The organism is Embleya scabrispora, assembly GCF_002024165.1.
GTDB classification, from domain to species: Bacteria; Actinomycetota; Actinomycetes; order Streptomycetales; family Streptomycetaceae; genus Embleya; species Embleya scabrispora_A.
Map to the genome: position 1 here is coordinate 4,071,774 of NZ_MWQN01000001.1, position 57,671 is coordinate 4,129,444.

At 70.6% G+C, this 57,671-nt stretch carries 49 protein-coding genes (2 of these 49 cut by a window edge); 33 read left to right on the top strand and 16 right to left on the bottom strand.

What is annotated here, in order from left to right; translation table 11 throughout:
- Window positions 1-953: the 5' end (the start) of an immune inhibitor A domain-containing protein gene (locus B4N89_RS18040; RefSeq protein WP_078976851.1), read on the bottom strand. 1,750 nt of this gene lie to the left of the window's left edge; only the first 953 of its 2,703 coding nucleotides appear in the window; its start codon is at window positions 951-953; the stop codon falls past the left edge of the window.
- Between the two features lie 188 nt (window positions 954-1,141).
- Entirely contained in the window at window positions 1,142-2,371 is a 1,230-nt protein-coding gene (gene xseA, locus B4N89_RS18045; RefSeq protein WP_078976852.1) for an exodeoxyribonuclease VII large subunit, read from the bottom strand.
- A gap of 119 nt (window positions 2,372-2,490) precedes the next feature.
- Here xseA and B4N89_RS18050 point away from each other — a divergent pair, with 119 nt between their 5' ends.
- Window positions 2,491-3,633, top strand: a complete 1,143-nt coding sequence (locus B4N89_RS18050; protein WP_078976853.1) for an acyltransferase family protein — start codon at window positions 2,491-2,493, stop codon at window positions 3,631-3,633.
- Window positions 3,634-3,938: 305 nt separating this feature from the next.
- Here the strand turns inward: B4N89_RS18050 and ychF are convergent, their stop codons facing one another.
- Window positions 3,939-5,012, bottom strand: coding sequence for a redox-regulated ATPase YchF (ychF, locus tag B4N89_RS18055; RefSeq protein ID WP_078976854.1), 1,074 nt, complete (start codon window positions 5,010-5,012; stop codon window positions 3,939-3,941).
- Window positions 5,013-5,147: 135 nt separating this feature from the next.
- On the opposite strand from ychF, the gene B4N89_RS18060 reads away from it, so the two are divergent.
- A complete protein-coding gene (locus tag B4N89_RS18060) occupies window positions 5,148-5,690 on the top strand; it encodes a hypothetical protein (RefSeq protein WP_078976855.1) in 543 nt (180 codons plus the stop codon).
- A gap of 338 nt (window positions 5,691-6,028) precedes the next feature.
- The gene (locus B4N89_RS52645; RefSeq protein WP_143658003.1) at window positions 6,029-6,592 is read left to right on the top strand and encodes a DUF6542 domain-containing protein; all 564 of its coding nucleotides are present in this window, start codon (window positions 6,029-6,031) and stop codon (window positions 6,590-6,592) included.
- Window positions 6,593-6,692: 100 nt separating this feature from the next.
- On the opposite strand, the gene B4N89_RS18070 is transcribed toward B4N89_RS52645, so the two are convergent.
- Window positions 6,693-7,646 carry a 4-hydroxy-3-methylbut-2-enyl diphosphate reductase gene (locus B4N89_RS18070; protein WP_078976857.1) on the bottom strand — a complete coding sequence of 318 codons (954 nt, stop codon included), beginning with the start codon at window positions 7,644-7,646 and terminating at the stop codon, window positions 6,693-6,695.
- Between the two features lie 138 nt (window positions 7,647-7,784).
- Here B4N89_RS18070 and B4N89_RS18075 point away from each other — a divergent pair, with 138 nt between their 5' ends.
- Window positions 7,785-8,876 carry an acyltransferase family protein gene (locus B4N89_RS18075; protein ID WP_078976858.1) on the top strand — a complete coding sequence of 364 codons (1,092 nt, stop codon included), beginning with the start codon at window positions 7,785-7,787 and terminating at the stop codon, window positions 8,874-8,876.
- A gap of 30 nt (window positions 8,877-8,906) precedes the next feature.
- Here the strand turns inward: B4N89_RS18075 and B4N89_RS18080 are convergent, their stop codons facing one another.
- Window positions 8,907-9,947 carry an alpha/beta hydrolase family esterase gene (locus tag B4N89_RS18080; RefSeq protein ID WP_161500749.1) on the bottom strand — a complete coding sequence of 347 codons (1,041 nt, stop codon included), beginning with the start codon at window positions 9,945-9,947 and terminating at the stop codon, window positions 8,907-8,909.
- A gap of 134 nt (window positions 9,948-10,081) precedes the next feature.
- On the opposite strand from B4N89_RS18080, the gene B4N89_RS18085 reads away from it, so the two are divergent.
- Together B4N89_RS18085 and B4N89_RS18090 are read left to right on the top strand one after the other, a co-directional pair.
- The gene (locus B4N89_RS18085; protein WP_078976860.1) at window positions 10,082-10,528 is read left to right on the top strand and encodes a (deoxy)nucleoside triphosphate pyrophosphohydrolase; all 447 of its coding nucleotides are present in this window, start codon (window positions 10,082-10,084) and stop codon (window positions 10,526-10,528) included.
- 92 nt (window positions 10,529-10,620) lie between these two features.
- Window positions 10,621-13,074: a SpoIIE family protein phosphatase gene (locus B4N89_RS18090; protein ID WP_078976861.1), complete on the top strand. Its 2,454-nt coding sequence runs from the start codon at window positions 10,621-10,623 to the stop codon at window positions 13,072-13,074.
- Window positions 13,075-13,142: 68 nt separating this feature from the next.
- On the opposite strand, the gene B4N89_RS18095 is transcribed toward B4N89_RS18090, so the two are convergent.
- The 6 genes from B4N89_RS18095 to B4N89_RS18120 all read right to left on the bottom strand — a co-directional run bounded on the left by B4N89_RS18095 (window position 13,143) and on the right by B4N89_RS18120 (window position 19,473).
- A complete protein-coding gene (locus B4N89_RS18095) occupies window positions 13,143-14,357 on the bottom strand; it encodes an acyltransferase family protein (protein ID WP_235618680.1) in 1,215 nt (404 codons plus the stop codon).
- An 82-nt stretch (window positions 14,358-14,439) separates the two neighbouring features.
- Complete coding sequence (locus tag B4N89_RS18100; RefSeq protein ID WP_078976862.1) at window positions 14,440-15,198, bottom strand: succinate dehydrogenase/fumarate reductase iron-sulfur subunit; 759 nt, start codon at window positions 15,196-15,198, stop codon at window positions 14,440-14,442.
- Window positions 15,198-17,126 (bottom strand): fumarate reductase/succinate dehydrogenase flavoprotein subunit, encoded by a 1,929-nt coding sequence (locus B4N89_RS18105; RefSeq protein WP_078979439.1) that lies wholly within the window; start codon window positions 17,124-17,126, stop codon window positions 15,198-15,200. Before B4N89_RS18105 ends, B4N89_RS18100 begins: the two co-directional genes overlap by 1 nt.
- 66 nt (window positions 17,127-17,192) lie before the next feature.
- Window positions 17,193-18,014, bottom strand: a complete 822-nt coding sequence (locus tag B4N89_RS18110) for a hypothetical protein (RefSeq protein ID WP_078976863.1) — start codon at window positions 18,012-18,014, stop codon at window positions 17,193-17,195.
- 4 nt (window positions 18,015-18,018) lie between these two features.
- On the bottom strand, window positions 18,019-18,408 hold the full coding sequence (locus B4N89_RS18115) for a hypothetical protein (protein WP_143658004.1): 390 nt from the start codon (window positions 18,406-18,408) through the stop codon (window positions 18,019-18,021).
- Between the two features lie 258 nt (window positions 18,409-18,666).
- Window positions 18,667-19,473: a hypothetical protein gene (locus tag B4N89_RS18120; protein ID WP_143658005.1), complete on the bottom strand. Its 807-nt coding sequence runs from the start codon at window positions 19,471-19,473 to the stop codon at window positions 18,667-18,669.
- A gap of 200 nt (window positions 19,474-19,673) precedes the next feature.
- Here B4N89_RS18120 and typA point away from each other — a divergent pair, with 200 nt between their 5' ends.
- From typA to B4N89_RS18175, 11 genes are all read left to right on the top strand, one after another.
- Window positions 19,674-21,539: a translational GTPase TypA gene (gene typA / locus B4N89_RS18125; RefSeq protein WP_078976865.1), complete on the top strand. Its 1,866-nt coding sequence runs from the start codon at window positions 19,674-19,676 to the stop codon at window positions 21,537-21,539.
- A gap of 326 nt (window positions 21,540-21,865) precedes the next feature.
- On the top strand, window positions 21,866-22,909 hold the full coding sequence (locus B4N89_RS18130) for an ABC transporter permease (protein ID WP_078976866.1): 1,044 nt from the start codon (window positions 21,866-21,868) through the stop codon (window positions 22,907-22,909).
- Window positions 22,910-23,037: 128 nt separating this feature from the next.
- Complete coding sequence (locus B4N89_RS18135; protein ID WP_078976867.1) at window positions 23,038-24,801, top strand: ABC transporter substrate-binding protein; 1,764 nt, start codon at window positions 23,038-23,040, stop codon at window positions 24,799-24,801.
- 129 nt (window positions 24,802-24,930) lie between these two features.
- Window positions 24,931-25,914, top strand: coding sequence for an ABC transporter permease (locus B4N89_RS18140; protein ID WP_078976868.1), 984 nt, complete (start codon window positions 24,931-24,933; stop codon window positions 25,912-25,914).
- A gap of 62 nt (window positions 25,915-25,976) precedes the next feature.
- Window positions 25,977-27,089, top strand: coding sequence for an ABC transporter ATP-binding protein (locus B4N89_RS18145; RefSeq protein WP_078976869.1), 1,113 nt, complete (start codon window positions 25,977-25,979; stop codon window positions 27,087-27,089).
- Between the two features lie 41 nt (window positions 27,090-27,130).
- Window positions 27,131-28,264: an ABC transporter ATP-binding protein gene (locus B4N89_RS18150; RefSeq protein WP_078976870.1), complete on the top strand. Its 1,134-nt coding sequence runs from the start codon at window positions 27,131-27,133 to the stop codon at window positions 28,262-28,264.
- A gap of 509 nt (window positions 28,265-28,773) precedes the next feature.
- A complete protein-coding gene (locus B4N89_RS18155; protein ID WP_078976871.1) occupies window positions 28,774-30,429 on the top strand; it encodes a peptide ABC transporter substrate-binding protein in 1,656 nt (551 codons plus the stop codon).
- Between the two features lie 158 nt (window positions 30,430-30,587).
- Entirely contained in the window at window positions 30,588-31,517 is a 930-nt protein-coding gene (locus B4N89_RS18160; RefSeq protein WP_078976872.1) for an ABC transporter permease, read from the top strand.
- Window positions 31,510-32,523: an ABC transporter permease gene (locus B4N89_RS18165; protein WP_078976873.1), complete on the top strand. Its 1,014-nt coding sequence runs from the start codon at window positions 31,510-31,512 to the stop codon at window positions 32,521-32,523. The genes B4N89_RS18160 and B4N89_RS18165 overlap by 8 nt, the downstream gene beginning before the upstream one ends.
- Before the next feature lie 16 nt (window positions 32,524-32,539).
- Window positions 32,540-33,583, top strand: coding sequence for an ABC transporter ATP-binding protein (locus B4N89_RS18170; RefSeq protein WP_078976874.1), 1,044 nt, complete (start codon window positions 32,540-32,542; stop codon window positions 33,581-33,583).
- 55 nt (window positions 33,584-33,638) lie between these two features.
- Entirely contained in the window at window positions 33,639-34,658 is a 1,020-nt protein-coding gene (locus B4N89_RS18175) for an ABC transporter ATP-binding protein (RefSeq protein ID WP_148666991.1), read from the top strand.
- A gap of 72 nt (window positions 34,659-34,730) precedes the next feature.
- Here the strand turns inward: B4N89_RS18175 and B4N89_RS18180 are convergent, their stop codons facing one another.
- The gene (locus B4N89_RS18180) at window positions 34,731-36,863 is read right to left on the bottom strand and encodes a prolyl oligopeptidase family serine peptidase (RefSeq protein WP_078976876.1); all 2,133 of its coding nucleotides are present in this window, start codon (window positions 36,861-36,863) and stop codon (window positions 34,731-34,733) included.
- 207 nt (window positions 36,864-37,070) lie between these two features.
- Between B4N89_RS18180 and B4N89_RS18185 the strand changes: the two genes are divergently transcribed.
- The 5 genes from B4N89_RS18185 to B4N89_RS18205 all read left to right on the top strand — a co-directional run bounded on the left by B4N89_RS18185 (window position 37,071) and on the right by B4N89_RS18205 (window position 42,567).
- Window positions 37,071-37,271: a DUF2304 domain-containing protein gene (locus B4N89_RS18185; RefSeq protein WP_414646376.1), complete on the top strand. Its 201-nt coding sequence runs from the start codon at window positions 37,071-37,073 to the stop codon at window positions 37,269-37,271.
- 96 nt (window positions 37,272-37,367) lie between these two features.
- Complete coding sequence (locus tag B4N89_RS18190; RefSeq protein ID WP_078976878.1) at window positions 37,368-37,997, top strand: class I SAM-dependent methyltransferase; 630 nt, start codon at window positions 37,368-37,370, stop codon at window positions 37,995-37,997.
- Window positions 37,998-38,044: 47 nt separating this feature from the next.
- Window positions 38,045-38,947 carry an N-acetyl-1-D-myo-inositol-2-amino-2-deoxy-alpha-D-glucopyranoside deacetylase gene (gene mshB, locus B4N89_RS18195; RefSeq protein WP_078976879.1) on the top strand — a complete coding sequence of 301 codons (903 nt, stop codon included), beginning with the start codon at window positions 38,045-38,047 and terminating at the stop codon, window positions 38,945-38,947.
- A 10-nt stretch (window positions 38,948-38,957) separates the two neighbouring features.
- The gene (locus B4N89_RS18200) at window positions 38,958-39,350 is read left to right on the top strand and encodes a DUF6113 family protein (protein WP_078976880.1); all 393 of its coding nucleotides are present in this window, start codon (window positions 38,958-38,960) and stop codon (window positions 39,348-39,350) included.
- 355 nt (window positions 39,351-39,705) lie between these two features.
- On the top strand, window positions 39,706-42,567 hold the full coding sequence (locus B4N89_RS18205; protein WP_078976881.1) for a VanW family protein: 2,862 nt from the start codon (window positions 39,706-39,708) through the stop codon (window positions 42,565-42,567).
- A gap of 100 nt (window positions 42,568-42,667) precedes the next feature.
- Here B4N89_RS18205 and B4N89_RS18210 read toward each other — a convergent pair whose 3' ends face one another.
- Window positions 42,668-43,387: a hypothetical protein gene (locus B4N89_RS18210; RefSeq protein WP_078976882.1), complete on the bottom strand. Its 720-nt coding sequence runs from the start codon at window positions 43,385-43,387 to the stop codon at window positions 42,668-42,670.
- Window positions 43,388-43,509: 122 nt separating this feature from the next.
- On the opposite strand from B4N89_RS18210, the gene B4N89_RS18215 reads away from it, so the two are divergent.
- The 5 genes from B4N89_RS18215 to B4N89_RS18235 all read left to right on the top strand — a co-directional run bounded on the left by B4N89_RS18215 (window position 43,510) and on the right by B4N89_RS18235 (window position 48,895).
- On the top strand, window positions 43,510-44,460 hold the full coding sequence (locus B4N89_RS18215; RefSeq protein WP_078976883.1) for an ABC transporter ATP-binding protein: 951 nt from the start codon (window positions 43,510-43,512) through the stop codon (window positions 44,458-44,460).
- Window positions 44,457-45,185, top strand: coding sequence for an ABC transporter permease (locus B4N89_RS18220; protein WP_078976884.1), 729 nt, complete (start codon window positions 44,457-44,459; stop codon window positions 45,183-45,185). The genes B4N89_RS18215 and B4N89_RS18220 overlap by 4 nt, the downstream gene beginning before the upstream one ends.
- Window positions 45,186-45,256: 71 nt before the next feature.
- Window positions 45,257-46,474, top strand: coding sequence for a sensor histidine kinase (locus tag B4N89_RS18225; protein WP_078976885.1), 1,218 nt, complete (start codon window positions 45,257-45,259; stop codon window positions 46,472-46,474).
- Between the two features lie 10 nt (window positions 46,475-46,484).
- Window positions 46,485-47,090 (top strand): response regulator, encoded by a 606-nt coding sequence (locus tag B4N89_RS18230; protein WP_078976886.1) that lies wholly within the window; start codon window positions 46,485-46,487, stop codon window positions 47,088-47,090.
- Between the two features lie 212 nt (window positions 47,091-47,302).
- Window positions 47,303-48,895: a cellulose binding domain-containing protein gene (locus B4N89_RS18235; RefSeq protein ID WP_161500750.1), complete on the top strand. Its 1,593-nt coding sequence runs from the start codon at window positions 47,303-47,305 to the stop codon at window positions 48,893-48,895.
- 471 nt (window positions 48,896-49,366) lie between these two features.
- Here B4N89_RS18235 and B4N89_RS18240 read toward each other — a convergent pair whose 3' ends face one another.
- Together B4N89_RS18240 and B4N89_RS18245 are read right to left on the bottom strand one after the other, a co-directional pair.
- The gene (locus B4N89_RS18240; RefSeq protein ID WP_078976888.1) at window positions 49,367-50,206 is read right to left on the bottom strand and encodes a SirB1 family protein; all 840 of its coding nucleotides are present in this window, start codon (window positions 50,204-50,206) and stop codon (window positions 49,367-49,369) included.
- Window positions 50,203-51,138 (bottom strand): GNAT family N-acetyltransferase, encoded by a 936-nt coding sequence (locus tag B4N89_RS18245; RefSeq protein ID WP_235618681.1) that lies wholly within the window; start codon window positions 51,136-51,138, stop codon window positions 50,203-50,205. Before B4N89_RS18245 ends, B4N89_RS18240 begins: the two co-directional genes overlap by 4 nt.
- 204 nt (window positions 51,139-51,342) lie before the next feature.
- On the opposite strand from B4N89_RS18245, the gene fdxA reads away from it, so the two are divergent.
- The 5 genes from fdxA (at window position 51,343) to B4N89_RS18270 (ending at window position 56,390) form a co-directional block, all read left to right on the top strand.
- A complete protein-coding gene (gene fdxA / locus B4N89_RS18250) occupies window positions 51,343-51,669 on the top strand; it encodes a ferredoxin (protein ID WP_020556628.1) in 327 nt (108 codons plus the stop codon).
- An 87-nt stretch (window positions 51,670-51,756) separates the two neighbouring features.
- On the top strand, window positions 51,757-52,839 hold the full coding sequence (gene dapC / locus B4N89_RS18255) for a succinyldiaminopimelate transaminase (protein ID WP_143658143.1): 1,083 nt from the start codon (window positions 51,757-51,759) through the stop codon (window positions 52,837-52,839).
- A 63-nt stretch (window positions 52,840-52,902) separates the two neighbouring features.
- Window positions 52,903-53,964 (top strand): succinyl-diaminopimelate desuccinylase, encoded by a 1,062-nt coding sequence (dapE, locus tag B4N89_RS18260; protein ID WP_078976890.1) that lies wholly within the window; start codon window positions 52,903-52,905, stop codon window positions 53,962-53,964.
- 137 nt (window positions 53,965-54,101) lie between these two features.
- Window positions 54,102-54,884, top strand: a complete 783-nt coding sequence (locus B4N89_RS18265; protein ID WP_078976891.1) for a TIGR00730 family Rossman fold protein — start codon at window positions 54,102-54,104, stop codon at window positions 54,882-54,884.
- 99 nt (window positions 54,885-54,983) lie between these two features.
- Window positions 54,984-56,390 carry an alkaline phosphatase PhoX gene (locus B4N89_RS18270; RefSeq protein ID WP_078976892.1) on the top strand — a complete coding sequence of 469 codons (1,407 nt, stop codon included), beginning with the start codon at window positions 54,984-54,986 and terminating at the stop codon, window positions 56,388-56,390.
- A 162-nt stretch (window positions 56,391-56,552) separates the two neighbouring features.
- On the opposite strand, the gene folP is transcribed toward B4N89_RS18270, so the two are convergent.
- The gene (gene folP / locus B4N89_RS18275) at window positions 56,553-57,365 is read right to left on the bottom strand and encodes a dihydropteroate synthase (protein WP_078976893.1); all 813 of its coding nucleotides are present in this window, start codon (window positions 57,363-57,365) and stop codon (window positions 56,553-56,555) included.
- Between the two features lie 202 nt (window positions 57,366-57,567).
- Between folP and B4N89_RS18280 the strand changes: the two genes are divergently transcribed.
- Window positions 57,568-57,671: the beginning of a DivIVA domain-containing protein gene (locus B4N89_RS18280; RefSeq protein ID WP_235618682.1), read on the top strand. Its footprint extends 556 nt past the window's final position; the window shows 104 of its 660 coding nt (coding positions 1-104); the start codon lies at window positions 57,568-57,570; its stop codon lies beyond the right edge, outside the window.

Sequence of the window (57,671 nt, forward strand, 5' to 3'; positions counted from 1 at the left end):
GCGTGGACCAGGACCAGGTGGTCCACCACGCCGTCCGGCTCCTGGGTGTTGCCGTCGTGGTCGGCGTCGCCCGGGTCTTCCCTGTCGTAGTCCGCCCACGGGAAGTCGGGCCGGGCGGCGGCCAGTGCGTCCACCGCGTCGGTGACGAACTGCCGTACCCCGCGCGGGTTCTGCGGGCTGCCGCCGTTGTCCTGGCGAATCGCGCCGCAGTGGCCGGCGGCGTACCAGGCCTCGGAGTGCGGGACGGTCACCCAGTCGGTCGCCTCGCCGCCGATCGAGTAGGAGCCGTGCGACATCTCCCGGTACATCGAGCGCATGGTCAGGCCGGTGAGGTCGATGCCCGGTCTGCCGTCGGGGCCGGTCAGGTCGGGACGGACGCGCTCGGTGATGCCCTGATCGGAGTAGAGCATCCGGTCGTAGTGGTCCTTGCCGAAGTCCGCGACCCACAGCGTGTTGTTGTCCGCGCCGCCGACCGCCGGATCCGGCAGCAGATTGTGCCGGGGACCGTTCTTGACGGTGCCGGGCGGCTCGGTCACACAGGTCGGATCGGCCACGCTCATGGGCCGGCGGAACCCGGAGAAGTCGTCGTCGGCGTGATCGTCGAACTCGACGAGAACGGTCAGGAGCCGCGCCTCGCGGTGCGGTGCCCCCTCCTGGGCCCGAGGACTGACCCCGGTCCGAGCGGCGACCGCCTCGGCCCGCGCGAGCCGGCGCGCGGCGACGGGGTTGCCGGCGGCGAACTTGCGGTCGTACTCCCGCGCCCGCCGCTCCGCGGCGACCGCCCACTTCCGACTTTCCGGCGGCAACGGATCTCTCGGCGCGACGTAGTTCACATAGAAGTCGGCAACGGACGGATTCCACCGCGCGGGCGAGTCATCGTCGGCGAGTGCCACGGGGGCCGTGACAACACCGGTGAACAACAACGCGGACGCGGCCAGCAGATGACGCAACACATGCGCAAAATATGCCGCTCAACCCACGAACCAGGCCGAATCCACCACCCCATCCCACAAACGGCCCAAACCCCCGCGCCCCAAGGACCGACGGCCGGCAACCCTCACCGCAGCCACCCCACCGGGACAAGCCGATGCGGCCCGTCCGGCGCCATCTCAGCCCGTCCGGCGCTTGAGGACCCACGCCGTTACCCACCGTCCGCCGCAGTGCCGTCCCCCACCACCACGTCGAAGCGTCCCGTCGCCACCCGCGCGGTCAGCGCCTCACCCGCCGCCACCTCGCCCGGATCCCGCACCGCATGGCCGTCCGCCCGCTGCAGCACCGCGTACCCCCGCTCCAAAGTCGCCGCCGGAGACAACGCGACCACCCGCGCCCGCGTGTGCGCGAGGTCGCTCTCGGCCCGCTCCAGGAGGTGCCGCAGCGTACGCCGAGAGCGCTCCACCAGCCCGGCCACCTCCTCCGCCCGCAGGTCCACCATCCGCTGCGGATCGGCCAACACCGGCCGCGAACGCGCGGCCCGCAACCCCTGACACTCCCGATCCAACCGCGCCCGCAACGCGAGCCGCCCCCGATCGCGCACCTGGTGCACCTTGTGCAACTCCTCGCGAATATCCGGCACGATCCGCTTCGCCGCATCCGTAGGCGTCGAGGCCCGGAAGTCCGCCACCAGATCCAACAACGGCGAGTCCGGCTCATGCCCGATCGCACTCACCACCGGCGTCGTACAGGCGAAGACCACCCGCACCAATTCCTCACTCGAGAACGGCAGCAGATCCTCGACGCTGCCACCCCCACGAGCCACCACGATCAGATCCACATCCGGATCCGCGTCCAACTCGCGAACCGCCGCAACCACCTGCGACACCGCGCCGGCCCCCTGCACCGCCACGTTCCGCACCGCGAACCGCACCGCCGGCCACCGCCGCCGAGCGTTCTCCAACACATCCCGCTCGGCCGCCGAGGCCCGCCCGCAAACCAACCCCACCCGATGCGGCAAAAACGGCAACGCCCGCTTGTGCCGAGGATCGAACAACCCCTCCGCCGTCAACGAGCGCTTCAACTGCTCCAGCCGGGCCAACAACTCCCCGATCCCCACCGGCCGAATCTCCGCCGCCCGCAACGACAACGTCCCACGCGCCCGATACCAGTCCGCCTTGGCGTGCACGACCACCCGCGACCCCTCGGACACGATGTCCCCGACCGCGTCGAAGACCTTGCGATAGCAGGTCACCGAAATCGACACATCCTGCTCGGCGTCCCGCAGGGTCAAAAACACCACCCCGGCCCCCGGCCGCCGACTCAGCTGCGTGATCTGCCCCTCCACCCACACAGCCCCGAGCCGATCGATCCACCCCCCGATCAACCGAGAGATCTCGGCCACGGGCAGGGGCGCTTCGGCGGACGTCGTGAGAGCCATCCCCAGAGGTTATCCGCCCCGTCTCCACGCACTCCGATGCGCCGACCGGGACGGCATACCGATCGACGCCACGCGCCGATCGACCCAACGAAACGAGAGTGTTGAGCATTTATGCAGTCATGAGACCAGTGAGACTCCGACCGATCGAGGCCCCACCCGTCGCGCACGTGGGCGAACCGCCCAGGGTCCGGCTGGCCGCTCTGGACGGGCTTCGCTTTCTCGCCGCGGTCATGGTCATGCTGTACCACTACGCCGGCTTCGAGAGCGGCGACGAGACCCGGGCCTGGGACGGCCGGTCCGCGGCGGAGCTGCTGCCGGGCCTGTCCCGGTTCGCCGCCTACGGCTGGCTCGGGGTCGAACTGTTCTTCCTGATCAGCGGGTTCGTGATCTGCATGAGCAGTTGGGGGCGCACCCTGGGCGACTTCTTCCGCTCCCGTGTGGTCCGGCTCTACCCGGCCTACTGGGTGGCGATACTGCTCAGCGCCGTGGTGTTGCGGCTGTGGCCGACGGTGCGGCACGCGCCCAGGCCGAGCGACGTGCTGACCAATCTGACCATGCTGCAACAGCCGCTGGGCGTCCCGCTCGTGGACGGCGTGTACTGGACCCTGTGGGCCGAACTGCGCTTCTACCTGCTGTTCGCCCTGGTGGTGGGGTTCGGACGCGGGGTCACCTACCGGCGTACGGTCCTGTTCTGCGTGGTGTGGACGGTGGCCATCGTCTCCGCCGCCGGCGCGCACGACGACCTGCTCCAGGGCGTCACCGAGCCGAGGTACGCCCCGTTCTTCATCGGGGGCGTCGCGCTGTACCTGGTCCGCCGGTTCGGCCCGGACCCGCTGTTGTGGGGCATCGTCGGCATGTCCTGGCTGCTGGCCCAGAACTCCGCGGTCGAGGAGATGCCCCGCCGGGTGGACGCGAACCCGCCACACCTGTCCGCGACGATCTGTATGGCCCTGGTCACCGTGTTCTACGCACTGATGATCGCCCTCGCCCTCGGCAAGCTGGACCGTGTCTCCTGGTCCGGCCTGACCACCCTGGGCGCCCTGACCTACCCGCTCTACCTGCTCCACGAAAATCTCGGCTGGACCCTGATCCACGCCCTTTACCGCCCCGGCCGCCCAGCCTGGCCCGTCCTCGCCGCGGTGACGGTCACGATGCTCATATCCGCCTGGCTCCTCCACCGCCTGGCCGAACGCCCGATGTCCAAGGCCCTCGACAAAGCCCTGACCGGATCCCTGACCCGCCTCCGCACCTCCGACCGCTGAGCCGACCCCACGGCGCTCGTGTCGCGGCCGCGATACCTGAACACGGGCGAGCGCGGGTCGAGTCCTCGGGCTATTCCGGGACCGGGAGTTCGAACCGAACCGTCCCGCCGTGGCCGGATCTTCGGCCGGTTGACCAGTTGCAGGCCCTGGCCGCCCTCGTCACATCCTGCCCGGCATCCCGCAGGGTCGAAAACACCACCCCGGCCCCCGGCCACTCAACTGCCGCCGGCCTATGGCAGACGGCCGTGTGACGCGCCCACCCGGGTGCGGACCTCGGCTTCGGGTCCGCACCCGGCGGAGGGCGGTCAGACGTTGAAGCGGAACTCCACCACGTCGCCGTCCTGCATGATGTAGTCCTTGCCCTCCATGCGGGCCTTGCCCTTGGTGCGGGCTTCGGTGCGGCTGCCGGTTTCGACCAGGTCGGCGAAGCCGATCACCTCGGCCTTGATGAAGCCGCGTTGGAAGTCGGTGTGGATGACGCCGGCGGCCTCGGGGGCGGTGGCGCCCTTGGCGACCGTCCAGGCGCGGGCCTCCTTGGGGCCGGCCGTCAGGTAGGTCTGCAGGCCCAGAGTGTCGAAGCCGACGCGGGCCAGGATCGACAGGCCGGATTCCTCCTGGCCCAGGCTCTGCAGCAGTTCCAGGGCCTCGGCCTCGTCCAGCTCGATCAGCTCGGACTCGATCTTGGCGTCGAGGAAGATCGCCTCGGCCGGCGCGACCAGCTCGCGCAGCTCGGCCTTGAGCGTCTCGTTGACCAGCTCTTCCTCGTCCACGTTGAAGACGTACAGGAACGGCTTGGCGGTCAGCAGGTGCAGCTCGCGCAGCGGCTCCGGGTCCAGGCCCGCGGCGAAGACGGTGGTGCCGGCCTCCAGGACCTCCTTGGCCTGCTGCACGGCGGCGGCGACGGCGATCTTGTCCTTCTGCAGCCGCGAGTCCTTCTGCAGGCGCGGGAGCACCTTCTCGATGGTCTGCAGGTCGGCCAGGATCAGCTCGGTCTCGATGATCTCCTTGTCGTCGGCCGGCGAGATCTTGCCGTCGACGTGCACCACGTCGGGGTCGGTGAAGACCCGGATCACCTGGCAGATCGCGTCCGACTCGCGGATGTTGGCGAGGAACTTGTTGCCCAGGCCCTCACCCTCGGACGCGCCGCGCACGATGCCCGCGATGTCCACGAAGTCGACCGTGGCCGGGATCTTGCGGGCCGAGCCGAAGATCTCCGCCAGCTTGTCCAGTCGCGGGTCCGGTACGCCCACCACGCCCACGTTCGGCTCGATGGTCGCGAAGGGGTAGTTCGCCGCGAGCACGTCGTTCTTGGTCAGGGCGTTGAAAAGGGTCGACTTGCCGACATTGGGCAGGCCGACGATTCCGATGGTGAGCGACAACTGGATTCCCTGGCTTCTCGGCGATCGATGTGGCGCGCTGCGGACATACAAGCGCCTCCGGGAAGTGTAGGCGGTGGCCCGCGGCCAGTAGCATCCCTGGTTTCGTACGCCGGTCACTCGACGACGGGGACATCGATGAGCCGCACCTCGCACATCAACCTCAATCGCAGGCAACTCACGGACGGCGTGCTGTGGGAGGCCAAACCCATGCGGGTTCTGCTGGTCACCGCGTGCGTCCCGATCGGGTTCGGCCTGCTCGACCTGGCCGATCTGGGCCTGTCCACCCTCTGGGGCGCCGTGCTCTGGGGCGGGCTGACCCTGTTCGTGGTCCTGGCCTACGCGCTCTATCAGTACCGAAAGTTGTCGATCGGCCCCAACGGCCTGGTCTTCCACGGCCTGTTCCGCACCCGCGGTCTGCGCTGGGAGGAGATCGGCGCGGTCGAGGCGAAGCTCAAGGTCGGCACCGGCGACGCCCCGAGCTACGCGGTGGTGCGCTGCACGATGCGCGACGGCTCCCGGAAGCAGCACACGATCAACTTCCTGGACAAGGACACGCTGCCCTATCTGGCGGTGGACCTGCGCTGGTACGCCGCACCGCGCGGCATCGCGGTCCGGGTGCTGGGCACCGACGAGGTGGTCCGTGCCGTCGACCTCGTGGAGGGCGGCGCCCGGGGGTGACGTTCCACCCGCCCGATGTCGCCCGTCCGCCGAATCGGTCGGCCGATTCCGCCACCGATCCCGCCCCGCGAGCGTCCTCCCTGGTGAGCCCGCACGGATCGGGGGCACAAGCAGAATGATCCACAACGATCGAGGACGGACAATCCAGGACGGAACGGCGACCGGGTGCACGGTTCGACAGGGACGGGTGAGGTTTTTCGTGTTCTTGGACGGTTTTGACCGTGATGCGGCAATACCTTGTGGGGATGGAACAGCGCAGCCGAGCGGGAGCGCGTCCCGTCCCGCCCCGGAATCCCCCGAAGCGGTCTTCCGTGCCGGCGCCGGGACGAGGTGAGCCGGTGCGTCGTCGACCGCCGACCGGCCCGCCCCCACCCGCCGCGGGCCCACCGCCGGCCGAGCGCGGGCAGACGGAGCGCGCGGCCCGGCCCCGACGCGCCCACCCGCAGCGGCCCGGCCGTCCACAGTCCCGCCCCGCCCCGTCCCGGCGCCCGCCCGGTGCCTCCGGCCCGTACCGACCGGCCTCCACCGGCGGCCTCACCGCCGCGGGCGCGGCCGTGTTCGGCCTCGGCGGCACCCTGCTCGGCGGCCTCGTCGACCACCTGGCGACCGACCGCCTCGGCGTCGTGTTCGGCCTCGCGTTCCTGATCAGCTCCGTCTTCGTGGCCTGGAAGGTACGCGCGCAGGACTGGATCGCCGCCATCATCGCGCCGCCGATCGCCTTCGCCGTGACCGTCGTGCTGGTCAGCACCCTCCTCGGCGACGACACCCAGGAGAGCTACCTCACCCGGGTCGGCCTGGACCTGCTCACCGCGCTGTCCTTCAAGGCCGGCCTGCTGTGGGGCGGTACCGCCCTGGCCACCGTCGTGGTCCTGGTCAAACGCCGCCTGGCCGACCGCGCCTGAGCGCCCACCCGCACCCCGCCTCCGCCCGGCCCGAAACCCGAAAGGGCCCGCCCGAGCGCACCCGGACGGGCCCCACACGTCGCGCCCACGCGCCCACCACTCAGGCGTTGCGCAGATCCCGTCGCAACTCCTGCGGCAACGCGAACTGCAGCCGCTCCTCGACCGAGCGGTGGATGTGCACGTCGCCGAAGCCGCGCTCGGCGAGCCAGGCCAGCACACCGTCGACCAGCACCTCGGGCACCGAGGCCCCGGAGGTGACGCCGACCGTGCCGACCCCCTCCAGCCACTCCTCCTTCAGCTCCTCCGCGTAGTCGACCAGGTACGACGCGCGCGCACCCGCCTCCAACGCGACCTCGACCAGCCGCACCGAGTTGGACGAGTTGGTCGAGCCGACCACGATCACCAGGTCCGATTCGGCGGCGATCTGCTTGACCGCGACCTGGCGGTTCTGCGTCGCGTAGCAGATGTCGTCGCTGGGCGGGTCGATCAGCAGCGGCAGCCGCTTGCGCAGCTCCTTGACGGTGGCCACGGTCTCGTCCACGGACAGCGTGGTCTGGGACAACCACGCCACCTTCGACGGGTCGCGCACCTCGACGTTCGCGACGCCCTCGGGCCCGTCCACCAGGTGGATGTGGTCGGGCGCCTCGCCGGAGGTGCCGATCACCTCCTCGTGGCCCTCGTGGCCGATCAGGAGGATGTCGTAGCCCTCCTCGGCGAAGCGCACGGCCTCCTTGTGCACCTTGGTCACGAGCGGACACGTGGCGTCGATCGTGCGCAGCGAGCGGGCCGCCGCCTCCTCGTGCACCACGGGGGCCACCCCGTGCGCGGAGAAGACGACCGTGGCGCCCTCGGGCACCTCCGCCGTCTCGTCCACGAAGATCGCCCCACGCTTCTCCAGCGTCTCGACGACGTATTTGTTGTGCACGATCTGCTTGCGCACGTACACCGGCGCACCGTACAGATCGAGGGCCTTCTCGACGGTCTCGACGGCTCGGTCGACGCCCGCGCAGTAGCCCCGGGGGGCGGCGAGCAGGACGCGGCTGGTTGACGACATGGATCCATCGTACGGGCGCCGATCGGTGATCCATCGGCGTCCGCACGCCAAAGCGCACGTAATAGGGTCCTTTGGTCGGGGCCGGCTTCGAACCTGCCGTACCCGTGCCCGCCCACGCCGTCCACGGGAAGACGTCGGATGCCCTTCAGCTCAGCGGAACGGCCCGGAAACGACACCTCGGCCGATGGGGCACCGGCGAAACGGCGCCGGGTCAGCTGGGATCTGCTGCGGGTGGCGTTCGTGGCGCTGGTCCTGCTCTTCCACGGCACCTACCTGGCCCGCCAGTGGCATCCCGAGCTGGTCGCCCGCCCGATCGTGTTCCCGTACCAGCTCGGCGCGAGCCTGCTCCTGGTCGTCTCCGGCTACTTCGCGGCGCACTCGCTGCGCCGAGGGGACGTGGTCCGCTGGTGGGTCGGCCGGATGGCGCGGATGGTGCCCGCCTTCCTGGTCGGCGTCCTGGGCACCTCGCTGTTCCTGCGGTTGTGCGCGCCGCCCGGGTGGTACGCGCCGGACCTGCGCGACGTGCTGGCCAACCTGGCCATGTTGTGGAACTGGAAACCGCAGACCTACACCTATGTGGACGCGGCCTATTGGACGATTCCGCTACAGCTCCTCTGGTTCACCGCGATCTTCGCGCTGTGGCGTTGGCGTCGGGTGCACGGCGACGCGACGGCCCGGGCGTTGTGGACGGTGCTGCTGATCGAGATGTTCCTGCTGCCGATCCGGCTGCATCTGCAATCGGAGGCGTTCCGCACCCTCTACGACGGGTTCGGGTTGTACCGCGTGCACCTGTTCGTGGCGGGCATCGTCGTGCACCTGTGGTCGCGGCGGCGGGTGCGCGGCGCGCACGCGGTACTGCTGCTGGGCGCCTGTACGCTCGCGCATCTGTGCCAGACCCGGCACGTGTCCTGGAGCGTCGGGCTGGCCGTCGGCATCGCCGCCATCTGCCTGGCGGCGCTCGGCCCGGACTGGAACCGCTTCCTGCCCGGATGGGCCGGCCGAATGCTCGAGTGGACCGCCGGCATCACCTACGCGGTCTACCTGGTGCACCAGTCGATCGGTTACGTGGTGATGCGCCGCCTCCAGGACCACGGCGTCGGCGCGTGGGGCCAACTCCTGGCGCTGGGCCTGCTCGCGATCGGGCTCGGCTGGCTGCTCACGGTGCTGGTGGAGCGCCCCGCGCATCGGGCGATCATGCGCGGCTTCGACCGGCTGCGCCCGCAGTCCTGAACCCCGACCGCCCGGCGCCGCCGCGCCGCCTCACAGGGAGTACTTGGCGAAGAAGGCCCACATCAGGTCGTTCGCCGAGATCTCCTGGTTGATCCGCCCGAAGCCGCGTACCTCGACCCCGGCCGCGCCCGGCCAGGTGTGCCCCGCGTCGGACTGGGTGTACAGGACCACCGCCGTGCCACCGGCGCAGTCGCCGTACGTCGTGCGCTCGACGTGCCGGGACACGCGCGTGCGCACCGGTTTGCCCGGGCAGCCGTCGATCCCGGCCCAGCGCCGCGCCGCCTCGGGCACCGGATACGTCCAGCGCGAGGCTGGCCCGCCGTCGTAGGGGTTCGCCTGGTCGGCCAGCCCGTGGAAGGTCAGCACCGGGACGGGCCGGATCGGCCGACACGGCGCCGGCCGGGCCCCGTCCGTGCCGTCCGCGCGCAGGCCCGCCACGGGGGCGATCGCCGCTATCCGCCGGCTGAGCGTGCATCCCAGCAGCGACGTCATCCGCGCACCGCCGGAGAACCCGGTCGCGTACACCCGCCGGTCGTCCAGGCACAACGCGCGGTCCAGCGCGTCCAGCGCGGCGCCCACGAACCCGACCTCGTCCCGACCGCCCGCCGCGGCCGGATGCCCGCCGTACAGCGGCACACCGGGGATGTTCCAGGCCCGCCCGGGCCCGCTGCCCGGATACTTCAACCCGCCCTCGGGGATCGCGACGACGAATCCGTGGCGCTCGGCGGACGCACCCATCCCGGTGATCGCCATCTGCGCCGGGCCGGTGCTGTTGCTGCCGTGCAGGTTGAGCACCAGCGGCCGGGGATCGGTGCCGTCGTAGCTCTGCGGCAGGTACGCCTGGACCCGAAAGGTCTCGCCGGAGAAGGACACGGGCACGCTCACCCACCCCTGCCGGTCGCGCCCGTCACAACCGACGTCCACCGCGGCGGAACGGGCCCGCGCGGCGGGATCGCTCGCGTGCGCGGTCAGTCGGGACAGCGCGAACACGGCGAGTACGGCGGCGACCGCGGCGAACACCGCGAGCGCGCGACCCACCCCCCGCAGGCCCGGGTACCGGAATCCCGCCACACCCCACCCCACCTCGTTCGGCGACCCGGGTCCGGATCCGGTCCGTTCGGGAAGCATGTCCCCGAAGACAGACGCTCGCGAACCGACAAAGGTTGCCTGCTACGGCGTCCGCTCGGCACGTAGAGTTGTCCGCCATGACCGGGACCCGCATCGTCGTCGGCGCCGCGATCCTCCACCGGGGACGCCTGCTGGCCGCCTGCCGCAGCGCGCCCGCCGCGTTGGCGGGCGGTTGGGAGTTCCCCGGCGGCAAGGTCGAGCCGGGCGAGGACGAGACCGCCGCGCTGGTGCGCGAATGCCGCGAGGAGCTGGGCGTGACCGTGCGCCCGGTGCGCCGGTTGCCCGGTGCGTGGCCGCTCGGGAAAGGGTACGTGTTGCACGTGTGGCTCGCCGACCTGGTCTCGGGGGAGCCGCGCCCGCTCCAGGACCACTCGGAAGTGCGGTGGCTCGCCCCGGCCGCCGTGGCGGACCTGGACTGGCTGGCGGCGGATCGACCGGCGGTGGACCTGGTCGCGGCCGTCATGGGTGAGCCGGCTACCGGAAAGCGGGTCATAGGTGACGAATCGCTGCCGATGCGTAGATAAGGTCGACGTGGCCGTGCCCGCGGGTCGGGCTTGAGATGGTGATCAACCGGGAAAACGGTCCGGAGTAGCAGCGACAAAGGAATCCGCCGTCCATGGAGCAGCGCCGAGAAGTCGACGGGAATCCGGGGGACCCGGCCCGGCGCTCGACGGCGCCCGGATCCCTGTTCGATCTCGTCCCGTCGGCCACCTGGGTGCTCGACGCCGAGGGCCGGATCGTGATGTGGAGCGCCGCCGCCGAGCAGCTGTTCGGCTACCGGCGCGAGGACATCCTCGGCGCCCGCGCGGTCGACCTGGTGCATCCGCCGTTCACCCCCGCGCAGCAGGCCGCCACGACCGACGCGGTGGCCGGCGTCGACGTGTTCGCCGGGCTGTACACGATGCGGCGCGGCGACGGCACGCTGTGCACGGTCGAGTCGCGGGCGGCCTTCGCCGAGGACCTGGACGGCAACCGGTTCGTGCTGATCACCTCGATGGACTCGGTGGTGGTGCACAAGGTCGAGGCCGACCTCGCGATCCGCGAGGCGCTGTTCGACCAGTCGCCGATCGGGGTGGGCATCTTCGACGCCGACCTGCGCTACGTCGCGGTCAACGACGCGCTCGCCGCGATCAACCGCATGCCGGTCGAGGCGCACATCGGGCGCCGGCTCGAAGAGGTCCGTCCCGGGATGGACACCGAGCGGGTGCGCACCATCCAGCAGCGCGTCCTGGAGACCGGCGAGCCCGTGGTCGACTCGCGCATCTTCGGCCCGATCCCCGTCGACGGCAGCCCGCGCACGGTGTGGTCGATGTCGTACAACCGCCTGGAGGCGCCCGGCGGCCGGATCCTGGGCATCAGCTGCTCGCTGATCGACGTGACCGAGCGGCACTACGCGATGGTCAAGGTCGACGCCGCGCGCAAGCGGCTCGCGCTGCTGAACGAGGCCGGCACCCGGCTCGGCGCCACCCTGGACATCCCCCGCATCGCGGAGGAGCTGACCGCGTCGGTGGTGCCCGGATTCGCCGACCTGGCCGCGGTGGACCTGCTGGAGGCGATCGTGCAGGGCGAGGAGATCCCGCCCGGCGCGCACGCCGAGAAGGCCCGCCTGCAACGCGTCGCCTCGCGCGGCGCGCGCCCGGGGCGGTACACCGACGAACTGCTGCGCCAGGGCAGCACGTTGGTCTACGCGGCCGACTCCACGTTCGGCCGCTGCCTGCGCACGGGCGGCTCGTACCTGATGCGCAACGTGCAGGACGAGATGTACGACGAGCTGATCCACGACCCGACCCGGGCCGAGGCGGCGCGGGCCCTCGGCCTGCATACGATGATCGTGGTCCCGCTCAGCGCCCGGGGCGTGGTGCTCGGCACGCTCTTGCTCGGGCGCGGCGAGGGCCGCCCCGCCTTCGACCCCGACGACCTGACCCTGGCCACCGAACTGGGCTCGCGCGCGGCGGTGTCGGTGGACAACGCGCGGCTGTACCACCACCAGCGCGAGACCGCGGTGATGCTCCAGCGCAGCCTGCTTCCGCAAAACCTCCCGGACCTGCCGGGCATCGCGGTCGCGCACCGCTACCTGCCGGGCAGCTCCGTCACCGAGGTCGGCGGCGACTGGTACGACGTGATCCCGCTGTCCGGCGGCCGGATCGGGCTCGTGGTCGGCGACGTGATGGGCCACGGGGTGCACGCGGCGGCCGTGATGGGCCAGTTGCGCACCGCCGTGCGCACCCTCGCGGGGCTGGAACTGCCGCCCGCCGAGGTGCTGGGGCATCTGGACGACATCGTGGTGGGGCTCGGGGAACTGCACTACGCGACGTGTGTCTACGTGGTCTACGACCCCGTCGCGCGTACCTGCGAGTTCGCCAGCGCGGGGCACATGCCGCCGATCCTGGTGCCGCCGACGGGTCGGCCCCGGGTGGTCGACAACCCGCCGGGCACGGTGCTCGGGGTGGGCGGACTGGGCTTCGAACAGGGCGACTTCGCGGTCGAGTCCGGCAGCACACTGGTGCTGTACACCGACGGCCTGGTGGAGACCCGGGACCGCTCGCTCGACGTCGGCATCGGCCTGCTGTGCGACGCCTTGGCGGGCCCGCCGGGGCCCCTGGAGCGCACCGCCGACCGGATCGTCGCGGACGTGCACGAGGAGCCCGGATTCGACGACGTGGCCCTCCTGGTGGCCCGCCTGGACGCCCTCGCCGAGGACTCGGTCGCCTCGTGGTGGTTGCCGGCCGAACCCGCCGTGGTCTCCCGAGCCCGCGAGCTGAGCCGCAAGACGCTCACCGAATGGGGCCTGGACGCCCTGGTCGACATCACCGAACTGCTGGTCAGCGAACTCGTCACCAACGCGCTGCGCTACGGCGCGGGCCCGATCCGGCTGCGCCTGCTGCGTGGTCGGGCCCTGCTGTGCGAGGTCGCCGACGCGGGCACCACCCTGCCCCGCATGCGCGAGGCCGACGACACCGACGAGGGCGGCCGGGGCCTGCAACTGGTCAACCAGCTCGCCGAACGCTGGGGCAGCCGAAAATCCGGCCACGGCAAGACGGTCTGGTTCGAACTCCCGCTCCCGGAATAGCCGTTGCGGGCTTCGGGGCGTTCCGCTGCCTACAAGTGCCGCCCGCGTCGACGCGGGCGGCACGGCGCTCAGGCCCGGCGCGGCCGGGGAGCCGACTCGCGCATCCGGGCGACGCCGCGAACCAGGGCCCGGTTCAAACGCCTCGCCAACGGGCGTTCGATTCCGTGGTGCAGGAGCCACGAGGCCACGATCATCACGAGGACGACCGCGCCCAGCACCACGAAGGCCGAGCGACCCGGGCGGTCGAGGGCGTGGATGAGGGTCCAGCCGATGTTCTCGTGGAGCAGGTAGAGCGGATAGGTGAGGGCACCGAGAGCGCTCAGCCCGGACCAGGTGACGCGGTCCAGCAGACCCAGAGCGAGGGCGATCATCACCGCGTAGAAGACGGTGACCAAGCCCATGCAGATCGTCGCGGACAGGTGCGGGTGGTTCGCGTCCACCTGGCGCGGGATCTCCACGACGGTCGAATGCAAGGCCAGCAACCAGGACATGCCCACGATGCCCCACAGCAGCGGGTCCGGGCCGAACCGGCGGACCAGGTACAGCGCGACGCCGCCGATGAAGAACGGGGCGAACTTCGGCTGGACGACGGATCGCAGGAGTTCGTCCCCGCTCGACGCGACCACCACCGCGGCCACCGTCCACGACACGCAGAACAGGACCGTACGCCGGTAGGTCACACCGCGGCCGAACCCGACCACGAGGGCGAAGAGCAGGTAGAAGCGCAGTTCGGCCCACAACGTCCAGTACACGCCGTCCACATGCCGCACGCCCAGCGCCTCGTGCAGCATCGTCAGGTTGGTCAGCACGTCGCCCGGTCCGGGCGCACCGCGCACCGTCGGCCACAGTCGCAACACGACGGCCGTCATCAACACCGCGGCCCAGTAGGCCGGGTAGAGCCGCACCACCCGCGAGCGGAAGAAGTCGCCCAGGGTGCGCCCCCAACTGCTCATGCAGATCACGAACCCGCTGATCAGGAAGAACAGTTCGACCCCGAGCCAGCCGTACGCGGCGATTCCGGACAGGGTCGGGAAGAGCACCGCGGTGGACTTGCCGTTCCAGGCGCCGGTTCCGATGCCGCCCGCGTAGCCGGCGTAGTGGTAGAGCACGACCATGAGCGCGGCGAGGAAGCGCAGCCCGTCCAGGGCGGCCAGGCGCCGCGGGGATGTCGGTGGCGCGGGCGGGGCGGCCGGCGGGCCGACCGGGCCGGGGGCGGTGGCCCCGGCGGCCGGCCCCGGCCTCGCGGAATCCGGTCGGCGTCGAAGCGAGATGGCTATCTTCACCCTCTCGAAACGCGCGCAGGCGTCGATCCGTTGTGCGAACGGCCGCCTTCGCGCGCGATCGGCGCTCGCCCCGCCCCCTTCCTCAGTCCCCGGACCCCCGTCGGCGGATCTTGTTGCCCAGCCATACCAGCGGGTCGTACTTGCGGTCGGCGACCCGCTCCTTCATCGGGATCAGCGCGTTGTCGGTGATGTGGATGTGCTCCGGACACACGTCCGTGCAGCACTTGGTGATGTTGCACAGGCCGAGCCCGTGCTCCTCCTGCGCGGCCTTTTGCCGGTCCGCCACGTCCAGGGGGTGCATGTCCAACTCGGCGATCCGCATCAGGAAGCGCGGGCCGGAGAACGCCGCCTTGTTGTCCTCGAAGTCGCGGATGACGTGGCAGGTGTTCTGGCACAGGAAACACTCGATGCACTTGCGGAACTCCTGCGAGCGCTCCACGTCGACCTGCTGCATGCGGTACTCGCCCGGCTCCAGCCCCGCCGGCGGCGTGAACGAGGGCACCTGCCGGGCCTTCGCGTAGTTGAACGACACGTCGGTGACCAGGTCGCGGATCACCGGGAAGGTGCGCATCGGGGTGACCGTGACCACCTCGTCCGGCGCGAACGTGCTCATCCGGGTCATGCACAACAACCGCGGCCGGCCGTTGATCTCCGCGCTGCACGAACCGCACTTGCCCGCCTTGCAGTTCCACCGCACCGCCAGGTCCGGGGCCTGGGTGGCCTGGAGCCGGTGGATGATGTCGAGGACCACCTCGCCCTCGTTCACCTCGACCTTGAAGTCGCGCAGTTCGCCGCCGTCGGTGTCGCCGCGCCAGATGCGGAAGTCCGCCTTGTGGGTCATCAGCCGTCCTTCCCGGGAAGCTCCGCGTCGGTCAGGTACTTCGTCAACTCGTCCCGCTCGAACAGCTCCAGCAGGTCGGCGCGCATCGGCACGGCCTCGCTCCTGGTCAGCCGCACGGACAGGGTCTGTGCGTCGGGGTCGACGATCGAGCACGCCAGCACCACCCGACGCCACTCGGCGGACATCGCCGGATAGTCGTCGCGGGTGTGCCCGCCGCGGCTCTCCCGCCGCTCCAGGGCCGAGCGCGCCACGCACTCGCACACCAGGAGCATGTTGCGCAGGTCCAGGGCCAGGTGCCAGCCCGGGTTGTACTGCCGGTGGCCCTCCACGCCCGCCTTGGCCGCGCGTGCCTTGAGCTCGTCCAGGCGGGTCAGCGCCTCGGCCATCTCGCCCTCCCGGCGGATGATGCCGACCAGGTCGTTCATGGTCTGCTGGAGCTCCTGGTGGACCGTGTACGGGTTCTCCGCGCTCTCCACGGCGAACGGTGCCAGTGCCTCCGCCTCGGCCGCGTCCAGCTGCTCCTGGGCGGCCTCGCGCCGTGCCTCGCCGATCTCCTCGGCGTAGCGCGCGGCGTGTTCGCCCGCCCGGCGGCCGAAGACCAGCAGATCGGACAGCGAGTTGCCGCCGAGCCGATTGCTGCCGTGCATGCCGCCGGCGACCTCGCCGGCCGCGTACAGGCCGAGCACGCCCGGGGTGGCCGCGGTGTCCGGATCCACCGCGATCCCGCCCATCACGTAGTGGCAGGTCGGACCCACCTCCATCGCCTCGGCGGTGATGTCCACGTCGGCCAGTTCCTTGAACTGGTGGTACATCGAAGGCAGTTTGCGGCGGATCTCCTCGGTGCCGCCGGCCATCCGGTCGACCACGGTCAGGAACACCCCGCCGTGCGGCGAGCCCCGACCGGCCTTGACCTCGGAGTTGATCGCCCGTGCCACCTCGTCCCGGGGCAGCAGTTCGGGTGGGCGCCTGTTGTTCTCCTGGTCGGTGTACCAGCGGTCGCCCTCCTCCTTGGTCCTGGCGTACTTCTCCTTGAACACGTCCGGGATGTAGTCGAACATGAAACGTTCGCCCTCGGAGTTGAGCAGCACCCCGCCGTCGCCGCGCACCGACTCGGTGACCAGGATCCCCTTCACCGACGGCGGCCAGACCATCCCCGTCGGGTGGAACTGGACGAACTCCATGTTGATCAGCGGCGCGCCCGCGAGCAGCGCGAGCGCCTGCCCGTCGCCCGTGTACTCCCACGAGTTCGAGGTGACCTTGAAGCCCTTGCCGATCCCGCCGGTGGCCAGCACCACCGCCGGCGCGTCGAAGACGGTGAATCGGCCCGACTCGCGCCAATAGCCGAACGCGCCGGCGATCCGGTTGCCCGCCTCGGATCCGGCGTCCGGCACGGTCAGCAGCCGGGTGATGGTGCACTCCTGGAAGACCCTCAGCCGCGCCTCGGGGTCGCCGAACTCGCGTTCGTCCTCCTGCTGGAGCGCGACGATGCGCTGCTGGAGGGTGCGGATCAGCTCCAGTCCGGTGCGGTCGCCGACGTGCGCGAGGCGCGGATACTCGTGGCCGCCGAAGTTGCGCTGGCTGATCCGGCCGTCGGCGGTGCGGTCGAACAGCGCGCCCCAGGACTCCAACTCCCAGACGCGGTCCGGGGCTTCCTTGGCGTGCAACTCGGCCATCCGCCAGTTGTTGAGGAACTTGCCGCCGCGCATGGTGTCGCGGAAGTGCACCTTCCAGCCGTCCTGCGAGTTCACGTTGCCCATGGAGGCGGCGATGCCGCCCTCGGCCATCACCGTGTGGGCCTTGCCGAACAGCGACTTGCAGACCACGGCGGTGCGCAGGCCGCGCGCGCGGGCCTCGATGGCGGCCCGCAATCCGGCGCCGCCCGCGCCGATCACGACCACGTCGTACGAATGACGTTCCACTTCGGACACGAGTGCCACTCCTGTACTGGGCTGGGACGTTGGTGCCGGGGGCGAGGAACCGTGCGGGGGGATCGCTCAGAAGAAGCGGGGATCGTCGAAGGCCCCGCTCGCGACCAGGTACACGTACAGGTCGGCGAGCGCGACACCGAACAGCGAGGCCCAGGCCAGTTCCATGTGCCGGCCGTTGAGCCGGCTGACGAAGCCCCAGAGGCGATACCGCACGGGGTGCTTGGAGAAGTGCTTGAGCTTGCCGCCGACGATGTGCCGACACGAGTGGCAGGACAGCGTGTACGCCCAGATCAGCAGCACGTTCGCGAGCAGCACCAGGGTGCCGAGCCCCATGTGCCCCCAGGCGCCGTGCTCGTCGCGGAACGCGATCAGCACGTCCCAGGTGAGGATCACCGCCACCACCGCCGCGAACCAGAAGAAGTAGCGGTGGATGTTCTGCAGGATCAGCGGGAACCGGGTCTCGCCCGAGTACGAGCCGCGCGGCTCGGGGACCGCGCACGCCGACGGCGACGCCCAGAACCCCCGGTAGTACGCCTTGCGGTAGTAGTAGCAGGTCAATCGGAAGCCGAGCGGGAAGATCAGGATCAGCAGCGCCGGGGACAGTCCCCACCAGTCGCCGAACAGCGGCGCGTTGGCGCTCATCGGCATGCTGTCGCACTTGGACGCCAGACAGGGCGAGTAGAACGGCGACACGTACGGCTCGGCGAAGTAGTCGTCGTTCGCGAACGCCCGCCAGGTCGAATAGACGATGAACGCGGACAGGATGGTCACGGTCGTCGCGGGCGAGAGCCACCAGCGGTCCGTGCGCAGATGTCGCGCCGGTATGTGCGCGCGGCCCGGCGCGTTGGTGCCGGTGTTGCCCGCCGGCCCCGTCGTCCCTGTAGCCAAGACGTCACCTTCCTGTCCGGCGCTGCGGTCGCATGCCGCCCACGCCTTCGTCGTCCGCGTCCGCGAAGATGACCGGGTCGTACGGCAGGTCGGACATCGTTTCGGTAGGCGTCGGGACGGGCACGGCCGCGGGTTCGGCCTCGGTGATCGTCTCGCCCACGAAACCGAGACTGCTCCGAGCCCGCTCCACGTCGTCGCAGAGCCGACGGACGCCGTACGTATCGCCGAGAGTGCGGCGCAGAGCGCGCACCGCGCGTGCCAGTTCGTCGAGCCTGCGCCGGGCAAGGGCCAGGTCCTCGTGCGCCCGAGTCGTCAAGATCGCGCTCACCTCCTGCTTTTCCGGCACCACGTCGTCGGGGGCCGGGGGATGGGGATGGTGTTGCGGACTTGCCATGGATTCCCGAGGTGGGAACGTCGGCAGTCTGGCGCGAACGATCAATCCATGGAAAGTGTTTCGCGGATCTCGTCGGTCACAGATCGGGAAAACATGATCGGGAACGGAAAGATCACCGGAATTCGATCTTCGGGAAACAAGATCGAATTCCGGTGATCAGGGGGGATGGGCGATAAAGGTCTTCGATCGGGCGGGCCGATCGAGGTTTAACGATCTTGTCGGTGTCCGCCGATCGCCGGGTTCGGTGACCGGGCGGACTCAGCCGTCGAGGCGCATCGTGGCGGCTGGGCTGGATTCCACCCGGGCGCGGGTCGCGGCGATCCGGGGCCGGCCGGGAAGAATTCGCTCCGCCTCGGCCAGCGCCTCACGGGCGGACACGATGTCGCCCTCGGCGCATACACACAGTGCGAATGTGCACAATGCGTCGGCATGCCCGGCGCGGGATGCCCGCTTTTCGGTGTCCACCAGGCGTTTGGCGGCCCGTACCGCTTTCGCGGCGTTTCCGTGCAACACCATCAGCAGCGGTTCGTCGTCCTCGGCCTCGAAGCGGATGGTCGCGCCCGAGGGGTGCCGGTACGAATCATCCGGCTTGCGCAGCGCCTCCTCGGCGGCGGCCAGGTTGTCCGCCAGCGGCACCGTGCCCATGATCAGCGCCTGCACCATGACCTCGCCGAACAGCGCGCGGGCGGTGTTCCAGGCCGGATGGCTGGGACCGATCCGGTCCAGATAGGCCCGGGCGACCGCGGCCGCCGCTGCGTCGTCGGCGTGCGCCTCCAGGGACTGGACACGCGCGAAAGTGCGATAGGGCTCACTTTCCGGCCCGTCGGGGATCAGATCCGCCAATTGTTCGACCAGGGCGACATCTCCGTCGCGATAGGCCTCGGTGGCCCGCTCGTACAGCACCCGCGCCCGACCCTCGGGGGTGCCCTGATCCGACGGGGCGGGCGTTTCGTCCGCCCCCATATCGGCCGGAACGGGCCCAAAGGTTCCGTCCCGCCGTTCCGCGGCCCGCCGGGACCACCGCTTGCGGATGCGTTCGTTGAAGGACTCGCCAGACTCGCTCACACCTACGGATTGTGCCCTGTACGCCCCCCGAACGGCTTCCGGCGGGCGCCGGCACCGAGCGGCGCGCGTCGCTCCCCGTACGATTGACCTTGGCGCCGAGGAGGCAGGCCGGTTCGCGCGATGCCCATCGCACGACCGAGGAGGCCCGCGGTCGCCGGCCGTCCGTAGCATCCCCGACCGAAGCCGAGAGACACGCAGCCGTGCCCACGCGCCATGACATCCGCAACGTCGCCATCGTCGCCCACGTCGACCACGGCAAGACCACCCTCGTCGACGCCATGCTGAAGCAGGCGGGCACGTTCAGTGCCCACCACCAGATGGACGACCGGGTGATGGACTCCAACGACCTGGAGCGCGAGAAGGGCATCACCATTCTCGCGAAGAACACCGCCGTCGCCTATCACCCCAAGGACGGTGGCCCCACGGTCACCATCAACATCATCGACACGCCCGGCCACGCCGACTTCGGCGGAGAGGTGGAGCGCGGCCTGTCGATGGTGGACGGTGTCGTGCTGCTCGTCGACGCGTCGGAGGGACCGCTCCCGCAGACCCGCTTCGTGCTCCGCAAGGCGCTCGCGGCGAAGATGCCGGTCATCCTGTGCATCAACAAGGTCGACCGTCCCGACTCGCGCATCTCCGAGGTCGTCGACGAGACCTACGAGCTGTTCATGGACCTGGACGCCACCGAGGAGCAGATCGAGTTCCCCATCGTCTACGCGTGCGCGCGCGACGGTGTGGCCACGCTCGTCCGCCCCGCCGACGGCACCGTGCCGACCGACAGCGACAGCCTGGAGCCGTTCTTCCAGGCCATCCTCGACTCCATCCCCGCCCCGGAGTACGAGGAGGGCGCGCCGCTCCAGGCACACGTGACCAACCTGGACGCGTCCAACTTCCTCGGCCGCATCGCGCTGTGCCGCGTGCACCAGGGCACCATCCGCAAGGGTCAGCAGGCCGCGTGGTGCCGACACGACGGCACCATCGAGCGGGTGAAGATCACCGAGCTGCTGATGACCGACCAGCTCGAGCGCAAGCCCGCCGAGGAGGCCGGCCCCGGCGACATCATCGCCATCGCCGGCATCCCGGACATCATGATCGGCGACACCATCGCCGACCCCGAGGACCCGCGTCCGCTGCCGCTGATCACGGTGGACGAGCCCGCGATCTCGATGACCATCGGCACCAACACCTCGCCGCTGGTGGGCAAGGGGGGCAAGGGCCACAAGGTCACCGCCCGCCTGGTGAAGGACCGCCTGGAGCGCGAGCTGGTCGGCAACGTGTCGCTGCGCGTGCTGCCCACCGAGCGCCCCGACACGTGGGAGGTCCAGGGCCGCGGCGAGCTGGCACTGGCGATCCTGGTGGAGACCATGCGCCGGGAGGGCTTCGAGCTCACCGTCGGCAAGCCGCAGGTGGTCACGCGCGAGGTCAACGGCAAGATCCACGAGCCGGTCGAGCGGCTGACCATCGACTCGCCCGAGGAGTACCTCGGCGCGATCACCCAGCTCCTGGCGTCCCGCAAGGGCCGCATGGAGACGATGACCAACCACGGCACCGGCTGGATCCGGATGGAGTTCGTGGTGCCCGCCCGCGGCCTGATCGGGTTCCGTACCGAGTTCCTCACGGACACCCGCGGCACCGGCATCGCGCACAGCGTGCACGAGGGCTACGAGCCCTGGTTCGGCGAGATCCGGACCCGCAACAACGGCTCCCTGGTGGCCGACCGCGCCGGTGTCGCGACGCCGTTCGCGATGATGAACCTGCAGGAACGCGGCCAGATGTTCGTCGAGCCGACCACCGAGGTGTACGAGGGCATGATCGTCGGCGAGAACTCGCGCGCCGACGACATGGACGTCAACATCACCAAGGAGAAGAAGCTCACGAACATGCGCTCGTCGACCTCCGACGAGACCGAGAAGCTGATCCCGCCGCGCAAGCTGTCGCTCGAGCAGGCCCTCGAGTTCTGCCGCGAGGACGAGTGCATCGAGGTGACCCCGGAGACCGTGCGCATCCGCAAGGTCGTCCTCGATCAGAAGGAGCGGGGCCGCTCGGCCTCGCGTGCCAAGCGCTGATCACGCGAAGGGCGCCGTTCGGCGACCCGAAACGAGCCGGTGACCTGCGGTCGAACCCGCAGGTCACCGGCTTTTCGCATGCTGAGACCAACTCGATATCTTTGCCCGGTTATATTCGTTATGTTTCCAATGCGAGTAACATTTTCGAGCAAAAAACGATCGGATCCGAAACTTCTAACAAACCTAAATGACGAATATCTTTCGCTCTCGGGTTTAGTCTGACTGTCCTCTTGACGACACGGTAATTGGGTTGCGAGAGTCCGTGCGGCCACCAAACCAAACGGAATCCGGTCGCACTCGACCGCGACTCGGGGGTATTTGCAGTCATGACCATGCAACCCCAGCTGGTCCCGGAGGCGGGAGGATCCCCGAATCCGGGAACGCCCGACTCACCGCTCTCCGAAGCGGGGGTCGCGGCGGCACCGCAAGAGGTGGTCGGGCGATCGCCCGGCCAGCTCGCCTGGCGGCGTTTCCGCAAGGATCGCAGCGGCGTCATATCCGCGTCGATCGTGATTTTCTTTTTCTTGATCGCTTTCGCTGCGCCATTGATCGAAAAGCTGTACGGAAAGGACCCGTACACGCGTTACGGGCAGATCCACCCGGGCCTGCTCAACGAGGTCGGCGCGCCCATCGCGCCCAACGGCGGCATCTCGGGCGAGCACTGGTTCGGCATCGAACCCGCGGTCGGCCGGGACGTGCTGATGCAGCTCGTGTACGGGATCCGTACCTCGCTGCTGCTCGCCGTGGTCGTGGTGATCATCGTGACGGTGGTCGGCACCATCCTGGGCATCACCGCCGGATACCTCGGCGGCAAGGTGGACTACGTGATCAGCCGGGTGATCGACACCCTGCTGGCGATGCCCTCGCAGCTGTTCTTCATCGCGTTCACCCCGATCGTGCTCGCGCTGTTCGTCAGCGAGCGCGAGACGACACCGACGATGCTCCGGGCGACGGCCCTGATCATCGTGCTGTCGATGTTCGGCTGGACCCGGATCGCCCGCGTACTGCGGGGTCAGGTCCTGTCGATGCGCGAACGCGAATTCATCGAGGCGGCGAAGGTCAGCGGGGCGGGATCCGGGCGGATCATCTTCAAGGAGCTCCTGCCCAACCTGTGGACCCCGATCCTGATCATCGCCACGCTCGATCTGCCCACGCTGGTGACCACCGAGGCGGCGCTGTCCTTCCTCGGGGTCGGCATGACCGAACCCACTCCGGACTGGGGTCGGATGATCAACAAGGGTTTCGAAGGCATGCAGAGCGACGTCACCTACCTGGCCTTCCCGGCCATCGCGATGGTGATCTTCGTGCTCGCCTTCAACCTCCTCGGCGATTCGGTACGCGACGCGCTCGACCCCAAGTCGAACCGATGACCGGCCGGGGTCCACGCGCGGGCCGATCGTGCCCGTCGTGACCCCGGAGCCTGCGCAACCGCTCCTGCGTACGTCCCACCCGCCGCGGCACCTGGGCCCGGTGAACGGTTTCTTGATGAGGGGATCACATGACATCGACGGGGAAGCGCCGATTCGTCGCGCTGTTCGCGGTAGGGGCCCTCGCGGCCTCGGCCTCCGCGTGCAGCAGCGGCGGCGGGGACAAGAAGGACGACACGGCGAAACCCTCCGCCAAGACGGCGTCCGTCGTGATCGGCACCGCAGCCGACTCGAAGGGCCCGGCGGCCGAGGTACCGGGCGCCAAGAAGGGCGGCGTGGCCGGCGTCCTCAACCGCACCGGCTTCTCGCACCTGGACCCGGGTCGCGCCTACGTCAGCAACCTGATGACGGTGTCCGAGCTGATCTCGCGCCGGCTGACCACCTACAAGCGCGAGGGTGACAAGACCACCCTCGTGGGTGACCTGGCGACCGACACCGGCACCACCACCGACGGTGGCAAGACCTGGAAGTACACGCTCAAGGACAACCTGAAGTACGAGGACGGCACGCCGATCGTGGCCGCCGACGTCAAGTACGGCGTCGAGCGCATGTTCAACAAGGCGTGGAACGAGGGTCCGGTCTGGATCCAGGGCTGGCTGACCGGCTCGGACAAGTACTGGGAGACCTACCCCGGTCCGTTCGAGGGCGCCGAGCTGCCCAACGACAAGATCGAGGTGCCGGACCCGAAGACGATCATCTTCCATCTGGCCTCGCCGCAGGGCGACTTCCCCTTCGCCGCGGCGATGGGCACCACCGCTCCGATGCCCAAGTCGAAGGACACCAAGGAGCAGATCGACACCAAGCCGTTCGCCAGCGGCCCGTACAAGATCACCACGCACGAGCCGGACAAGCAGCTGATCCTGGACAAGAACCCGAACTGGGACCCGGCCAGCGACTCGGTGCGCCACCAGTACGTGGACCAGTTCAAGTTCGAGATGGGCATCCCGGGCGCGACGCAGTTCCAGCGGCTGACCGCCGCCGCCGGCAGCGACGCCGCCGCGTTCACCCTGAACGAGCGTCCCGACGCCAACTTCGCCCAGCAGATCGCCACCGACCCGGCGCTGAAGAACCGGGTCACGGACGGCATCGGCCCGTACGCGAACCGGTTCGACATCAACAACCTGCGGATCACCGACGTCAACGTCCGCAAGGCGATGGCGATCGCGTTCCCGCGGCAGTCCGCGCGACTGGCCGAGGGCGGCCCGACCGCGGGCGACTTCTCCACCACCATCGCCTCGCCCACGCAGTTGGGCTACGCGCCGTACAAGAGCCTGTTCGACGGTCTGCCGCCGGACGGCGACCAGGCCAAGGCCAAGCAGATGCTGGAGGCCGCGGGCAAGGTCGGCCAAAAGGTCGTGCTGTGCATCAACACGACCAAGGTCCAGCAGGAGCGCGCGCTGCCGATCATGGACATGCTCGGCAAGGCCGGCTTCCAGATGGAGCGCAAGGAGATCTCCGACAAGGAGTACTACGACGTCATCGGCAAGCTCGACACGCCGTGTGACCTCTACTGGGCGGGCTGGGGAGCGGACTGGCCGACCGGCTCGACCGTCTACACCCCGGTGTACGACAGCCGCCAGGTGCTCGACAACGGCCAGAACTACGCCAAGTACAAGAACCCGGCCGTGGACGCGGAGATCGACCGCATCCTGAAGATCACCGACACCAACGCGCAGGCCGTCGAGTGGATGAAGCTCGACGAGAAGATCATGCAGGACGTGCCGTCCATCCCGTACATCTACCAGCGTCACCGCCTGGTGTACGGCCCGCAGATCGGCGGCGCCGCGCTCAACTCCAAGGGCGCGATCGACCTGAACAACATCTTCATCAAGTAGCCGTCAGGCCCGTCGGCGGTTGATCCGCCCGTCGGTCGGCCGGTCCCGGGAGTCGCGATGTCGACTCCCGGGACCGGCCGGTCCGACCGGATCGATCGCCGGGGCACATCGCGGAGGAAGACCGGCCTCATGCTTCGATTCCTGGTCCGGCGGCTGCTCGGCGTAGCGGCGATCCTGCTTGTCGTCAGCCTCATCACGTTCTACCTGTTCTTCGCCGCCTCCGGCGAGGACTCGGTCGTGCGCCTGTCGTGTGGCAAGAACTGCACGCCGGAGATGCGCGAGACGGTCCGGCACAACCTCGGCCTGACCAAACCGCTCCTGGAGCAGTATTGGATCTTCATCTCCGGGATCTTCGCCGGCCGTAACATCGGTGAGAAAACCTGCAACTTCCCGTGTCTGGGCTACTCGTTCGCCAACAACCAGAACGTTTCGCACACGGTGGCGGACCGCTTCCCGACCACGGTGTCCCTGGCCATCGGCGCGGTCGTGCTGTTCATGACGCTGGGTATCGGCCTGGGCATCCTGGCCGCGATGCGGCGGGGCAAGAAGACCGACAAGGTGGCCACCGGCTTTGCGCTGCTCAGCGGTTCGGCACCGATCTACGTGCTCGGGCCCCTGTTCATCTATCTCTTCGTCCAGCAGTTGGGCTGGATGGATCGACCGCAGTATCACCAGTTCACCGACGATCCGTTCCAATGGGCGTCGGGACTGCTGTTGCCGTGGATCTGTCTGATGACCATCCACATGGCCATGTACGTCCGCCTCACCAGATCCACGATGGTGGACGTGTTGTCCGAGGACTACGTACGAACACTCAAGGCCAAGGGCCTGTCCGGACGCAGCGTGTACATCAAACACGCCTTCCGGGGCGCGCTCAGCCCGATCGTCACCGTGCTCGGCGTGGACATCGGCGTGCTGATGAGCGGCACGATCATCACGGAGAGCACCTTCAGTCTGCACGGCATCGGCATGCTCGCGGTCACCTCGGTGACCGACTCCGACCTGCCGATGATGATGGGCGTGGTGGTCATCGCGGCCAGCTTCACGATGCTCGCGAATCTCGTGGTGGACCTGTTGTACGCCGTCATCGATCCACGGGTCCGGCTCTCGTGAGAGGGCGGCGTCCGATGAGTCAGCGTCACCGTCCACCAGCCGCAGGGGCCGAGGAGCAGGGCATGGCCGCGAGTACCGATACCACCGCCGATCAGCCGACCGGCAAGTCCGAGGGCGCCGGGAAGGCGGGGGCGTCCGCTCGCGCCGACGGCTCCGAAGCGTTCTTGTCGGTGCGTGATCTGCGGGTGCACTTCTCCACCGACGACGGCGTGGTCAAGGCCGTGGACGGGTTGTCCTTCGACGTCGAGAAGGGCCGCACGCTCGGCATCGTCGGCGAGTCCGGCTCGGGCAAGTCGGTGTCCTCGTTGACCATCCTGGGGCTGCACAACCGGGAGAAGACGAAGATCGAGGGCGAGATCCGGTTCGACGGCCGCGACCTGATCACCATGCCGGAGCGCAAGCTGCGCGACCTGCGCGGTCGGCGGATCTCGATGATCTTCCAGGATCCGCTCACCGCGCTGTCGCCGTTCTACACGGTGGGCGAGCAGATCGCCGAGTCCTATCGGCGGCACCTGGGCGCCAACCGCAGCGACGCGCACGCGCGTGCGATCGAGATGCTGGACCGCGTCGGCATCCCGAATCCGAAGACCCGGGTGAACGACTACCCGCACCACTTCTCCGGCGGCATGCGCCAACGCGCGATGATCGCGATGTCGCTGGTGTGCGACCCGGACCTGCTGATCGCCGACGAGCCGACGACCGCGCTCGACGTGACGGTCCAGGCGCAGATCCTGGATCTGCTCCGCGACCTCCAGGACGAGTTCGGCACCGCGATCCTGTTCATCACCCACGACCTCGGCGTGATCGCCCAGATGGCGCACGACGTGTTGGTGATGTACGCGGGGCGCAGCGTGGAGAAGGGCACCGTGCGCGAGGTGCTGAAGAATCCGCGGCACCCGTACACGTGGGGGCTGCTGTCCTCGATGCCCAACCTCTCCGGTGACGTCGACGTTCCGCTGCGGCCGGTGCGCGGTACGCCGCCGAGCCTGCTGGCGCCGCCGCCGGGCTGCCCCTTCCATCCGCGGTGCGACTACGCCGACGTGGTGGGGGGCGAGCGGTGCCGGACCGAGCCGCCGCTCCTGGCGCTGTCCGAGGGGCGCGGGGCGGCCTGTCACCTGAGCGCCGAGGACAAGCAGCGGATCTTCATCGACGACGTCCGCCCGCTGCTCGGTTGATCGCCGAGGCTCGGCCGACGGCAGAAAGCAGGAGAACGACGATGACCGAGACGATCAGCGAGACCCCGGCGCCGGCTCCGGACCCCGCGCCGAAGTCGCCCGGCGAACCGCTGCTCGACGTACGGGGGCTGGTCAAGTACTTCCCCGTCAAGGGCGGCGGTCTGGTCCGTCGCAAGACGCTCAACGTGCGCGCGGTGGACGGGATCGACCTGTCCGTCGCGGCGGGGGAGAGCGTGGGCCTGGTCGGCGAGTCCGGGTGTGGCAAGTCCACCACCGGTCGGCTGATCAGCCGGTTGCTCGAGCCCACCGGCGGCACGATCCACTACGACGGCAACGACATCACGCACGCGACCCGCAAGCAGATCGCCCCGATCCGCAGCCAGATCCAGATGATCTTCCAGGACCCGTACTCGTCGCTGAACCCGCGACAGACGGTCGGCGCGATCGTGAGTTCGCCGATGGAGGTCAACGGGATCAACCCCGAGGGTGGCCGGAAAAAGCGGGTGCAGGAGCTGCTGGAGCGCGTCGGTCTCAACCCCGAGCACTACAACCGTTTCCCGCACGAGTTCTCCGGCGGCCAGCGGCAGCGGATCGGGATCGCCCGCGCGCTCGCGCTCCAGCCCCGGTTGATCGTGGCCGACGAGCCGGTCTCCGCGCTCGACGTGTCCATCCAGGCGCAGGTGGTCAACCTGCTCCAGGGCCTGCAACGGGACATGGGCATCGCGTTCGTGTTCATCGCGCACGACCTCGCGGTGGTTCGGCACTTCTCCCAGCGCGTGGCGGTGATGTACCTCGGCAAGATCGTCGAGATCGCCGACCGCACGTCGTTGTACGCGAACCCGCACCACCCGTACACGCACACGCTGCTCGCCGCGGTGCCGGAGACGGACCCGGACAAGAGCGGAAACCGGACACGGGTGCACGCCTTCGGCGACATGCCCAGTCCGATCAACCCGCCGTCCGGTTGCCGCTTCCGGACCCGCTGCCCCAAGGCGCAGGACGTGTGCGCGAACGAGGAGCCCCCGTTGATCGGGATCGACACGCTGCTCGCGGGCCACCGGGTGGCGTGCCACTTCCCCGGCCCGCTGGAGGCGACCGCCAAGGCGGAGGAGACGATGCCCGAGGAGCGGATCGAGGCGGCGCTCGAGGCGGGCATCACGACCGACCCGGAGTAACGACGCATCGCCGTGACGGCGAATCGTCATACAGCACCCGAGAACGGGATGCCACCGATTTGGTGGCATCCCGTTTTTCGTGCTTTCCTGCAGGTCAGCTACGCGCGTTGAACCCCGGGTGACCGGTCGGTCCGCGCCGCCTCGGCCGGGCGAGTGCCGTCACGCTACGTAGCGTTTCTCGCTTTGTGAGACGAGGTAGGGGCGTCTTATGGGTGTTCGTTCATCGGACTGTATGCTCCGGGCAGCGGTACATGGTGTCCGTTTGATACGGCTTCATTACTGGTCTCATATGTCTGGGTTTCGAGATTGATCACGGATTTACGTGATCAAACTGAAACCTGCAGGGGATTGGTCGCGGCCAATCGGTGACGGATAGTAGATCCGCTTGTGCTCGGAACCTGGTCACGCGCTCGGGGGCGCCGACTCTACGAGCAGCTGTGACGGATGCTTCCCGCTCGGGTGGCCCCGTTGCACTTCACTTCGGTAGTGATTCCATGAGGAGGCAACCCATGCGCGGAACAACGCGCGTGAAGTGGGTCGTCGGTGTGGCCGTTCTGGGCCTGGCCGCGACTGCGTGTGGCAGCAGCGACGACAAGAAGGACGACAAGGGCGGCGGTGGCGGCAGCAACGGCCTGCCCGCCGGCTACTACTCGGCCTACAGCACCGAGCCGCAGAACCCGCTCCAGCCCGCGAACTCGAACGAGAACGGCGGCTTCTACCCGCTTCAGCTCATGTTCCGCGGCCTGTACACGTACGACTCCAAGACCGGGCAGCCCGTGCCAGCCATGGCGGAGTCGGTGGAGTCCACCGACTCGATCAACTACACGGTGAAGATCAAGTCCGGGTGGACCTTCCACAACGGCGAGCCGGTCACCGCGAAGTCCTACGTGGACGCCTGGAACTGGGGCGCCGTCTCCACGAACAAGCAGATCAACGCGAGCCCCTGGTTCGAGAAGATCGAGGGCTACGAGGCGACTCACCCCAAGGAGGGTGAGCCCACCAGCAAGGAGCTGAGCGGCCTCAAGGTCGTGGACGACAAGACGTTCACGATCAAGCTGGTCCAGGCGTACTCGTCCTTCAAGGCGAGCCTCGGCTACGTGGTCTACTCGCCGCTGCCGCAGGAGTTCTTCAAGGACCCGGCGAAGTACGGCGAGGCGCCGATCGGCAACGGCCCGTTCCAGCTCGACACCGCCAACGGCGGCTGGAACCACAAGAAGTCGCTGACCGTGAAGAAGTACGACAAGTACGCCGGTACGGACAAGCCGAAGTCGAACGGCGTGCAGCTCCAGTTCTACACGTCCTACGACGCCGGTTACACCGCGCTGCGTGACAACAAGCTCGACGTGATCGACCAGATTCCGACGTCGGCGATCGGCAGCTTCAAGAAGGACCTGGGCGAGCGCGCGATCGAGGCCCCGCAGTTCTCGATCCAGAAGATCGGCTTCCCGCTGTACGACGCCGGCTGGGGCGCGCCGGGCAAGGAGAAGGTCCGTCAGGGCCTGTCCATGGCGATCGACCGGGCGAGCATCGTCAAGGCGATCTACAAGGGCGCCGAGCAGCCGGCGACCGACTGGCTGGCCCCGAACATCCCGGGTTACAGCAAGGACATCACCGGCGAGCTGACCAAGTACGACCCGGTCAAGGCCAAGCAGCTGGTCAAGGACGGTGGCGGCATCCCCGGTGGCAAGCTCACCATCGCCACCAACGCGGACGGCCCGCACAAGGAATGGGTCACCGCGGTCTGCAACAGCATCAACGAGGTCATCGGGCAGGGCTCCTGCGAGCCGAAGCTCTACCCCGAGTTCGGTGTCGCGCGCAAGGACATCTCGGGTAAGAAGATGACCGGCGCGTACCGTACCGGCTGGCGCGGCGACTACCCGTTCCCGGACAACTTCCTCGCCGACATCTACCAGACCGGTGCCGCGTCCAACGACGCGGGCTACTCCAGCCCGATCTTCGACGACCTGGCCAAGCGCGCGAGCGCCGCTTCCGACCAGACCGAGGCCATCAAGCTCTGGCAGGACGCCGAGCGGCAGTTGGCGAAGGACGTCCCGTCGATCCCGCTGTGGTACTACGTGACCAAGGGCGGCTCCTCGACCAAGGTCTCCAACGTTCAAATCGACCCGTACGGCAACCCGGTTTGGACCGAGGTCACCGTCAAGTAGTGATTCGGACATGACCCGGCATCGACCACGGTCCGGCCGCACCGCAATCGGTGCGGCCGGATCTTGGTGGTGACGGGCCGGGCCGGCGACGTGCGATCCACGACGCCGGCCTGGGTCCGATCCTCGCTTCGGGCCGACGACGACAGCAGGAGGCTGGCATGGGGCGATATGTCGTACGGCGACTGCTCCAGATGATCCCGGTGTTCATCGGGACCACGTTCTTGATCTATTACATGGTGTACCAGCTGGGTGGCGACCCCATCTCGGCCATGTTCGGCGACAAGGGTGCCGACCCTGTCTTCGTGCGCCTGAAGCGGGAAGAGTTCCACCTGAACGACCCGCTGATCGTGCAGTACTGGTACTACATCACCGACCTGCTCCAGGGTAATTTCGGGACCAGCTTCAACGGCCGTCCCGTCTCCGAGGAGCTCAAGCGCGCCTTCCCGGTGTCGATCCGGCTCGCCGTGATCGCGTTCGCGATCGAGGTCGTCATCGGTGTCGGCCTCGGCCTGCTGTCCGGCCTGCGCCGCGGCAAGCTGGCGGACACCCTGGTTCTCGCGGGCACCCTGGTGGTCATCTCGATCCCGGTGTTCGTGCTCGGCACCATCGCGCAGTTCTGGCTCGGCAGCGAGTGGGGCATCTTCGAAGCCACCGCGAGCGTGGGCGACCCGACCTGGAGCCAGTTGGTCCTGCCCGGCCTCGTGCTCGGTTCGCTCTCCCTGGCCTTCGTCGCCCGATTGACCCGAACCAGCGTCGCCGAGAACATGCGCGCGGACTATGTGCGTACCGCCACGGCCAAGGGTCTTCCGCGCCGTCGTGTGGTCACCCGACACCTGCTGCGCAACTCGCTCATCCCCGTCGTGACCTTCCTCGGCGCCGACCTCGGCGCGCTGATGGCCGGCGCGATCGTGACCGAGGGCATCTTCAACGTCGACGGCGTCGGCCGCCTGATCTACCTCGCGGTCACCAAGCACGAGAGCTCGACAGTGGTCGGTGCGGTGGCGGCACTGGTGATGATCTACCTGGTCATGAACCTGATCGTCGACCTGCTGTACGCCGTCCTGGACCCGAGGATCCGGTATGCCTGACATGAACAAGCAGCAGCGCGAACAGCTGCCGACGGCGAGCGACGAGCAGCCCCAGTTCGGCTCGATCGAGAACCCCGGCCTGATGTTGGCGGACGAAGAAGGCACGACGCTGGAAAAGCGCGGCGCCTACGCGGCCCCGGACGTCCAGGGCCCGCAGAGCAAGCCCCGCGGTGCGTGGGGCGAGGCGTGGCGCGAGCTGCGGCACAACCCGAGTTTCTACGTCTCCGGCGTGCTGCTGCTGTTCCTGATCTTCATGGCGTTCTTCCCCGGCGTGTTCACCGACATCGATCCGCGGCACTGTCCGATTTTGGACACCAACAAGGACCCGTCGGGAGACCACTGGTTCGGTACCAACGTCCAGGGTTGCGACGTCTACGCCCGCACCGTGTTCGGTGCTCGCGCGTCGATCATCGTCGGTGTCGCCACGACCGCGCTGATCGTGGTCATCGGCGGTCTCATCGGCGCCCTGTCCGGCTACTTCGGCGGCTGGCTGGACACCATCCTGGCGCGCGTGACGGACATTTTCTTCGGCATCCCGCTGCTGCTCGCGGCGCTGGTGTTCATGAGCTCGTTCAAGGACCGCACGGTGTGGACCGTGGTCGCCGCGCTCGGCATCTTCGGTTGGATGCAGATCGCGCGCATCATGCGTGGTTCGGTGATCACCGTGAAGAAGTCCGACTACGTGGTGGCCGCCAAGGCGCTCGGCGCCGGCACCGGCCGCATCCTGGGTCGGCATGTGCTTCCCAACGCGATCGCCCCGGTGATCGTGGTCGCGACCATCTCGCTCGGCACCTTCATCGCCACCGAGGCGACGTTGTCGTTCCTCGGTATCGGACTGCCGCCCACCGAGATCTCGTGGGGTGCGGACATCAGCTCGGCGACCACCGCACTGCGCGACTCGCCGTACCAGCTGATCTTCCCGTCGATCTTCCTTTCGGTCACGGTGTTCAGCTTCATCCTGCTCGGCGACGCGGTGCGCGACGCCCTCGACCCGAAGCTCCGCTGAGGGAGGGGACACACAAGTGACGACGATCGACACGAAGAACAAGCCCGAGGGATCGGGCTCGGCAGGCGCCGCGCCGCTGCTGGAAGTGGACAACCTGCACGTCGAGTTCCGCACTCGCGAGGGTGTGGCCAAGGCGATCAACGGTGTCTCGTACGACGTCAGCGCCGGCGAGACGCTCGCCGTGCTCGGCGAGTCCGGTTCGGGCAAGTCGGTGACCGCGCAGACGATCATGGGCATCCTGGACATGCCGCCGGGGCACATCACCGGCGGCGAGATCCGGTTCCACGGCAAGGACATGCTCAGGATGTCCAAGGAGGAGCGCCGGAAGATCCGCGGCCAGAAGATCTCGATGATCTTCCAGGACGCGCTCTCCGCGCTCAACCCGGTGTACTCGGTCGGCTTCCAGCTGGCCGAGATGTTCACCGTGCACCGCGGCATGTCCCGCAAGAACGCCAAGCTCAAGGCGATCGAGCTGATGGACCAGGTGCGCATCCCGGCGGCCAAGGACCGGGTGAACGACTACCCGCACCAGTTCTCCGGCGGTATGCGCCAGCGCATCATGATCGCCATGGCGCTCGCGCTCGACCCCGAGCTGATCATCGCGGACGAGCCGACCACCGCGCTCGACGTGACCGTCCAGGCCCAGGTCATGGACCTGCTCGCGGAGTTGCAGCGCGAGCGGAACATGGGTCTGATCCTGATCACCCACGACCTCGGCGTGGTCGCCGACGTCGCGGACAAGATCGCGGTCATGTACGCGGGCCGGATCGTCGAGCAGGCGCCGGTGCGCGAGCTGTACCGCCAGCCCACGCACCCGTACACCAAGGGTCTGCTGGAGTCGATCCCGCGCCTGGACCACAAGGGTCGCGAGCTGTACGCGATCAAGGGTCTGCCGCCGAACCTGATGCGCATCCCGTCCGGCTGCGCGTTCAACCCGCGCTGCCCGTATGCGCAGGACATCTGTCGCAGCGACGTTCCGCCGCTGCACGAGATCTCGGTCGGTCGGGGCAGCGCGTGCCACTTCTGGGAGACCGTGATGGAGGGAGAAGTCCGTGGCTGAGTCCCCGAACGGCGCGACCGCCGCCGATGTGCGCAAGGCCGCCGAGCCGGTGGCGATGGGCGAGCCGATCCTTCAGGTGCGGGGGCTGGTCAAGCACTTCCCGATCACCCAGGGCATCCTCTTCCAGAAGAAGATCGGCGCGGTCAAGGCCGTCGACGGCGTCACCTTCGACCTGATGAAGGGCGAGACGCTGGGCCTGGTCGGCGAGTCGGGCTGTGGCAAGTCCACGGTGGCCCGACTGCTGATGAACCTGGAGTCGATCACCAAGGGCAGCGTCCTGTACAAGGGCGAGGACCTGGCGAAGTTGTCGGGGCGCGCGCTCAAGGCGGTGCGCCGCAACATCCAGATGGTCTTCCAGGACCCGTACACCTCGCTGAACCCGAGGATGACGGTCGCCGACATCGTCGGCGAGCCGTACGACATCCACCCGGAGGTCGCCCCCCGCGGCGACCGCAAGCGGCGTGTGCAGGAACTGCTCGACCTGGTGGGGCTGAACCCGGAGCACATCAACCGGTATCCGCACCAGTTCTCCGGCGGCCAGCGCCAGCGCATCGGGATCGCCCGGGGCCTCGCGCTCAACCCGGAGATCATCATCGCGGACGAGCCGGTCTCCGCGCTGGACGTGTCGGTGCAGGCGCAGGTGGTCAACCTGCTGGAGAAGCTGCAGAACGAACTGGGGCTGTCGTACCTGTTCATCGCGCACGACCTGTCCGTGGTGCGGCACATCTCGGACCGGGTCGCGGTGATGTACCTGGGTCGGATCGCCGAGATCGGCACCGACGCGCAGATCTACGACCACCCGACGCACCCGTACACCCAGGCGCTGCTGTCCGCGGTGCCGGTGCCGGACCCGGACGGGCGCGAGCACCGCGAGCGGATCATCCTCACCGGTGATGTGCCGTCGCCGGCGAACCCGCCGTCGGGCTGCCGGTTCCGCACCCGGTGCTGGAAGGCGCAGGACATCTGCGCCGAGCAGGAGCCGCTGCTGCAGATCCACACCGGCCTGGACGGACTGGCCGCGCACGACAGCGCGTGCCACTTCGCCGAGGAGAAGGACATCGTCGGCGCGGCCTGAACCGCGCGTCGACGCGACGACGCCCGCCGTCCCCGAATCGGGGACGGCGGGCGTCGTCGCGTGTGGCGGGCGTCAGTCGGTCGCGGGGCGGGCGAGCGAGCGGCGCAGGAACTCGACCTGGAACAGCAGCAGGTTCTCCGCGACCTGCTCCTGCGGGGTCATGTGGGTGACCCCGGACAGCGGCAGCACCTCGTGCGGATAGCCGGCCGCGAGCAGCGCGCCGCTCAGTCGCAGCGTGTGCGCCGCGACCACGTTGTCGTCGGCGAGGCCGTGCACCAGCATCAGCGCCCGTCGGGTCGACGCCACCTCGCCCAGCTCGGAGCCGGACACCAGGGAACCGCGCCGGTACGCCTCGACCTGCTCGGCGGGCAGGCCGTGGTAGCGCTCGGTGTAGTGCGTGTCGTAGAGCGCCATGTCGGTCACCGGCGCGCCGGCGACCGCCGCGTGGAACACGTCGGGGCGGCGCAGCACGGCGAGCGCGGCCAGGTAGCCGCCGTACGACCAGCCGCGGATGCCCACCCGGGTGGTGTCCAGCCACGGCCGCTCGGCGGCGACCGCCTCCAGCGCGTCCACCTGGTCCTGGAGGCTGATCGGGCCGAGGTCGAGGTGGACCGACTTCTCCCACTCGGGGGAGTGGCCCGGGGTGCCCCGGCCGTCGGCGACCAGGACCGCGAAACCCTGGTCCGCGAACCACTGCGAGGTCAGGTGCGGGTTGCGCGCGGCGAGCACGCGCGGGCCGTGCGGGCCGCCGTACGGATCCATCAGCACCGGCAGCCGCTCGCCGGACGCGGGGTCGAACCCGGTCGGCAGGATCAGTGCGCACGGGATGCCGCGGGCGCCGGCGCGGAGCAGTTCGACCCGGGGGGTGAGCACCGGGGTGGCCGCGTGCGAGGTGACCGCGGCGATCTCCACGCCGTCGCGCAGCACCGCGACCCGGGTGCCGAAGCGCTCCGGTGTGGCGGACACCAGGACGGTGGTGTCGCCGGCGCGCACCGCGGTGTGCACGCCGGGCTCGGCGCTGACCCGGGTGACCCCGTCGGGGGCGACCCGGTAGACGTGGATCTCGCCGATCTCGGGCGCGCTCGCGTCGGTGCCGGCCGACGCGGTGATCAGCACGTCCTCGTCGGCCACGTCCAGGATCGAGCGCACGAACAGGCGCCGGTCGGTCAGCTCCTTGTCGGCGACCACCACGCGGCGCGCGCCGTCGGCGTCGACCAGGCGGACCAGGCGGCCGTCGGGGGTCCACGCCGGCACGCCCGGGTGCAGGTCGATCCACACGTCGTCGTGCTCGCGGTGCAGCTCGCGGGTGGTCCCGGCGGCCACGTCGACCGCGAGGGTGAGCAGCACCTTCTGGTCGCGCGGTTGCAGGCTCAGGAGCGGGTCGCCCCCGGCCGACCAGTGCACGCTCGCCAGGTAGGGGTAGGCGTCGTGGTCCCAGGTCAGCTCGGTCCGGGCGCCGTCGAGGCCGATCAGCCACGCGGTGACCTCGGCGTTGGCGGTGCCGGCCGCCGGGTAGGCCACCTCGCTCGGCGCCGCGGCCGGGTTGGCCGGGTCGCTGATCCACCAGCGGTTCACGGGCGCGTTGTCCACGCGCGCGGCGATCAGCGCGGAGCCGTCGGGGGCCCACCAGTAGCCCCGGAAGCGGCCCATCTCCTCGGCGGCGATGAACTCGGCGAGGCCCCAGGTGACGTCGTCGCCGTCGGGCTCGGCGAGCGCGCGGTCGCCCGAGCCGTCGGCAGCCACCACCCGCAGCGTGCCGGCGGACACGTAGGCGATCCACTCGCCGGTGGGCGAGGGGCGCGGGTCGATCACCGGACCGGGCACGGCCAGCTCGCGCGGCGCCTCGCCGGTGGACAGGGACACGGCGAACAGCCGGCCCGAAAGGGTGAATACCGCCAGGTCCCCGGCGCTGTCGAGCGCGTAGCCGACGATGCCGGCCGCCCCCTCGCGACTGCGCTCGCGCCGGGCCCGCTCCTCGGCGGACAGGTCCTCGGCCGCGCCGCCGAGCAGCGTCGCGGGGTCGGCCACCAGGCGCTCGTCGCCGGTGTCCGGATCCAGGATCCACAGGCATGTGGTGGAGTCGTCGGCGGCTTTGGACCGCAGGAATGTGATCCGGCCGTCGGCGAAGCCGAAGCTGCGTGGAGCGCCTTGGGTGAAGCGCTGCGTGCGGGCGTATTGCCGGGGAAATGTGATCTCCGAGCTCATGTGCCACAGCGTACGGGGACGTACGCGCAGGGGGAGGGGAGACCGGGGAGAGTGCGGACAGCCGTACGAACACCACCTCGCGCCCGCTGAACGAGTGAACGCGGTTCGTGATCGTTGGCTTACAGTCTGTGTGTAGACATGTCCCTTTGGGTCCACAGGCCGGCTTTCCCCGAGCCCGAACTGCGGGTCCCTGCGCACAGGAGGTGCGTGACTGTGGTGGTGTCCGTCTCCGCCGTGCTGCTGCTCGGTGTCACCGTCGTCTTCTTCGTCCGGAAGTCGTCGCTCAAGCCGATGCACGCGATCATCTGCGCCCTGCTCGGCTTCTACCTCTCCTCGACGTCGATGGCCCCCTCGATTCGCGACGCGGGCACGAGCTTCGCCGGAGTGGTGAACGGCATCCACTTCTGAGGGTGCCGTCGGGCGTGGGCCGCGTGGCCGCGTGGGTGTGGGCCGTGAGGTCGCCGCCCGGTCGGTTGTGTGCCGGGGTTTGTAGGCTGGGCTGTCATGACCAATCGATGGCTGGCCAATACCGGTGGCACCCGAGGGCCCGAATACGCCGAGCGGTTTCGCCGGCTCGCGGCGGAGGGGCGTGACCTGCACGGCGAGGCCCGGTTCTGTCACGACCTGCTGGCCGAGCCCGCCCGCGTCCTCGACGCGGGATGCGGCACCGGGCGGGTGGCGATCGAGCTGGCCCGGCAGGGTCACGAGGTGGTCGGCGTCGATCTGGACGCGTCGATGCTGGCCGAGGCCGAGGCGGCGGCGCCCGGTCTGACCTGGGTGCTCGACGACCTGGCCGACCTGGACCCGCTGCAACTCGGCGGGCGCGGGAGCTTCGACCTGGTCGTGGCCGCGGGCAACGTGATGATCTTCCTGACCCCCGGCAGCGAGGCCGAGGTGGTGCGCGCGCTGGCCGCGATGTTGCGCCCGGGCGGGATCCTGGTCGCCGGATTCAGCCTCGCGGGCGGCCCGGACGGGGTCGGGGCCACGATCACCGCCGCCGACTACGAGGACGCGTGCGCGGCGGCCGGCCTGGTGCGCCGCACCCGCTACGCCGGGTGGGACCGCGAGCCCTGGGCGCCCGGCGGCGACTACCTGGTCGCGGTGCACGCGGTGCCGCCCGGGCGCGGGGCCTGAGCGGGCGGCCCGAGGGGGTGTCCGGCGGCGCGCGTAGGCTGTCGCGCATGACCGAACGCACTACCGAGAGTCCGCTGCGACTGCTGCTCGTCCACGCCCATCCGGACGACGAAGTGATCAACAACGGCGCGTCCATGGCGCGATACGCGGCCGAGGGTGTGCACGTCACGCTCGTCACCTGCACTCTCGGCGAGGAGGGCGAGATCCTGGTACCGGAGCTGGCCCACCTGGCGGCCGACCGCGAGGACGGGCTCGGGCCGCACCGGATGACCGAGATCGCCGACTCGATGAAGGCGCTGGGCATCTCCGACCAGCGTTTCCTGGGCGGTCCGGGCCGCTATCGCGACTCCGGGATGATGGGTGTGCCGAGCAACGAGCGGCCCGACTGCTTCTGGCAGGCCGACGTCGAGGAGGCCGCCGCGCACCTGGTGCCGGTGATCCGCGAGGTGCGGCCGCAGGTGCTCGCCACCTACGACGAGCGGGGCGGCTACGGCCACCCCGACCACATCCAGGCCCACCGGGTGGCGCTGCGCGCGGCCGAACTGGCGGCCGACCCGACCTACGCCGAGGGCGAGGGCGAGTCGTGGACGATCGCGAAGATCTACTACAACGTGATGCCCCGGTCGATCCTCAAGGCCGGCATCGAGCGCATGATCGAGGCCGGACAGGACGTACCGTTCACCGCGGTCGAGGTGGACGAGTTGCCGTTCGCGGTCGACGACGACCAGGTCACCACCGCCGTGGACGCGGGAGCGCACCTGGAGGCCAAGTTCGAGGCGCTGCGCGCCTATCCCACCCAGGTCTCGGTGGAGGACGGTTTCTTCGCGCTGTCCAACAACATCGGCCAGAGCATCATGGCGGTCGAGCACTATCGACTGGTCCGCGGCGATCTCGGGCCCACCGGCCCGGACGGCCGTGAGGACGACCTGTTCGCCGGACTGCGCCCGTAAGGTAGCCCTCGTGCCACAGAAAGCCGGCCGCGTCGCGGCATACGTCGTGCTGTTCCTGCTCGGCGTGGGAATCGCCTTCATCGGGGCGTTCACCCAGGCGGCCTACCCGCCCGCCGGGTTGATCGTCTCGCTCGCGGGCAGCGGGGGTCTGTTCGTCGCCGGCGGCTCGCTGCTGAAGACCAAGGCCGGGGCCGCGGTCCCGGTCGCCGGCTGGATGCTCACCGTGTTGTGGCTGGCGAGTTGGACCAAGCCGGAGGGCGACTGGATCTTCGTCAGCGGCTTCCTCTCGTACATCTACCTTCTGGGTGGCACCATCTTCGGTGTCGCCGCCGCCACTTATCCTTGGGGCGGCATCAAACCCGTCCTTCTTTCGGGTGAATCGGTGAAGACGCGGACGAGGTGAACCCCTTGCGCCGCCATGCTTGCCGACGGCGCGTGCCGGGAGGCACGCGACGGTGCGAGGTAACGGTGTGGCAGGAGCGCAGTATTGTGTGTGCCGAGGTGCGGTGCGTGTCATGCCCTGTCCATGGGGCCGTCGCGACCGACTCCTCCGGCCCGTCGTACCGGGCAACCTCGGTGGCCGAGTTCGCCCACGTGCCTTCGGCGGGGAGCACCAGATCCCGTGAAGGCCGTGTCACGACCCGCACGCGGCGGGTGTCAACGCACCGCCGTCGCACTTTCCCGGATACCGTCCGACCCCGGGCGGGGGCGGCCGCGCGCCGCCACGCAACCTTCAGCTGTCGGAGAGCTCGTTCTTCGTGAGTAACGACCAGCCCCCCACGCCCGACGACCCGGGCGCGCAGCCGCGCCGCGACGATCACGATGGTGATCCGCATCCGTTCTTCGGACGCGGGCGGCCGTCGTCGGCGGCGCCCGCCGCCCGCGAGCGATCCGCCGCGCCCGCGTCGTCTCCGCATCCGTCTCCCGATCCGTTCGGGGACGACGACGAGTTCGCGTCGTGGTTCGACGACGAACCGCCCCGGCCCGCGCCCGTCGCGGGGCCGCCGGGAGGTTCGTCGTGGCCCAGCGCGGACGACGATGTGCCACCCGTCGCGCAGCCGACCCGGCAGCCGGCCGCGCCGCCGCCGGGACCGGGCGGCCTGCCGCAGCGGGTTCCCGGCGCCTCCGGGGCCAGGAGCCTGACCACCGAGGGCACCGGTGCGCCCGGACCCGTGCCGTTCGCGGACGCGCCGGCCACGCCGTATGTGCCGGGACAGCCCGGGCCGGCGCCGGCGCACGAACAGCAACGGCCGCTCCCGCCACACACCGCCTACGGCGTCGCGGGCGAGCACGGCGCGGGAGCGTCGGGGCCGGGCCCGGACGCGGCCGGCCGCGGGGTGCCCGGCGGTGCCGAGCCGGTCGTACACCCGATCGCTCCGGGCGCCTCGGACGCGGCCGGGTCGGCGCCCGAGGGCGGCGCGCTGCCCAACCGGGTGGGCCGGCGGCGGCTGATCGCCGGCTTCGGTACGCCGGAGGCCGGCCCCGTGCCGACTCCGCCGGCCGGGCCCGGGACGGACGCCGAATCGCCCGCCGACGCGGGTGATTCGGGCGACCAGACGATGACCACCCGGGTCAGCATCAAGATCCCGGGCTCGCGGCCGATCCCGCCGGTGGTGCTGCGCGGTCAGGCCCCGCTGCCCTCGCAGGAGGCGCCGCGGTGGACCCTGGACGGCGACTCGGACGGGCCGTACGAATACCGCACGATGCAGGAACAGGACGCCGCCGACCACGGGTTCCCGCAGTACGGCACGACCGACGCGCACGCGGCCGAGTCCGCCGCGGAGCACCCGGCCGGCGCCGAGGAGCGCACCGACGAGGCGCGCCCGGCCCCGGCCCCGCCCCGACGGCGCAGGCCGAAGGCGCTGATCGCCTGCGCGGCCGGGATCGCGGTCCTCGGCGGGGTGTACGGCGCGTCGCTGGCCTACGCCGGCGGCGGGGTGCCACGCGGCACCTCGGTGCTCGGCGTCAACATCGGCGGCCAGTCCCGCGACGAGGCGGTGCGTACGCTCGAACAAGAGCTCGGCGACCGCACCACCAAGCCGATACTGCTCGACCTCGGCGGCAAGGAACTGCGGCTCGAACCCGCCGCGTCCGGGCTGCTCCTCGACGCGCGCGCGACCGTCAGCGAGGCGAGCAAGGGCGGGATGAACCCGCTCACCTCGGTGCCCGCGATGTTCGGCAAGACCCGGGAGACCCAGCCGCGCACCGTGGTGGACCCGGTCAAGCTGGGCGCCGCGTTGGAGGCGCTGGCCGCCGAGGCCGGCGGTGCGCAGGTCGACGGCGGCATCACGTTCGCGAGCGGCCAGGCCACCGCGGTGCCGCCGGCCAAGGGCAAGGTGCTGGACACCCCCGCCGCGATCAAGCTGGTCGAGGCGGCCTTCCTGCACGGCGGCGGTCCGGTCGCGTTGCCGACCAAGGCCGCCGATCCCAAGGTCACCCAGGCCGAGGTGGACCGGGCGATGCGCGAGTTCGCGGTGCCGGCGATGTCGGGGCCGGTGACCCTGACGGCCGGTACCAAGTCCTTCAAGCTGAACCCGGCGGCGCTGGCCAAGTACCTCACCATGGTCCCGGACGCGGCCGGGAAGCTACAGCCCAGGATCGACGCGAACGGTCTCCAGGAGGAGCTGGGCCAGACCTTCTCCTCGGTCGGCGAGAAGCCGAAGAACGCCACGTTCAAGGTGGAGGGCAAGCTCGCGGCCGGTGCCAAGGTCACCGTGGTGCCGTCGGTCTCCGGCAAGGGCGTCTCCGGCGCCACCGCCGCCGACGCGGTGTTGTCCGTGCTGACCAAGTCCGGCGCGGCGCGCACCGCGAAGGTCAACCTCGGGCCGGTCGAGCCCGCGCTGACCACGGAGGCGGCGAACAAGCTGGGCATCACCGAGGTGATGTCGACCTACACCACGAACTACCCGTACGCCGCGTACCGGTTGACCAACATCCACCGGGCCGCCGATCTGATCACCGGATCGGTGATCAAGCCGGGCGACACCTGGAGCCTGAACAAGACGGTCGGCGAGCGCACCGCGGAGAACGGCTTCGCCAAGGGCACGATCATCAACAACGGGCGTTTCCAGACCGACTTCGGCGGCGGCGTCTCGCAGGTGGCCACGACCACGTTCAACGCGGTGTTCTTCGCCGGGCTCAAGGACGTGATGCACCGCCCGCACAGCTTCTGGATCGACCGCTACCCGGCCGGTCGCGAGGCCACGGTGGCCTGGCCGTCGCTGGACCTGAAGTTCCAGAACGACTCCGGGAAGAACGTCTACCTGGAGTCCACGTACACCGATTCCACGGTGACCGTGACGCTGTTCGGCACGCGCAAGTACGACGACATCAAGGCCGAGCCCGGCAGCAAGTACGACGTGATCAAGCCCAAGTCGGTGGTGGACAAGTCGGCGGGCTGCGTGGAGCAGGCCGCGTCGGACGGGTTCAAGATCGACGTGACCCGGGTGTTCATCCAGGGCGGCAAGGAAACCGCCCGGGAGAAGTTCCACACCAAGTACGACCCGGCCGACAAGATCACCTGTGACAAGACCGGCGGCGCGGGCGAGGGCGAGGGCCAGGGCCGCACGGCCGACTCACCCCCGCCGGGCGCACCGCCGGTACGGAGGTCGGACGACTAGCGGCTGCCGCGGCGGCGGGCGCACGAGGCGGGGCCGGATCGCACGAGAGGCGATCCGGCCCCGCCTTCGCCGTGTCGGCCCGGCCCGCGGCGCCCTCGCCTCACGGCCCGGCCCGGCCCACGTCCCGCGACAGGTCGAGGGCCAGGAACCGGTCGACGTGCGCCAGCGCCTCGAAGCGCGCCCCCGGTGCCACCTTCTCGTCGCGGGCCAGTTCGACCAGGAGCCGGATCGCCGTGCGGGTGTCCAGGTCGGCGTCGAGCGCGGCGTGGATCGGCGCGATCGCCTCGGCCGGCATCGGCGCGGACGGGGACTCCGCGCACGTGGCGGTCCGGGCGCGCAGTTCGGCGAGGACGGCCGTCGCGTCGGCCGCCCCGTGATACCCGGCGCGGTCCGCGCGCAGCGGCTCGTCGGCGGCCAGCGAGAGCAGGACCAGCCGCAGCGCGAGCGGATCCTCGGGGTGCGGGACCGGTCGGCGGGGCGCCGCGTCGACCACCGCCGCCGGATGCAGCACGTGCACCCGGGCACGTGGTCCCTCGTCGCCGTCCTCGCCGAAGTACAGGTCGATCGCGCCGTCCGGCTGCCCCGCGGCGGGCAGCGGCATGTTGTACCGGCCGTAGCCCGCCGCGTCCGCCACCTGCGCGCGATAGGGCAGGTGGTGCACGGTCACGGTCAGGTGGTGTCGGCCGGCGACCCGGCGGAAGGTGTCGGCGATGATCGCCGCGCGCAGCGAACGGCTCGGGTAGGCCACCCGCACCCGCCTGCCGATCGAGGTGGTCACGGGTTCGGACTTGCCGGTCTGGGAGTCGGTCAGTCGCACCATGGCGGCAACGCTAGCCGCGTCCCGGCCCCGGGACACTCGTTCCCGCCCCCATGACATCTGTCATGCCGTGATCGGGAGGTTTCCCACTTCGCCGCCCGCGGGTGGTCGGCCAGGCTGGGGGCATGACGATCACGGCTGGGAAACGGACGAGCGCGCCGGCCGTCGCGCTCGGTGGGGTGAGCAAGTGCTTCGGTGACCTGCGCGCCGTGGACGGGCTCGACCTCGAACTGCGCCAGGGGGAGACCGTCGCGCTGCTCGGGCCCAACGGTGCCGGCAAGTCGACCACGCTCGACCTGTTGCTCGGGCTGAGCCGGCCCACCGAGGGTACGGTCGCGCTGTTCGGCGGCGATCCGCGCGACGCGATCCGGCGCGGTCGGGTCGGTGCGATGTTGCAGAGCGGCGGCCTGATGCCGGACGTGAGCGTCGGCGAGATGGTCGGCCTGGCCCGCGACCTGCATCCGCGCCCGCTGCCGCGTGCGGATGTGCTGCGACGCGCCGGCATCGAGGACCTGGTCGACAAGAACGTCGACAAGCTCTCCGGCGGCCAGGCCCAACGGGTGCGCTTCGCGATGGCGATCGCGGGTGAGGTGGACCTGATCGTCCTGGACGAGCCCACCACCGGGATGGATGTGGACAGCCGGCAGCGGTTTTGGGCGAGCATGCGCGAGCAGGCCGAACTGGGCCGCACCGTGTTGTTCGCGACGCACTACCTGGAAGAGGCGGACAACGTCGCCGACCGGGTGCTCGTGCTGCACCGCGGGCGGTTGCTCGCCGACGCGAGCGCCGCGCAAATCAAGGCCCGGGCCGGGCTGCGCCGGATCGCGTTCGACCTGGACCGGGCGGTCGAGGAGGACGAGGCCGTGCTGCGCGCGCTGCCCGGCATCGCGCACATCGAACTGAGCGGCCGCACCGTGCGCATCCGCAGCGGCGACGCCGACGAGACGGTGGCCGCGATCTACGCCGCCGGCCTGCGTCCGCGCGGCCTGGAAGTCGCCGGTCTCGGCCTGGAGCAGGCGTTTTTGGCGATCACCCAGCAGGCGGACGAGGCGGAAGGAAAGGGCATCCCGGCATGAGGACGTTGATGAGGCTCGAAGTGCTGAGGATGCTGCGCAACCGGCGCTACCTGCTCTTCACGCTGGCGTATCCGGTCGCGATGTACCTGATCTTCGGCAGCCAGTCGGGAGACGTGGACGGCACCGACGTGTCCGCGTACGTGATGGTGTCGATGGCCTCGTTCGGCGCGGTCGGCGCGGTGCTCAGCGCCGGCGTGCAGCGGATCGCGGCGGAGCGGCAGAGCGGCTGGACCCGGCAGTTGCGGCTGACCACGCTCACCGGGCGGCAGTACGTGGTCTCCAAGCTCGTCTCGGCGGCGGTGGTCGGCCTGCCCGCGATCGTGCTCGTGCTGTGCACCGGCTTCCTGCGCGGGGTACGGCTGGACGCGTGGCAGTGGGGCGTGATCGTGCTCGCGCTGTGGTTCGGCTCGTTCGTGTTCGCCGTGCTCGGGATCGGGCTCGGCTACCTGGTCGCCCCCGACTCCGCGCAGCCGCTGTTCATGCTCGTCTACCTGGGCATGGCGGTGCTCGGTGGGATGTGGGTCCCGCTGAGCGGGTTTCCGCAGGTCCTCCAGGACATCGGCCACGTGATGCCGACGTATCGCTACGGGCAACTGGGCTGGGAGGTGCTGGCCGGGCACCGGCCCCGGGTCGCCGACGTGGTGGTGCTCGCGGTGTACCTGGTCGCGTTCACCGCGCTGGCCGCCTGGCGCTACCGTCGCGACGAGCAGAAGGTGGCGGCCTGATCCGGGGCCGCTCGCCCGACGGGACGGTCCCGAGGCGTGGTGGGACCTGTTCCCGAGAAGGAGCGCGTGACATGCGGTGGTCGGATGCGACACGGCAGGACTCGACGCGCGGGCGGGCCATCCGGATGTCGTGGTCGCTGCTCTGGCTGTTCTTCCTGACCCCGGTGGTGCACGACCTGGCCACCGGTGGGTACGGGCCGGTGCGCCTGACGGTGGGTGCGGTCGGACTGCTCGTGGTGGTGGTCTGCTACGTCGCGCTGGTGTTCGGCGGGGTCGGCTGGTTCGGCCTGTTCGGTCGGGTGGAGGCGGCGCTGCGCCGGGCGTTGGACACCGAGCGGGCCCAGTCGGTGGCCTGCCTGCTGATGTGGGCGGTCGCGGTCGGACTGATCCTGACCTTCGACGACGCCTGGCTCGGCCTGATGGTCTACGTCGCGGTGTCGGTCGGGGCCGGGCTGCGCTTTCCGCGGTCGATGTGGGGGATCCTGGGCTGCGTGGCCTCCGGGCTCGGGCTCGGTGTGCTGCTCGGCGCGGCCGGCGACGATCTGCTGGTCCTGGCGTTCGTCACGGTGCTCACCGGCGGGGTGATGATCGGGGTGCGCCGACTCCTGGAGACCCTGGCCGAACTGCGCGAGGCCCGGGAGATCGTGGCCCGGCTCTCGGCCAGCGAGGAACGCCTGCGGATGGCCCGCGACCTGCACGACGTGCTCGGCCACTCGTTGTCGCTGATCACTCTCAAGAGCGAACTCGCCGGCCGCTTCCTGCCCGAACACGTGGAGCGCGCGGCCGAACAGGTCGCCGACATCGAGCGGGTCGGCCGGCAGGCCCTGGTGGACGTGCGCGAGGCGGTGAGCGGCTACCGGCGGCCGACCTTCGCGGTCGAGCTGGCGGGGGCCCGGATCGCGGCGCGTGCGGTGGGCATCGAGCTGACCCTGGTGCCCGAGCAGTGGCCGCAATGCCCGGACCCGGAGGCGGAGGCGGTGCTCGCCTGGGCGCTGCGCGAGGCGGTCACGAACACGATGCGGCACAGCGGCGCGCGGCGCTGCACGGTGCGCCTGGACACCGGCCCGGTGTGGCGCCTGGACATCGGCGACGACGGGCGCGGCGCCACCGGCGGCGAGGGCAACGGGCTGACCGGGCTGCGCGAGCGATTCGCCCTGGCCGGCGGCAGCATCGAGGTCGGCCGCGGGGAGTACGGGCGCGGGTTCGGGTTGACCGCTTCGGTCCCGGTGCTTCCCGGAAAGACCGCCGAGCGCCGGATTGCCCCCGGAGCTCCGGGAGCGACCCGCTAACGTTCGGGCCGTGATCAACGTACTGCTCGCCGAGGACCAGGCCATGGTGCGCGAGGCGCTGGCCGCGCTGCTCGGCCTGGAGGAGGACATCCGGGTCGTCGCCCAGGTCGCGCGCGGAGACGAGGTGGTCGAGGCGGTGCGGGCGAGCGGCGCCGACGTGGCGCTGCTCGACATCGAGATGCCGGGACTGGACGGCCTGGCCGCCGCCGCCGAGTTGCGCCGCGCGCTGCCCGGTTGCCGGATCGTCATCCTGACCACGTTCGGCCGCCCCGGCTACCTGCGCCGGGCGATGGAGGCGGGCGCGGACGCGTTCCTGGTCAAGGACGCGCCCGCGGCGCGACTGGCCGACGCCGTACGCCGGGTGCTGCGCGGCGAGCGGGTGATCGACCCCACGCTCGCGGCCACCGCGCTCGCGGTCGGCGCCGACCCGCTGACCGAGCGCGAGCGCGACGTGCTGCGCGCGGCGTCGGGCGGCTCGACGGTGTTTGAGATCGCGACCCTGCTGCACCTGTCCGAGGGCACCGTGCGCAACCACCTGTCCTCGTGCATCGGCAAGACGCACGCCCGCAACCGGGCGGACGCGGTGCGCATCGCGCACGACAACGGCTGGCTCTGAACCGGCGCCGGTACGGGTGTCCGGATCGCGCGGCCGCCCCGGCGGTGTACGGGTCGCCGACGGAATGTGGGACCGATATCCCTCGTTGTGGGACAACGGATCTTTCCCGTCGGTCGCCCCGGGAGGATCGATGGGACCGGGGCCCGAAGGCCGGTAGAGTCCTCGTGCCCGGCGGCCCGAGTGCCGTCGGAGAGGATGTCGGAGGAATGGGCATGGGGTCGCACCGGGCAGGCGGTCCCGAACCGGGCACCCGTCGTCCCCGTCGGGAACGCATCCGCTGGGCCGTCGCGAGTGCCGTGCTCGCCGCGTTGCCGGCCGCCCTGGTGGTGGCCCTGTCCGGGGACTCGTCCGACGTCGATTCCCTGCTCAGCGCCGAGTATGTGCGCACCGGATCCTGGCCCAGCGGATACAGCGGCCAGTACGTGCTGCGCAACGCCGGCTCCGACACGGTCGAGGGCTGGACCCTGCGCTTCGACCTGCCGGCGGGCATGCGGATCGCCACCATATGGAACGGCCGGCTCGAACCGGAGGCCGGCCGCTACACCGTGCGCAACGAGAACTGGAACCGGGCGCTGCGGCCGGGCGAGAGCATCGTGGTCGGCTTCGAGGTCCGCCGGGACGGGGTAGGCGTGCCGACCGCGACCGAGCCGGTCCGCGCCGACGGGCCGACCGCCTGCACCATCAACGACAAGCCGTGCGGCGGGTCGGCCGGGACGGGACCGGACGAGCGGGCGACTCCGGCCGCGTCGGCGCCGGCCGCGAACCCGCCCGCCGGCCTCGACCGGCACACCGGCACCCCGACCCCGACCGGCACCGGCCGGGGCGGCGGGGCGACGTCGGCTCCCTCGGCTCCGCCGACGACCGCGTCCCCGGCCGACGCCACGCCGCGCGCGGGCACGATCGAACACCTCGCGCCCTACCTGGACATGACGCTGGATCCCACGCGGGCGGGAGCACCCGGCGTGCGCGACCGTACCCTCGCCTACATCGTGGACGGCGGTGGGTGCCGGCCGATGTGGGGCGGGGTGACCCGCCTCGACGACCCCGCGACCACCGCCCGGATCGCCGCGCTGCGCGAGGCCGGCGGAGCGATCAGGGTCGCCTTCGGCGGCGCCGGCGGCACCGACCTCGCGGTGTCCTGCGGCAGCCCGGAGGAATTGGTGGCCGCCTACCGGCAGGTCCTGGACGCCACCGGGACCGACGCGATGGATCTGGACATCGAGGGCCGCGCGCTGGTCCGCCCCGATGTGATGCAGCGGCGCAACGCCGCGCTGCGGCTGCTTCAGGAGGACGCGCGGCGGGCGGACCGGCGGGTGGACGTCGGCTACTCGCTGCCGGTGCATCCGCTCCAGGGCCTGGGCGACGAGGCCAAGGCGCTGCTGCGGGACGCCGCCGCGCAGCAGGTCGACGTCTCCTACGTGAACATCAAGGCGATGAACTACGGCGCCGGGGTCGCACCGCGGCCGCAGGGACGGATGGGCCGCTTCGCCGCCGACGCCGCGCACGCGCTCCAGGCGCAGATCCGCGAGGTGTGGCCGCACCTGACCCAGGAACAGGCCTGGCGGCGGGTGTCGGTGACGGTGATGATCGGCCGCAACGACGTGCCGGGGGAGGTGTTCACCCTGGACGACGCACGCCGGTTCGCCGACTTCGCCCGGCAGAACCACCTGGGGCGGGTCGCGTGGTGGTCCGCCGCACGGGACCGGCCGTGCGCCGACGGCACTGCCGCCGAGACCGGCGCCGACCCTGGGTGCAGCGGGATCGCCCAGGAGCCGGAGGCGTTCCTGCGCGCATTCGGCGGCTGAGCGCGCGGGCGGTCCGCGCGTGAAGCCGACCACCGGCACGGCGCGGTCGCACGGCACCGGGGGCCGGTCACCGTGCCGGGCGGGGGTGTGGCCGAATCTGGTGGGTCGGGTCGGGTGGGTCGCCCCCGGATGTCGGCGGACCGAAGAGGCAACTCTGTGGTTGTTCGAGCGCTCGTCTCCATGCGGCAAGCACGGCGAGCAGCCCCGCCGGGGCGGATGTGGTGTGGTTCGGGATCTGCCGGGGCGGGTGGCCTGTCGGATGGGGGCCGGGGCCAGGGCCGGGCGGGTTTCGTGGCCGTCGGGCGGGTGCCGGTCGGCTGGTTCAGTCGGGTCCGGGCGGCTCGATGCGGCGGGTGCGAGGAGTCGCGTCGGGGTGGATGTGGTGTCGGTTCGGGATTTGCCGGGCCGGGTGGGTGGGCCGTCGGACGGGCGGTGGCACGCGTCGGACGCGGTTACGGCCGTGCCGGCTCGTTAGTTCAGTCGGGCCCGGGCCGCCTTTGCCTCGGTGAGCATGCCCTCCGCGGCCTTGGGGTCGATGTGCTTGACCACTTCGGCGTACTCCTCCAACTGCCGTGCGCCGGCCGCGAACTGCCCCGTCCTGGCGAGCAGGGTGCCGCGTTCGTGCCGCAGTGCCGCCGGGTGGCGCGGCAGCAGCAGGGACAGCTCGACCGCCCACAGCCGGGTCCAGGCGCCCTCGATCCCGCGCTCGGGCTGGGCCGCCCAGGCGCGGATGTTGTTCAACATCCGCAGCAGGATCGCGGTCGGCCGCGCCGGTTGCAGCAGCGTCGGATCGCCGGGCCGGCCACCCGCCTCCGCGGCCAGTCGGCGGGCCCGGGACACCGACAGCGGCACCCCGCCGTGGAACGGGTCGGCCAGCTCGAACTCGCCGTCGGGATCCCCGATCCCGACCACGAAGTGTCCCGGCAACGCGACGCCGTACACCGGCAGCCCGGCCCGGCGGCCGACGTCGATCCACACCACCGACAGCAGGATCGGCAATCCGCGCCGGCGGCGCAGCACCTCGTGCAGCAGCGACGAGCGCAGGTCGGCGTAGTCGGACTGCTGCCCGAGGAACCGGGCCCGCCCGCCGAGCACCCGCGCCAGCGCCGCGGCGGCCCCCGACGGGTCGAAGGCGGGCCCCGCCTCGGCCCGCACCGCCGCCGCGAGCCGCTCCAACTCGGCGATCCCCACCGCCGGATCGAACGCCGGATCGACCTCGACGCCCATCAGCAGCGCGGCCTCGGCCAGATCCACCTCGTCGGCCCGCACGACCGCGGCGAACCGGTCGCGGGGACTGCCGGGAGCGCTCACGTGGCGGCCGGGGAGCGGCGGTAGTGGTAGCCGTGGTGGTCGGTGTAGCCGAGCGCGTCGTAGAGCTCGCGCGCCGCCCGGTTGTCCGACTCCACCTGGAGCCACCCGGTGACCGCGCCGCCCGCGAGCGCCCGGTCGGTCAGCGCCTTGACGATCGCTCGCGCGTGGCCGCGTCTGCGGTGCGCCGGGTCCACCTCCAGGCCGGCGAAGCCCGCGTAGCGGCCGAGCACGCACACCCGGCCGATGGCGACCGGCCGGTCCGACTCCGGGTCGGACACGGTCGCGAACAGCGTCCCCGGCGGCCCCTGGAGCACGTGCCGCTCGGCGCCGCCGGCGTGCTGCGCGACCCGGTGGTAGAGGGACACCCACCCGTCGGTGAGGGTGGTCCCGACCTCGACCCGGCCCGCGTCCACGTCGCGCAGCACGTCGGCCGCGCGCACCAGGCGCCCGGTGCGCATCAGCGCGTCGCCCTCGGCCGGCCACCCGGCGGCGTCGAGGAAACGGTCGAACGGGTCCTCGTGCGCGACCTGGAACAGCGTCGGCAGGTCGCGCGCCGAATACCAGGCATCCACTCGATCGAGTGCCTCCGGGAAGGGCATGTCGGGCTCGCCCAGGACCAGCACCGAGTTGGCCCGGCGGGTGAATCCGCCGGCCGCGCGCAGCAGCCACTCGCCGAAGGCGGCGACCTCGGTGGCGGGCCAGGACCGACTGGCCACGTCCTGCAGGCGGGCCGGGGTGAGCCGCCGCACGGGTGGCGGGACCACCTTGGCGGCGACGATGCTCGCTTCCGCCACCCGGGCGATACTGCCGTCCCTGCGGGTGATTGTCAGCACACCGTCGCGCCAGTCCACGAGGTCGCCCACGACGTCGGAATAGCTCGCCTCGGCGTCCTCGGGCGGCAGTTCGCGGCGCACCGACACGCGTCTGCCCACATCCCGCGGTGTGATCCTCTTCACCTGTCCGGCATCCCCGATCCGTGCTGACCTCGTCCGCCCACGTCTGCTGACATGTTCCCGGCCCACAGGTAAGGGCCACCTGCTAGGAGTAGGCCCCGGCCCACCGCGATACTAGTTGCGGGCACCGACGTTGCCGCGCTCCCGCGCACCCTGTACCGCCCGCATGAGGAGGAACCCGACGTGACCTACGTCATCGCGCAGCCCTGCGTCGACCTGAAGGACAAGGCATGCATCGAGGAGTGCCCCGTCGACTGCATCTACGAGGGTGAGCGTGCGCTGTACATCCACCCCGACGAATGCGTCGACTGTGGAGCCTGCGAGCCGGTCTGCCCGGTCGAGGCGATTTTCTACGAGGACGACACCCCGGAGCAGTGGAAGGACTACTACAAGGCGAACGTGGAGTTCTTCGACGATCTCGGCTCCCCGGGCGGCGCCTCGAAGATGGGTCTGATCGCCAAGGACCACCCGCTCATCGCCGCGCTGCCGCCGCAGGCGACCGGCGAGTAGAGCGTCGTGACCGCTTCGCACAACGGTGCGCGGCCGCTTCCCGACCCCGCCGACGCGCGGGGCCGGGAAGCACGTCGCGTCACCGACCTGCTCCCCGTCTTCCCCTGGGACCGGCTCGAGCCGTTCGGCGCGAGCGCGCGGGCCCATCCCGACGGCGTGGTCGACCTGTCGGTGGGCACCCCCGTCGACCCCACGCCGGAGCTGATCCGCGCCGCGCTGTGCGCCGCCGCCGACGCGCCGGGCTACCCGACCGTGTTCGGCAAGCCGGAGCTGCGCGAGTCGATCGTCGGTTGGTTGCGCCGACGGCTCGGTGTCACCGGGGCTAGCGCGGACGCCGTGCTGCCGGTGATGGGGACGAAGGAACTGGTCGCGGCACTGCCCAACCAGCTGGGGCTCGGCCCGGGCGACATCGTCGCGCACCCGGCGCTGGCCTACCCCACCTACGACGTGGGCGCGCGGCTGGCCGGGGCCACCCCGCTGCCGGTGGTGGACGGCACCCTGCCCGATCCCGCCGGGGTGCGGATGATCTGGCTGAACTCGCCGGGCAACCCGCACGGCGCGGTGCGCACGCTCGAACAGACACGCGAGATCGTGGCGTGGGCCCGCGCGCACGACGTGCTGCTCGTCTCCGACGAGTGCTACATCGAGCTGTGCTGGGACACCCAGGCGGTGTCGGTGCTGCACCCCGACGTCTGCGGCGACTCGCACCGGGGTCTGCTCGCGGTGCACTCGTTGTCCAAGCGCAGCAACCTGGCCGGCTACCGCGCCGGGTTCGTCACGGGCGATCCTTCGGTGATCCGCGAACTGCTCGCGGTGCGCAAGCACTCCGGGCACATCGTGCCCGGCCCCGTGCAGGCCGCGATGACCGTCGCCTTCGCCGACGACGAGCACGTGGCCGAGCAGAAGGCGCGCTACGCGGCCCGGCGCGCGGCGCTGCGCGGCGCTCTGGAGTCGGCGGGCTTTCGAATCGAGCACTCGCAGGCGAGCCTGTACCTGTGGGCCACGCGTGACGAGGACTGCTGGGACACGGTGGCCTGGTTCGCCGAGCGCGGCATCCTGGTCGCGCCGGGCGACTTCTACGGGCCGCTGGGTGGCCGGCACGTGCGGCTCGCGTTCACCGCGACCGACGAGCGGGTCGCGGCGGGCGTGAAGCGGCTGCACGAGGGCTGAGCGGGCGGTCGCGGCCGCCCGGAACCGAGGGCCGCGTTCGGGGACGGGGATAGGCTTCCCGGCATGACCGTGAAGCTCGATCTGTCCCAGGACGCGGCATCGCTCACCGCGCAACTCGTCGACATCCCGTCGGTCAGCGGCGACGAGCGGGTGCTCGCCGACGCGGTGGAGGAGGCGCTGCGCGCCGTCCCGCACCTGACCGTGTACCGGGACGGCGACTCGGTCGTCGCCCGCACCGAACTCGGGCGCGCCGAGCGCATCCTGATCGCGGGTCATCTGGACACCGTGCCGATCGCGGACAACCTGCCGTCGCGGATCGAGGGTCCGCTGATGTACGGGTGCGGCACCTCCGACATGAAGAGCGGCGTCGCGGTGCAACTGCGGCTCGCCGCGCACCTGCCCGAGCCCAATCGCGACGTCACCTACGTGTTCTACGACTGCGAGGAGGTGGAGGCCGCGCGCAACGGGCTGCTGCGGCTGGCGAACAACCACCCCGAGTGGCTGGTCGCCGACTTCGCGGTGCTGATGGAGCCCACCGGCGGCGCGGTCGAGGGCGGCTGCCAGGGCACCTTGCGGGTCACGGTGACCACCACCGGCACCCGCGCGCACTCGGCCCGTTCGTGGCTGGGCGACAACGCGATCCACGCCGCGGCGCCGATCCTGGCCCGGTTGCGGGCGTACGAGGGCGCGCGGGTGGAGATCGACGGCCTCGAATACCGCGAGGGGCTGAACGCGGTGAAGATCGAGGGCGGCGTCGCGGGCAACGTGATCCCGGACGCGTGCGCGGTGACGGTCAACTTCCGCTTCGCGCCCAATCGCAGCGTCGAGCAGGCGCTGGCGCACGTGTGCGAGGTGTTCGCCGGGTTCGACGTGGTGCTCACCGACGAGGCCGCCGGGGCGCTGCCCGGCCTGGACCGGCCCGCCGCGGCGGCGTTCGTGGCGGCGATCGGGACGCCGCCGCGGGCCAAGTTCGGCTGGACCGACGTGGCGCGTTTTTCCGCGCTGGGCATTCCGGCGGTGAACTACGGGCCGGGCGATCCGAATCTGGCGCACAAGCGGGACGAGCACGTGGAGATCGCGCTGATCGGGGACAGCGAGGAGCGGCTGCGGCACTGGCTCGGCTGAGTCGGGCGCGCGGGGGGCGCGGACGGGGTCGCCGACGGGGTCGCGGCCTCGGTCGCGGGCGGTTTCGGGCCGGGTTCCGGGCCGGGTCTGTGGCGTAAATGCGATCGGGGCCCGGCTCGGCGTGGCAGGGTGGCCGGATGGACGCGCGATTCGCTCCGGAGGAGCCACCCGAGTTCGCCTCGCCCAGCGAGGTGGAGGAACAACATTCCGGCATGGGGCACCTCGGCACCGAGGCGTGGCGGGTACTGCGGATCCAGACCGAGTTCGTGGACGGGTTCGGCATGCTCGCCGACCTCGGCCGCGCGGTCAGCGTGTTCGGCTCGGCCCGGACCAAACCGGGCTCGGCCGAGTACCGCATCGGCGAACGGGTCGGACAGGCGCTCGCGGAGGCCGGCTACGCGGTGATCACCGGCGGCGGCCCCGGCGCGATGGAGGCGGCCAACAAGGGTGCTCGGGACGCCGGCGGACAGTCGGTGGGCGTCGGCATCAAGCTGCCGTTCGAGTCCGGGCTGAACCCGTACGTGGACCGCGGCATCACCTTCCGCTACTTCTTCGCGCGCAAGACGATGTTCGTCAAGTACGCGCAGGGCTTCATCGTGCTGCCCGGCGGGATCGGCACGCTGGACGAGTTGTTCGAGGCGCTCACCCTCGTGCAGACCGGCAAGGTCACGCACTTCCCGGTGGTGCTGATCGGCCGCGACTACTGGAGCGGACTGGTCGACTGGGTGCGTGACGTGGTGATCGCCCAGGGCAAGGCGTCGCCGGCCGACCTGGACCTGATCCGGATCACCGACGACGTGGACGAGGCGGTGCGGATCATCCGCGACGCCGATCTGGAGTGCTCGAAACTGGAGGCCGAGGCACGCGCGGACAAGGCCGCCGCCGAAGGACGCGCCGCCGGCGGGTCGATTGCCACCTGACGGGCATGCGGGGGCTTCGTCGTGTTTACTCGGACGACACCGAGGGGCGAAAGCGTAGGGGCGTCCCGATATCTCCCGCCTGTCACAGGAGCAAACCAGATGTCGCTGTCCCGTAGGGGTTTCCTCGGTCGCACCGCCACCACCGGTGCCGGTGTCGCCCTCATCGGCAGCACCGGCATGCTGCTGGCGCCGAACGCCTCGGCCTCGTCCCGTCCCGGCGACCGGCGCCCGCCGGCCCGCGTCGGCTACGGCCCGCTGGTGGACGACCCCGCCGGGCGGCTGGCGCTGCCCAAGGGCTTCTCGTACCAGATAGTCACCGAGGCCGGTGTCACCAAGCTGGAGTCGGGCGAGGCCACCCCGAGCAACCACGACGGCACCGGCGCGTTCAAGCTGCGCGGCGGCGGCACCGTCCTGGTGAACAACCACGAACTCGGCGGTTCGCTCAAGGACACCCCGCTGCCGGTCCCGCACCTCGCGGGCCTGGTCTACGACGAGGGCCTGGCCGGCGGCTGCACCGTGGTCGAGGTGAACCGTTACGGCAGGCGGATCCGCGAGTACGTCGGCGTGGCCGGCACCGCGACCAACTGCGCGGGCGGGGTGACCCCCTGGGACACCTGGCTGACCTGCGAGGAGACCGAGCAGCTGGCCGGTCAGGGCAGCGCCACCAAGGACCACGGCTACGTCTTCGAGGTCGACCCGTACGACCGCCGCGCCAACCGCGACCCGAAGCCGATCAAGGCGCTCGGCCGGTTCGCCCACGAGGCGGTCGCGGTGGACCCGCGCCGCGGCCACCTGTACCTGACCGAGGACGCGAGCAACCCGAACGGGCTGTTCTACCGCTGGGAGCCCCCGCGCCACTGGGACGGCGGTCGCGGCCGGCTGCGCAAGCTCGCCGACGACGCGGGCACCCTCGCGGCGATGCGCTGCGTGGACGCGAGCGGCAAGCACGTCGACGACCTGTCCCGCGCGACCGAGGTGGGCACCACCTATGCGGTCAACTGGGTCACCGTGCAGGAGCGCGACGCGCGCACCACGTCGATCCGCAAGCAGTTCCAGAACACCGACATCACCCGCGGTCGCAAGATCGAGGGCATCTGGTGGGGCGACGGCGGCGCGTACGTGGTCTGCAGCTTCGCCCGCAAGGAGAGCCCGGGCACCGCGCACGACGGCCAGATCTGGTTCTACGACCCGCGTCGCGGCCGGCTGACCCTGAAGCTGCGCTTCGGCGTCAACGCCACGCCGGACGTGGACGGTCCGTTCGACGGCCCGGACAACATCAGCGTGTCGCCGCACGGCGGCGTGATCATCGCCGAGGACGGCGAGGGCGTGCAGCACCTGCTCGGCGCGACCGACGACGGCAAGACCTACCCGGTCGCCCGCAACGACGTGGACGGCGACAGCGAGTTCACCGGCCCGATCTTCTCCGAGGACGGCCGCACGCTGTTCGCGAACGTGCAGACCCCGGGCACCATGTACGCCATCCAGGGTCCCTGGAAGCGCTGCTGAGGCACGAAGTCGCCGGCCGTCGTCGCCGTCGAAGCCCACTTTTCGGCGTCCGCGCCCACCTTCGCGGTGGGGGCGGGCGCCGAAAGGCGTTCTCCGGGAAGCGTACGAGGCCACCGGGGGCGGGGTCTTCGATCGGGGGCTCGAAGACCCGCCCCGGGCCCGTCAGGCCAGGGCGCGACGGGCCACGGCGGGCTGCCGGGTGCCGTGGATGGAGGACACCATGTCGAGCACCTGGCGGGTCTCCGCGACCTGGTGCGCGCGGTACACCCGGGCCCCGAGCCACGCGCTGACCGCGGTCGTGGCCAAGGTGCCGAGCAGCCGCTCGTTCACCGGCTTGTCCAGCGTCTCGCCGACGAAGTCCTTGTTGGACAGCGAGACCAGGACCGGCCACCCGGTGTCGACCATCTCGCCGAGCCGGCGGGTGGCCTCCAGCGAATGCCGGGTGTTCTTGCCGAAGTCGTGCCCCGGGTCGATCAGGATCGCGTCCCGGCGCACGCCGAGCCGCGCGGCACGCTCGGCCAGGCCCACCGTGACGTCCAGGATGTCGGCCATCACGTCGACGTAGCCGATCCGGTGCGGCCGGGTGCGCGGCTGCGCCCGGCCGGCGTGCGTGCACACGATGCCCGCGTCGAATGTCGCGGCCACCTCGGCCAGCTTGGGGTCCACCCCGCCCCACGCGTCGTTGAGCAGGTCGGCGCCGGCGTCGCAGACCGCCTCGGCGACCTCGTGGCGCCAGGTGTCCACGCTGATCACCACGTCGGGGTGGCGGCGGCGCACCTCGGCCACGAAGGACACCGTCCGGCGGACCTCCTCCGTGACGTCCACCTCGGCCCCCGGACCGGCCTTCACGCCCCCGATGTCCACGATTCCCGCGCCCTCGTCGATCGCGCGGGCGACCGCGTCCAGGGCCGGTCGATCGTCGAACGTCGCGCCCTTGTCGAAAAACGAGTCCGGTGTCCGGTTGATGATCGCCATGATCACCAACTCGTCCCCCTCGAACTCCCGTCGTCCCAGCCTCAGCGTCGTCACCCCGTCGACCTCCGCCCACACCCTGCACGTGCCACCTGACCCCCTGATCGTGGCACGATCGTCCCGTGCGACGAGCCGGGGGCTTCCCGAAACGGCCCGGAGCCGACACCGTTCCAGCGCCTGCACCGCCGTCGAAGGGGAGCCGTCCGTGTTCTGGATCCAGCTTGTCGTGGTGATCGGGGTGGTCCTCGTGATCGCCGCGGTCGTGCTCGGGGCGGGTGGCTCCCTTCCGGACGCCTACCGCGAACAGCC

Coding starts and splice junctions, on each gene's coding strand:
- xseA (WP_078976852.1), bottom strand. CDS start 2,371: ATGGCTCTCACGACGTCCGCCGAAGCGCCCCTGCCCGTGGCCGAGATC.
- B4N89_RS18050 (WP_078976853.1), top strand. CDS start 2,491: ATGAGACCAGTGAGACTCCGACCGATCGAGGCCCCACCCGTCGCGCAC.
- B4N89_RS18060 (WP_078976855.1), top strand. CDS start 5,148: ATGAGCCGCACCTCGCACATCAACCTCAATCGCAGGCAACTCACGGAC.
- B4N89_RS18070 (WP_078976857.1), bottom strand. CDS start 7,646: ATGTCGTCAACCAGCCGCGTCCTGCTCGCCGCCCCCCGGGGCTACTGC.
- B4N89_RS18075 (WP_078976858.1), top strand. CDS start 7,785: ATGCCCTTCAGCTCAGCGGAACGGCCCGGAAACGACACCTCGGCCGAT.
- B4N89_RS18085 (WP_078976860.1), top strand. CDS start 10,082: ATGACCGGGACCCGCATCGTCGTCGGCGCCGCGATCCTCCACCGGGGA.
- B4N89_RS18090 (WP_078976861.1), top strand. CDS start 10,621: ATGGAGCAGCGCCGAGAAGTCGACGGGAATCCGGGGGACCCGGCCCGG.
- B4N89_RS18100 (WP_078976862.1), bottom strand. CDS start 15,198: ATGACCCACAAGGCGGACTTCCGCATCTGGCGCGGCGACACCGACGGC.
- B4N89_RS18115 (WP_143658004.1), bottom strand. CDS start 18,408: ATGGCAAGTCCGCAACACCATCCCCATCCCCCGGCCCCCGACGACGTG.
- B4N89_RS18130 (WP_078976866.1), top strand. CDS start 21,866: ATGACCATGCAACCCCAGCTGGTCCCGGAGGCGGGAGGATCCCCGAAT.
- B4N89_RS18135 (WP_078976867.1), top strand. CDS start 23,038: ATGACATCGACGGGGAAGCGCCGATTCGTCGCGCTGTTCGCGGTAGGG.
- B4N89_RS18140 (WP_078976868.1), top strand. CDS start 24,931: ATGCTTCGATTCCTGGTCCGGCGGCTGCTCGGCGTAGCGGCGATCCTG.
- B4N89_RS18145 (WP_078976869.1), top strand. CDS start 25,977: ATGGCCGCGAGTACCGATACCACCGCCGATCAGCCGACCGGCAAGTCC.
- B4N89_RS18150 (WP_078976870.1), top strand. CDS start 27,131: ATGACCGAGACGATCAGCGAGACCCCGGCGCCGGCTCCGGACCCCGCG.
- B4N89_RS18155 (WP_078976871.1), top strand. CDS start 28,774: ATGCGCGGAACAACGCGCGTGAAGTGGGTCGTCGGTGTGGCCGTTCTG.
- B4N89_RS18160 (WP_078976872.1), top strand. CDS start 30,588: ATGGGGCGATATGTCGTACGGCGACTGCTCCAGATGATCCCGGTGTTC.
- B4N89_RS18165 (WP_078976873.1), top strand. CDS start 31,510: ATGCCTGACATGAACAAGCAGCAGCGCGAACAGCTGCCGACGGCGAGC.
- B4N89_RS18175 (WP_148666991.1), top strand. CDS start 33,639: ATGGGCGAGCCGATCCTTCAGGTGCGGGGGCTGGTCAAGCACTTCCCG.
- B4N89_RS18180 (WP_078976876.1), bottom strand. CDS start 36,863: ATGAGCTCGGAGATCACATTTCCCCGGCAATACGCCCGCACGCAGCGC.
- B4N89_RS18190 (WP_078976878.1), top strand. CDS start 37,368: ATGACCAATCGATGGCTGGCCAATACCGGTGGCACCCGAGGGCCCGAA.
- mshB (WP_078976879.1), top strand. CDS start 38,045: ATGACCGAACGCACTACCGAGAGTCCGCTGCGACTGCTGCTCGTCCAC.
- B4N89_RS18210 (WP_078976882.1), bottom strand. CDS start 43,387: ATGGTGCGACTGACCGACTCCCAGACCGGCAAGTCCGAACCCGTGACC.
- B4N89_RS18215 (WP_078976883.1), top strand. CDS start 43,510: ATGACGATCACGGCTGGGAAACGGACGAGCGCGCCGGCCGTCGCGCTC.
- B4N89_RS18220 (WP_078976884.1), top strand. CDS start 44,457: ATGAGGACGTTGATGAGGCTCGAAGTGCTGAGGATGCTGCGCAACCGG.
- B4N89_RS18225 (WP_078976885.1), top strand. CDS start 45,257: ATGCGGTGGTCGGATGCGACACGGCAGGACTCGACGCGCGGGCGGGCC.
- B4N89_RS18235 (WP_161500750.1), top strand. CDS start 47,303: ATGGGGTCGCACCGGGCAGGCGGTCCCGAACCGGGCACCCGTCGTCCC.
- dapE (WP_078976890.1), top strand. CDS start 52,903: ATGACCGTGAAGCTCGATCTGTCCCAGGACGCGGCATCGCTCACCGCG.
- B4N89_RS18265 (WP_078976891.1), top strand. CDS start 54,102: ATGGACGCGCGATTCGCTCCGGAGGAGCCACCCGAGTTCGCCTCGCCC.
- B4N89_RS18270 (WP_078976892.1), top strand. CDS start 54,984: ATGTCGCTGTCCCGTAGGGGTTTCCTCGGTCGCACCGCCACCACCGGT.
- folP (WP_078976893.1), bottom strand. CDS start 57,365: ATGGCGATCATCAACCGGACACCGGACTCGTTTTTCGACAAGGGCGCG.